Here is a 48,205-nt window from a genome sequence, read left to right on the forward strand (position 1 = left end):
AAGTATAGAGAAATACCTGTATTTAGCTGATTCATCCCGCATTTATGCAACGCCGAATATTTTAGATAGTAAGTATGTAGACAAAAGGAATATTTTGGGCTAATTTGGCTTTTTAACGAAGAGAGTGTCACAAGTATAGTAGATATCATTCTAAGTTGAACGCCCAATCATAAAATTACTTTTACCAGCAACGATATAAATATAGACAAAAATGCCAATAACCGCTGATAGCATTTTTTAAATCTCCCTCCTCAAGGGATTTTATCTAAGTGTATAAAAATATTTGCAAGTAGCGATCACTCTAGTAAAAAAGTTAACTTATTTACTCCATTCTCATCAATAATAAACCTGGAAATAAACTTATTTCATGAGAGTGTTCTACTAAAAATAAAATGTGTTATCGTTAAAAACAATTGTTATAAAAAACTATTCATGTCATTACAAACATGAATTGGCTAGTCTGTAAATCATCCGTGTGCAACATGATTGGAGCAGCATACTCTAGAAATTCGTTGCAAGAAAGCCGTCATAGCAGTCGGGGAAGCGCTTACTTGTTTGCACCGATGGTTAACTTCAATGTGATGGCTGATGTGGGAGATAATCCACCCTAATTGGATTTTATTTGGGCAAAAATACCCAGAAAAATCCAACAATAATTACATTGTCATGCTAGGCAGAAATTTTATCTAAACTTTGAATATAGTCTAGTTAAATGTATTTTTTGTTGCAAAATAGCTTGTGAAACTGAATTGTTTCAAAAGACTAAAACCGCTTGAAGGGAAATAGCCTCAAAACAAACAACACTATCCCTATTTGCTTTAGGAGTGCTGTTAGCGGTAGCAAGCAAGCTTTTTAAATTTGCCAGAGAACCAAAACAGTAGCTTATCTAAACCAGCAAATTTTCCATCAGACAATTTAAGAGTCTGAGTTTTGACCCAGCAATGCACTGAAATTGTTTTGTTAATTAATTTTGTGAAAAAGAAGCCAAAGTTTTACGTGCATATAGTACAAAAGCTGCTAGCGACTTAACACAATTGTGCATATTACTTGAGTAATTATACACACCTAGCCTCAAGAATTGCTTGCATAGTCAAAGCCCGACTCTGGTTTTCAAATGTTGGAAAACCATCTAAAAATCTTGGGGAATTTTGTTGATATTGCTACTTTAGCTGATGTATTAATACAAACAGAGGCTATTGGTATTGGCAGAAGATTAGGATACAGCCAAAACAACTTTAAACACTGTCAACAACAATTGATTAAAGAGATATGTAGCCATGCAGAACGAGCAATATTTTTCCAAATTGCAGCGCGTGCAAGAACTTTTAGTAACTACAGCGTTAGGAGATATTCCGACACTTCTTCTCGGCCCAAAGTTGCGTAATTTAGGATATCGTAGTATTTTTGCCCAAATAGACAGCCCAGTGTATATTCAAAATGGTGTTGAATTTAACGGTACTTCTTGTATTGAGATCGGCGCAGGAGTCTATATTTTCAAGGGTGTGCGGATGGATGCGAGAGGACACAAAAATAATAGAATTCATCTAGGAGATAGAGTTGCGATTGAGCGTAACGTTGATATCGGGTCTTTGGCAGATACGTATATACATATTGATGAAGACACCTTCATTGCTCCCAACGTGTGTATTGAGGGGCCAGGAGACATTAAAATTGGTAAACACTGCATGATTGCTGCCCATTCAGGGATATATGCCAATAATCATAATTTTGCCAAGCCAATGGAGCTGATTAAATACCAAGGTGTTACTCGCAAGGGAATTGTGATTGAGGATGATTGTTGGCTAGGACATGGAGTAACCGTATTAGATGGCGTTACTATCGGCAAAGGCAGTGTTATTGGTGCGGGAGCAGTTGTTAATAGAGATATTCCTGCTTTTTCCGTTGCTGTCGGCATACCTGCACGAGTAATCAAAAACCGAGTTGGCAAAGATATAGTAAAGCTTCGAGTTGAGAAATAGAGCATTGGGCACAGGTGCAAAGGTGCGGAGGGGAAAGAACTTGTACAAGAACTCTCCCCTGCTCCCCTACTCCCTCATCTCCCCTGCCCATTCCCCACTCAGCACTGGCTCAACGCCCCGCCCATGTACAGCACTCAGTACTCAGCACTGCTGAAAGGCATGGGGAATAGTAACTATCTCCTGTAACTTGTTGCCTTTTTTTGGGAAACCTTTGCCATCAGTCAACGTCACAAGGGTAAACGTCTCTAAGTTATCTTTCTTAAGGGCATCTACAAGTCAGACAACTGACATCTTGTACATTATCAATAACCGTAGGGTAAACATTGCTAGTCCTGAGTCCCCAGAGTCTTCTAAAAAAGGGACGAGATTTGGGTAATATAAAGTAGCTATCTTTTCTGCATTGCAGATACTCAAAGAAAAGCTTTCTTTGTTTTACCCGTTGGAGATATTTCTATGCTGACTTTAAAAATCGCTGTTTATATTGTTGTTGCCTTCTTCGTAACTATCTTCATCTTCGGATTTTTGTCGAACGATCCAGCTCGTAACCCCGGACGTCGGGACTTAGAGTAAAAGGGCGATAAATCATCCGCGACTTTGGAAGGCGGAAAATACTAAACGCCACGGAAACTTACTAAGCGAAAATTTAGTAAGTTTCTTTCTCCAAGTAGCTTGCTGTAGGTAGCAGAAGGCGACAGTCGGAAGGCAAAATGTATGTTTAATCCTTCCCTTTGTCATTTGGCTGTTTGTTAGCCCGATTTTGCTCACTTATGCTTCATCCAGTTCTGCCACCCGATCCGCCTCCTATCGTTGAATCTTTACAACCTGTAAATCCCCCCTCATCTGCTAGTCATACAAAGTTTCTTTCAGGTGTAGATACTGGAATATACGAAAAGACAGACAAATCCAAGCAGCCCAAAAATTTGGCTCAGTTGGCAATTTCGGGTAACACTAAGAGTGATCCTTTATTGTCAACTCCGATCGACTCAACTCAAGATCGCTTGGTAGTTCCTGAAACTTCCTCTGTACCTCATTCACCAGAAACCTTTCCACTAGAAAATTCCCCAATCATCGGTTCTGCGACTGCTGGGCTTTTGGGGCAACCACTGGTTGTTGGTTATCCCACACAAAAGGTTACAATCTCTAATCGCCAAGAAAAAGAAGACACAAAGACAAGTCCGAACGGTGGGGTTCGACGCTCGGAACTTCTTCTTATGTCGGCGTTGCGTAAACGGGAGATGCAAAGAGAAGCCGCTGCATTGCAAAGAAAAGTTGCAGCGCAAGCTTCTGACCAAGACGCAAAAGATGAACCTTCTCAAAAACTCGGTCAGCGATCGCTAAATCCAAACTCTAGTAGTGGAGAAAAATCAACCTTTTTGGACTCTTCTAGCTTTAGCTATAGAGTTTCTCCAAGTCCCCTTGTCGCCCAATCTCCACGCCCTCTTCAAATTGCCCCAACTCTTACAAACAGCAACAAGTTAGGCAAATCCAAAGCAGAAATTTTAGCTGAGAAGTTAACTCAACAAAAACAGCAACGCGATATTACTACACAACAGTCTCTAAAAAAAGCCAATATTTCTGTATCTGCTGCCGATCTTGCACCAAGTTCTCAATCAGTACAAAATTTTATAACATTCAAGTCTCGTAAGCCCACAAACCAACTCTCAGCGCCCATCACTGTAGAATTTCAGTCTCAACAGCAACAAAGCCAACTACCAACGCCTACACCACAAGTAAATACCACTCAGCCACAAGCTCAACCATCTGGTACAACTGCACCAGCTACCACACCGCCAGCCGGACAAAGAATTGTAGAAGTCACTTCAGATCGGCAAGAGTATGACGAGAGACAGCGAATTATTACAGCTGTAGGTAATGTAGTTGTGCGATTTGATGGAGCGGTGGTGGATGCCGATCGCTTGCAAGTTAATTTGGACAACTTGATCGCTGCGGGGGAAGGCAACGTAACCTTAACACGGGGCGATCAGATACTGCGTGGACAACGCTTCACCTATAACTTTGTTCAAGATAGTGGGGAACTGGAAAATGGTAGAGGAGAAATTTATGTACCCTCAGCACAAACAGATTTTGCTTTTTCACCCACGGCTGTAAGTGCTGGTGGAGTTTCAAAACGTCCGCCCAGCGATCGCATTAGAGCCAATCAGCCCGTTTCCGGTGTGAGTAGCCCTGGAGGAATTGATGTGACATTTGGTGGTCAAGCAGATGCTAGCAACATCCCGCCACCGAAAACAGGGGGTACAGTCAATCGGCTCAGGTTTGAAGCTGAACAAATTGACTTTTATCCGCAAGGCTGGCAAGCAAGTAATGTCCGCATCACCAACGATCCTTTTTCGCCTCCTGAATTAGAATTACGCGCAGATAAAGTAACTTTGACGCGAGAATCACCCTTGGTAGACCGCATCAGGACACAGAAGCAGCGTTTGGTATTGGATCAAAGAGTCTCTTTACCAATTCCACTGAATGAGCGTACTATTGACCGCCGAGAGCGGGACGTTACACCTGCAATAGTCTCCCCCGGCTACGATGGAGAAGATCGGGGTGGTTTGTATATTGAGCGTGGCTTTCCAGTAATCGATACAGAGCAGACACGCTGGACAATTACGCCCCAGTTATTATTACAGAGAGGTGTGCAAGAAGGCGTGGGTGACTTAGGGGCACTGTTTGGTGTGAAAACCAAGATAAATTCTATTTTGAGTCCACGGAGGATAATTCAGGGAACTGCGGAGTTAACTAGTTTTAACTTGAACAACGTGGAAGACAATTTGCGAGTGAATTTAGGATTGCGCCAGACATTAGGCACTTCTCTTCCCCACACATTGAATGTGCAATATAACTACCGCGATCGTCTCTACAACGGTACTCTGGGTTTTCAAACTGTTCAAAGCAGTTTTGGCGGCATTATTACTTCTCCGGTGATTCCTTTAGGAAAAAGTGGCATCAACCTCAACTACCAGGCAAGTGCCCAGTATATTGATGCCAATACCGATCGCCCAGACTTGCTAGAACCAGTGCGGGAAAACGATCGCATTTCACTTGGTCGTTTACAAACCAGTGCTACCCTCAGTAGAGGGCTGTTGCTGTGGCGGGGAAAACCATTACCACCCACTGCCACTGAGGGATTACGATACACCGCTACTCCTGTAGTTCCTTACTTGCAAGCGATCGCTAGCCTCACAGGCACTACCAGTTATTACAGCAATGGTGATAACCAAAGCACTCTAATTGGTACAATTGGCTTACAAGGGCAAATTGGTCATTTTTCTCGACCTTTTTTAGACTACACCGCCTTTAATGTCAGTTTCTCTCAAGGCTTAAATAACGGATTATCACCCTTTTTGTTTGACCGCTCCGTTGACAATAAAGTTTTGACCGCTGGAATATCACAGCAAATCTACGGCCCTTTTCGCTTAGGCTTCCAAACATCTGTTAACTTAGATACTGGTAAAGAAACTAGCACCGACTACATTTTGGAATATAGCCGTCGCACCTATGGCATTACCTTACGTTACAATCCGGTGCTGGAGTTAGGCGGCTTCAGCATCCGAATTAGTGATTTTAACTGGGGTGGCGGCACCGATCCATTTTCAGAAATTAAGCCAGTAGTGAACGGCGTGCAACAGGATAATTAGTCTAAGGACTAGGGACGACTCGACAGGCGATCGCACAATTGGTTGATGCGCCACCAGGTATTCTCAAGCTGGCATAGTCGCCACTTAGTTGAACGTGTGATGGTGGTTGATGTAGGGTTACACAGCATCTGTGAACTGCGGTTTGGTATTCTCGCCATTGCCTACGGATTGCAATACTGTCGGCATCATTACCTAAGTCGGAAAATCTTAGCCCTGCTCGAATCAGCCAAGATTCTACGTCAGTTGTTTCACCAACTATTTCTGGAATAGGATTAATTTTTTTCATGAGTAATATCTTATACGTATATTTCCAATTACTCATTTCACTTTAAAAGAAAGTATCAATACTAGCCAATATCATTTTTTATCAAAATCATCAAAAAAAATGATTCATACCTGAATATGAATACTCAGGTATGAAAGAGTGAATTACGATTACGGCTGGTAAACATCATTGCTTTAGCTTCTGAATAGGCCGTTTTCTAGCTCGTAATTACTAGAAGCGATAGCCTAATCCGGCTTGGAAGCTGACAGCATCAGCATCACTATTTCTGTAAGCGTCAATACCCCATTTAGTATCGCCGTAGGCAATGACATTTTTGCTAACTTCTGATTCAATCCCAAGGGTGACTACAGGTGAATTCCGATTACCCAATGGAGTTTTTTGACCTTCGTCAGTTACAAAAGAATAACCACCACCGAAGTAAACGTTAGTATTTTTGGCGATGGGTGCATCATAAGTCACTATGGGCATAATTGCAGCAGCATCACCACCATACAACACAGAACCCCGCAGCGAAACAGGGGCATTGGGAACGGCGTATCGTCCTTGAATATTACCACCAATTTGTGCTTCATCGTTTCCTTGTCCGCCACTGGTTGCACCAACAGCAACACCAGCACCAATGTAGTTACCGTTAGTACCTGCTGTTTGAGCAGATGCAACGCCGGCTGAGAGGACAATGGAAGCAACAGCAAGGAAAGAGGCAGCTAATTTTGTAAGTTTCATAGAATTATTCTCACTAGAGTTAAGTAAAATTAATCTTCTCTAGTACTAGAATCTCTTTTTTGACAAAATGTAACCTCACGCACCTGGTTCATCCAAGTGGTTGAATTATTTCTCACCCACTTGGGTATACCAACTGAAAAATTTAAAATACTTTAAATCGAGTAGTGGGTGCGATCGCGCTTTTACCCCTGCCTTATTCCAAGGATAATTATTTACGCCGACCTACTTAAGACGATGTCTACGACGGGCAGCGCCGACGCTATCTATATATCCGGATATTTCTATAACATTGGCTAGAGCGATCGCTCGTTATTTCTTCAAAAAGCGTTGACGTAGACGAGATATAAAAATATTTACCTCTGGTATTTTCAGCCATGAAGCGGTCGCAGCAAACACCACAATCCCTACGAAGCCAGATACACACAACTGCAACACCAGAATCAGTAAACCCGTTTTACCTAACAAATACTGAGAACCAATCAAAGTCCCATAGCTTGCTATCCCAGCAACTATGCTACCAGCAGCCAAACCCAAAATCGGCAAACTCCACTCGCGCCAAGGTAAACCATTGAGTTTGCGATCAAGCAACCATAACAGCATTAACATTGAGCTACAATTTACGCCCACTGTTGCTAATACCAAACCGGGAGCGCCAAAAGGTTTAACGAAAAACCAATCTAATAAAATATTGAGCAAGATGTTAAAAACACTGATGCGAAAAGGTGTCTGTCCATCGCCTAAAGCATAGAATACCCGCACCAAAACATCACGCCCCAAATAGACAAACATCCCAATTCCATAAGCTACTAGCAAGGATGAAACTAGCTGTGTAGCTTCTGGCTTGAAAGCACCGCGCTCATATACCACCTGCACAATGGGGACAGATAGCGCCACCATCAACGCTCCTAGCGGTAGCATGGTAAAAGCAGTGAGTAGGAGTCCTTGGCGAATTCGTAATTTTAAGTCCTGCCAATTTTCGGGGTCAGCAAGTTTGGCAAATATCGGTAATAGAGGCAGCAAAATAATATTAGAAATAATCCCCAAGGGAGTTTGTACTAATAGATTGGCATAGTTAAATCCTGCCGCTGCACCAGGGATAGGACTAGCAAAATAAAGGTCAGTAGCAACATTAATTGGCATCATTCCAGAGGAAATCGTTGCCGGAGTCATAATTTTAATTACTTCTTGAACGCCTGGAGATTTAAAATCAAACCGCAGGCGTAATGTGCCTAATCCTAACCGCCACTGGACAATTAGCTGCACTACCCACTGGAGAATCGCTCCTGCTAAGGTTCCCCAAGCTAAGACCATTCCCCCGATTAAAGCGTACTCCGGCTTAATAATGTCCTTGCCCAGTTGCATCGCCAAGATAGCAAGACCGCCAACAACGGTAATACTGGATAATAAAGGGCTAATGGAGAGTAACCAATATTGATTGGCTGTATTGAGAGTACCGAAGCCAATGCCAATTAAACCGGCAAATAAAGCCATCGGGGCCATAATGCGGAGTTGTTGAATGGCGATCGCTCTGGTTGTTTCTTCCAAACCATGACCGACTAAATCAACGATCGCATCCGCAAATAGAACCTGAGCCACTGTCACCAGCAACAACACTCCACCTACCAGCGTTGTCACAGTTTCCACTAGGGGAGCCGCTTCTTCTCGCCGCCGCTTGGCTAAAACGCTGACGAGCGCACTGTGTAATGGTCCATTTACACCACCGAGTAAGATCAATAGAAAGCCAGGGATAATATAGGCATAACTATAGGCGGTGGCAGCAGCACCAACACCAAATGCGGCAGCGATCGCTTGCTGCCGCACTAAACCGAAGACTTTACTAATTAATGTGGCTGCGGCAACAATGCCAGCAATTCCAGCGAAAGAACGAGAGGGTTTTTGGTCTTGTTGTGTCACGAATAATACCCGACAACTCTTGCAGAGTGCATACTTTAAAACATTTAACCTGAAATTCCGCAGTCTGTCAGGTAAATTTTGACAAAACCTTTTTTATGGTGGGCTGTACTTAGTCATCTCCTTGCTTTGTGTACAAGCCAAAATTATTTTTTAACCCATTACAAGGATAGATCGATAAAGGGGAACTATAACAATAACCATCTTCTGGGAAATAGTTGAACTAGGGATTGGGGATTGGAGATTAGGGACTGGGTATCAGGCAAGATTTGAATGGGGATTGGAATCCCAAACAAATTTTACTCATATTTTCTTCCCTAGTACCCAGTACACAGTCCCAGAGCGCCCATTCGTCCCCAACAAGTTGCCATTCATCTGAAATTGGTGAATTCTGGACGCGGCCAGTTGAAGACTGTAAAACTTTGCAGTTTGTCATATTTGTGACACTTCTTAACCCCATGAACTTTGGTGTGAGGAACCCTTGTATAAAAACGAGATAATCCAGAGCAATGGAACCCAATTCAAATTTCACAGAAAATCCACTTCAAGAGCAACTAGAGCAACAAAAAGCTTTGGCAAGTGTAATTGTCCGAATTCGTGAGTCTCTTGACTTAGAAACAATTTTTCAAACGACTGTTACACAAGTGCGTCAGTTGCTAAATGCCGACCGGGTGGCAGTCTTCCAGTTCGACCGCGAACAAAACTGGGAGGGAGAATTTGTTTGTGAAGATGTTGCAATTGGCTGGGACTCAGCAATGGCAGTAAAAATTTCCGATCGCGGCTTTGGAGAACAATTTGCTGCCAATTATCAACAAGGTAGAGTGCAAGCAGTAGCAGATATTTACAAGGCAGGACTGAGTGATTGTCATCTGGAAATTTTGAGTAAATTTCAGGTACAGGCTAATCTTGTTGTCCCTCTATCGCGGAAGCAGGAACTGTGGGGATTGCTTTGCATTCATCAGTGTAGTGAGACTCGTAATTGGAAAGAATCGGAAATTGAGTTTATTCGTCAAATTGCTGACCATCTTGCTGTTGCGATTCAACAAGCAAAGCATCTCCATGAAGTCAAATTGCAAGCTGCAAAATTAGCTCAAGCAGTTCAGCGCGACCAAGTAATAGCTAAAATTGTTGATGAAATTCGCTCACCCCTTGATATTGAAACCATCTTTAAAACCACAACTCAAGAAATACGTAAGCTGCTGCAAGCCGATCGAGTTGCCATTTTTAGCTTCAATCCCGATTGGAGTGGTAACTTTGTTGCCGAATCATTTACTGAAGGTTGGACTCCTTTAGTTGGCGTTCAGCCTGCGATCGCTGATACTTATTTACAACAGACGCAAGGTGGACGTTACGTTAACAACCAGACTTTTATAGTTCCAGACTTTTATAGTTAATGATATTTATCAAGCCGGATTAACAAACTGCCATATAACTCTGTTGGAACAATTTCAGGCAAAAGCCTTTGCTACTGCCCCTATTCTCCAAGGAGATCAACTTTGGGGAATCATCGCTGCCTACCAAAATGCCTCACCCAGAGAGTGGCAATCTTATGAAGTCGAATCACTGAGCAAAATCGGTACACAAATTGGTGTAGCAGTGCGACACCATAAGCTGCTGGCATACGCTCAGTACCAAGCAGAGCAACAAAAGACATTAACTAGTGTAATTACTCGAATTCGGGAGTCCCTAGATTTAGATACAATCTTCCAGACTACTGTCACCGAAGCCCGGCAAATGCTGCAAGCAGACCGAGTGGCAGTCTTTCGTTTTGACCCGCAAAAAGATTGGGAAGGAGAATTTATTTCTGAGGATTTTGTGCCTGAGTGTAACTCGATAATGGCAGAAAAAGTTTATGACTATTGCTTTGGGGAATACTTTGCACACCTTTACGCCCAAGGTCGAGTCAATGCGATCGCTGACATTTATCAAGGAAAGTTCCCCGGTTGCTACGTCCAAATCCTAGAAAAATTTCAAGTGCGGGCAAATATGGTCGCACCTCTATTGAAAAAAGGTGAACTTTGGGGATTGCTATGTATTCACCAATGCACCGCTCCTCGTTATTGGCAACCCTCTGAAATTGAATTTACCAGTCAAATAGCCGAGCAATTGGGAGTTGCATTAAAACAGGATTCTTATTTAAAGCAAGTTCAAATGCAGGTTATCCAGTTAGCAGAAGCCACTGAACGCGAAAAAGCAATGGAACGCCAAGAACTACTGGCTGCAACTATTGATAAAATCCGCCAGTCACTCGATATTAAAACTATTTTTAGAACCACTACTCACGCTGTGCGAGAGTTACTCGAAGTCGAGCGAATTGCAATCTACCGTTTCAACCCGGATTGGAGCGGTAAATTTGTGGCAGATTCCTTTAAAGATGGTTGGAAACCAGTTGCACAAACCCAACCAACGATTATAGAAACTTTTGAGAATACAGACGACGATAACGAACTTCCGCGTAACGAAACCTTTGTTCCGATTCGGGAAGGTGAAAAATTATGGGGATTATTAGTTGCTTATCAAAATTCGCAACCGCGTTATTGGAAAGAAGAGGAAATTAATTTACTGGCTCAAGTTGGGGTGCAATTAGGAATTGCGATTCAGCAAGCAGAATTACTCGAACAAACTAAACGTCAAACCTTAGAACTTACTCAGACTCTGCAAGAATTAAAACAAACTCAAACTAGGTTAATTCAGGGTGAAAAAATGGCAGGATTAGGACAACTACTTGCTGGAGTTGCCCACGAAATCAACAATCCTATCAGTTTTATTTTTGGCAATCTTATCCATTTAAATGAATATACTCAAGAGCTGCTAAAGGTAGTGAAACTTTACCGGCAAAACTCCTCAATATTGCCAACTGTCCAAGAGCAAATCGACAAAAGTGATTTGGACTTTCTCATTGAAGATTTACCGAAAACCCTTGAGTCTATGAAAGTAGGAACAGAGCGGATTTGTGATATTGTGCTATCACTGCGAAACTTCTCTCGTACAGATGAGGCTGAATTGAAGCCAGTAGATATTCATGAAGGCTTGGATAGTACTTTATTAATTTTAGGGCATCGCCTTAAAAACAATAATGAACGTCCAGCTATTGAGATTATTAAACAATATGATAATTTACCTTTGCTTGAATGCTATCCCGCGCAATTAAATCAAGTGTTTATGAATCTTTTGAGTAACAGTATTGATGCATTAGAGGAAAAGTTTAACACTATACAGCAGAAGTATTTGAAATTATTACAAACGTGTCCGAGAATACCCTTGACTATCTGGATTAATACGCAAGTCGTTCATAACCAGATTGTAATTAGAATAGCTGATAATGGTCTTGGGATTCCAGAAGAGGTGCGATCGCATATATTTGATCCCTTCTTTACTACCAAAGCACCAGGTAAAGGTACGGGTTTAGGATTGTCTATTAGCCATCAAATAGTAGTTGAAAAACATCATGGTCAGATGAAATGTTCCTCTAAACCAGGAGAAGGAACAGAATTTTTAATTGAAATTCCCAGCAGTAATTAGAGGCGATTGATTTTTGACAATTCTCAGTCAATCTTAAATAGGGGAGCCAGGGTTTCCTCCGTTCCCCGAAGGCATCATAACTGCCATTGCGTTATGCCATTAGACTAATGCACCAACACTTGAATCAATATAATTTATTTATAGTTTAGGACGTTTTTTGGGATGCGATCGCAGAGTTGATGTTGATAAAATGGCAGATTTAGTATAAAAAGGTACTAGTTTGAAATGAGAAAACTTTTGCTCATCTTAACTATTTCTTGTTTCTCTTCAAATCCAGAACTATAGCACCCACTCAAAGGTACGGTTTCACCAGATGCTAACATTAAGATAACTCGATGAACAGAGCCACCTTCGCTAGAATCAGAACTTTCAACTTTAATATCAACAATTTCATTTAACGAGTACAAAAAAACCGCTTTTCCCAATTTTCCAAACCATCGATAGCGGCTGAGAGTTAAACTATTTGATTCTTTATCAAAATTACAGTTGATAAATGAACCTGCGGCTATTATGAGTAAACCTACCAAAAACAAAAATAGGGTTCCGCCAATTGCGGCATAACCTTTTAAAGTATCATCTTGCTTAACTACTAAATTTTTATCTAAAGGTTGTGCTAAAAAATTCTTAATTTTTAAAATTATCAACTCTGCTTCTTCTAAAAAATAATCACTATAAGCAATTTGTGTAAATAAAATACTTTCTCTATTAGTTAATAACTGAACTCGATATGTATATAATATTTTTCCCTCTTTATCAGTTTTAGTTTGTTTTTCTAAACGAGTTCCAATTAATCCAGTAATTTTTTTTTGGCTTTTTTGATGATCAAAAAAATCAAACTCTCTCAGTTCACATATAATTATTGATGATTTTTGCTCAATACTGAAAGCTTGTAAATTTTGGGGTACACGGTCACAACTAAGTTGTGTGACACTTATAATCGTAAAAATAGTATACAAGCAAATTATCCCTGCTTGTCCAATAAAAAACCCAATAAACCGAAGCAACTTGGGTTGAATAGTAAAATTAAGTTTATTTTGTGTTTTCTCATGAATTTTTATATTTTTACCTTTGAACAAATACCAAATTAAAATCAAATTGGTAATTAATAATACATAGTTTAATAAAGAATTTGTATTTTCCATTTTTTCGCTAAAACGTCTCTGTTTTTAGGCTTAAAGCGGAGATTTACTTACAACCCAAACTATCTCGCGTTGACACACCTGTGACTGGATTCACGCCATCGGCTCTTTCACACAGCAATGACACTTGATAGCGATCAATTAAAGCATCGCTAAAATCAGCACCAGTGACATCAGCATCATAAAAGCGGCTACGGGTCAAAGTTGCTTCAGTAAATATGGCATTTTTCAGGTTAGCACCATCCATAGTGGCGCGATCAACTAAAGCGCCGCTCAAGTTCGCATCTTCCAAATTTGCCTTTAATAAAACTCCTTTAGTCAGAATTGCGTTGGTTAAATTCGCTGCTTGAAAATTTGTCCCCCGCATTTCTGCTGCAACAAAAGTTACACCGACTAAATCAGCATGAGAAAAGTCACGATTTTCTAAATTTATATTGTTGTAATTGATTGTGTTTATCTGAGCAAAAGCCGGTTTGGGATTAAGTATTATCCACCCAAATGCTAGTAGTAAAATCACAATCAAACCCAAAAAGCGCAGTAAAATCTTTTTCATAATTTTATTATTTGTCTTTTGTCATTAGTCTTTTGTCATTTGTCCTCTGTTAGTTAACAATGACTAATGACTAATGACTAATGACTAATGACTCTTAGCTATTTCCAATCTTTACCAATGCGGATTGTCAGATCGGATTCTAAATCACCAATGGCAGACACCTCGATTTGACCCAAGCCTAAGACTTTTTGCAAATCAATTCCAACTCGTCGGTTGCCTTTTTGGACAATAATCTGAGTTTGACGTTGGGTATCTGGCCAATCAGGCACTTTGTAAATATTATTAAAGCCTTTCCGTTTAAGATAAGCAATAACTTTTTCAGTTAGCTGAGGTTGATTTGAAGCATTTTGAATAGCAATTTTGAGGTTAGGAACCTGACGCATATCTGGCTTTAGACCAGGTACATTTACCCCAACATAATCATTCAACAGGCTCTGTTGTCCAGTCATATTCAGCCAATAGCTATCAGGGTCTTTGCTAAAACGGCTAAAGGTACCAGGCAACACGGTCATTTGGAAATTATCTCGATCTAGGTTAAGACCGAAATTGACCAACGCCATCATTTCTTCCATCTTCAGGTTGGTATCAAAATATTTTCGCATCAAGCGAGTTAATTGAGGCAACCTGGGTAAGATGGTGGGACTATTTAAGCGTTGCAGCAAGGCTGCTGTTAGTGCTTGCTGACGCTGTACTCTCGGCAAATCTCCCAAACCTGGTTCGCGGAATCGGGCAAACTGTTCTGCTTGTTCGCCGTTGAGGGTTTGCCAGCCACTGACTAAATTAATCGATAATCGACTGCTAGAGTCTTTATATTCCATTGATTGGGGAACAAAGACTTCTACTCCGCCTAACTGATCGACTAACTGCCGTAAGCCGCTAGTAGAAATGCGGATGTAACGATCGATTGGGGCGTTATTTAAGGTACGGCTTACTACCCGTGCTGCCAAGACTGGGCCGCCTTTGGCATTGGCATCAGATACCTTAGTTAATCCCTTTTCTCCCTTTTCAGGGATGGCGATCATCGTATCTCTGGGAATGGAAAGCACTCGTACAGATTTTTCATTAGGGTTAAGTCGTACCAGTAGCATAGAGTCGCTTTTGCCTGCAAAGCTTTCTGGTGAGCCATCAACAGTACCGCTGACTGGTTCAATCCCCATGATTAAAATATTCATCGGTCGTGAAAGCTTGTACTGGGAAAGTTTGCTCCATAACTCCCCTGGTAATGGGATTTTTACTTCGTCTTTAGCAGCAGTTCCTAAATCTTCATCTGTTCGATCTAGATTGCTCCATAAAGGAGTCCACAGCGCTAACGTTGACACCAGCAGCCCAGATAAGATGATACCAATGACAACCGTCATAAACCATAACAGCCATCGAGGCATGGTTAAGCCCAGTCTCTCAGAAAGCTGATTGGGAATCGCGCCCACAGATTCGACGACGCTACGGTTCGGATTCGCTGGCTGGTTTAATTCAACCTCCTCCTCTGAGTCGGCTACTGGTGCTGGCGTTACTTGATTTTCTGTCCGTTGAAGTTGCGACGATCCCACGTCACTTTCAAATACTACTTGTTGAGACGTAACCGGATTTTCCGACCATTCGACTTGTTTTATCACAATTATCTCCCCACTCAACCACTCCCTAAAAGTATGTTAATCCAAGCTACAAATATTGCCAGTGGAAAAGCTCACTGTAAACTTGTAATGTTCTTCGGTAGGCGTGTATGACAACATGAATACTTTATTGTTCCCCGTAATCCTAGCTGGTGGTAAAGGTGAACGTTTTTGGCCCTTAAGCCGCAAAGACCGACCCAAGCAATTTTTAAGTCTTGATGGTAGCTCTAGAAGTCTATTACAAGCAACCGCCGATCGCTTGTTAGCACTCGGAGGAAGTTGGGATTCCCTGTGGGTAATCACTTCTAGTCAGATAGCTGAAGGGGTAAAACAACAATTACCTGATCTACCAGTTGAAAACTTGCTGATTGAATCGGAAGGAAGAGACACTGCCGCAGCTGTTGCTTGGACAAGTTTAAAAATCAAACAGCGCTATGGAGAAGACGCTGTTATTGGCTTTTTCCCTGCTGACCACTGGATTGCTGACCAAGAGGCGTTTGCACACACATTAAATGCAGCAACGCAACTGGCAACAAGCACAGCAGCGATCGTTACACTGGGGATCAAGCCGACTTTTCCATCAACAGGTTACGGCTACATTGAACAAGGTGAAAAAATAGGTAGCTTTAATGAGTTGCCAGCTTATCACGTGAACCGCTTTACTGAAAAGCCCGACCGGGAAACGGCAGAGACTTTTTTATCTACGGGACGTTTTAGCTGGAATAGTGGAATGTTCGTTTTTCGGGCGGGGGTTGTTCTCAAGGAACTACATACCCATGCTCCAGAAATTATCGAACCTTTAGAACAACATGGCCCTGATATCTATCCTCAGTTGCCTAAGAAGAGTATAGACTATGCGTTAATGGAAAAGACTACTCTAGCATACGTTTTGCCAGTTGATTTTGGTTGGGATGATTTAGGAGATTGGAATGCGATCGAACGCTTACTGAAAAAAGAAGAGACTCCCAATGTGGAACTCGCTACCCACGTAGGTTTAGATACGCAAGGGGCGATTATTTACGCCTCAAATCCAGAGGATGTAGTTGTTACTATTGGTTTAGAGGATGTGGTGATTGTGCGCGATCGCAATGTCACTCTCGTTGTCAAAAAAGAACGTACCCAGGAAATCAAGCAGATCCTTAAAATTATCCAAAGCGATTCCCGATTTACCGACCTGCTATAAAAGTTAGAACCCTTGGCAGAGGCGAAAAAGTCTGTTTTCCCATTATAACTTGACTGTCCGTTATTTTATCTGACAGTTATGGACATTATTAGCTTTGAGCCTCTCGCCAAGACAATGGCAATCGATTCTATTACTGCCTATCAAAAATATATTTCTCCATCCAAAGGATTTTCTTGTTCTCATCGCTTATTACACGGGGGGGATTCCTGCTCAAACTACGTCAAACGGATGCTGAACGAACAGAAGCTCCACCAAGCCGTACAATCATCCATAAAAAGATTTCAAGAATGTGCGGCAGCTAGCAACACTTTAACAAGCATCAAAACTAGAGCCGATTTCCGTTGTATTGTCATCCCCTGCTGCCTACCTCTTTAACTCCTCTGCCTCTTTGCAGTTATTTTACAAAAATGTTCCTCACCCAAACTGTTCCCCGTCAACGAGAAATTCTGGAAGTCTTCCTTCGCAATGGCTGGGACTATATGCGAAGGTTACTTACTGGTGCCAAAGCTGATGAACCTCAACTTCCAACACCTGCGGTTTTAAAAAATATTCTGGTAGATTTGGGCCCAGTTTACGTCAAACTTGGTCAGTTAATGTCTACCCGCCCTGACTTACTGAGCGCCTCTTACATTGAGGAATTGTCAACTCTACAAGATGAAGTACCACCAGTTCCCTGGTCAGAAATAGAAATAATCCTCCGTAAAGAATTAAAACTTTCACTAGCAGAAACCTTCAGTACAGTTAACCCGATCCCAGTTGCAGCCGGATCGATTGCCCAGACACATCGAGCTACACTAGCAGACGGTCGAGAAGTTGCTTTAAAAGTGCAACGTCCGGGAATTGATCTGACTATTGCCCAAGATATTGCTTTAATTCAAGGTATTGCCGATTTAGTGGCGCGAACTGATTTTGGGCAAACCTACGAAATCAAATCCATCGCCGAAGAATTTACCAAAGCTTTAGAAGCCGAGTTAGATTTTACAAGGGAAGCAGGTTTTACAGACCAACTGCGGCGCAACTTATCTAAAAGTCGCTGGTACGATCCCACACAAATAGTGGTTGCGGAAATTAACTGGGAATTGACCACACCAAAGTTACTGGTAATGGAATGGCTGGATGGGATACCGTTCTTGGCAGCGGATTTGGATAATGACCCCAATGTTAAAGATCCTGCCGAAAAGCGTAAAGAAATAACTACTTTGTTATTTCGGGTATTTTTCCAGCAACTATATATTGATGGCTTTTTTCACGCCGATCCCCATCCAGGAAACTTGTTTTATCTCAAAGATGGTCGTGTTGCCCTCTTAGATTGTGGCATGGTGGGAAGACTCGATCCCCGTACACAGCAGATATTAACAGAGATGTTGTTAGCGATCGTTGATTTAGATGCTCAACGGTGCGCTCAGTTAACTTTACAGCTATCAGATTCTGGTCAGCCAGTAATTTTGTCGCGGTTAGAAAATGATTACGATCGCATGTTACGAAAGTATCATAATGTCAGCCTCACGCAAATAAACTTCAGTCAGATAATTTATGAAGTTTTACAAGTTGCCCGCAACAATAAAATTAGGTTGCCTAGTAATATGGGTTTGTATGCCAAAACCCTAGCGAATTTAGAAGGGGTAGCGCGGACATTCAACCCAGAGCTTAACTTTTTTGATGAAGTCAAACCATTAATTACAGACTTGTTTCGTCGGCAGCTAATAGGGGATAATCCAGTGCGATCGCTCCTGAGGACAGCCTTAGATATTAAAAGTCTGTCTCTGCAATCTCCCCGCCAAATTGAACTATTATTAGACCGAGTTACCTCAGAAACCTTACAGTGGAATCTCTCGTTGCGGGGATTAGATGGTGTGCGGCGCACTATGGATGATGCGGCTAACCGACTATCTTTTAGTATATTAGTGGGTTCGTTGATTATGGGTGCGGCAATTATTTCCACCAGAGCGCAGACAACTCAGCTATCTTTTTTAAGCACCACCCTGTTTGCAGTCGCTAGTTTATTGGGTTTGTGGTTAATTATTAGTACATTGCGATCGGGACGTTTACGGTAAAACCATTTTGAATTGAAGGAAAAGCGTTCGACTGAGCGCTCACGCCGTTCGCGTAGCGTTCCGTAGGAAATGTCTAAAATTTAAAATTGAATTACTCCTGCCGTTTTCATCCTCACCGGAGGCGGAGCGTCTCCGGCTTTGCATTAATACCATAGCTATCAATCCGTTACTAAATAGCGTAGTACAATGTCTAATACCAATTCTCTATGAAGATGCGCCTAATTCTTTTGGGAGATAGCGAATTATCTTCAGAAAACCTCTGTTTACCTCTGCGTACCTTTGCGTTGAAAAAAAGCTAGAATTTGGCGCAGCTTTACAAAGAAACGGTATAAGCTAGTAATGAAAAGTTTGTAGTAAGCACAAAGCGTGCTTAGAAAATTAAAGACTAAAGTCTTTACTACGAACTTGCTTACCCATTAATTTTTATTAATTGGATAATACTCTTGCAATACTCGTCAATTCCATAATTTTCTCAAACTGAAAATCATGAGCTAAATTCTTAATAAAATTTTGCAATCCAGCATTTTCCGAAGGGATTTGCTCAATCAATTCTAAAATCAGGTCATCACTACATTGAGCTGCGGCAGTGTATACCTGTTTCACCCATTCCGGCGACATTTCAGATAATAGAGTCACTAAATCCGTGCGCGTCAATATTGATTTTGGTCTTTGTTGCTTTAGGTTTGTTAGCTGATAGCTTTCTTCTTGATAAATATATTGAACTCCCAAATATTCGCTTAACTTTTCTAGTAATTCTTCCTCGCGGAAAGGCTTGTTAATATAATCATCGCAACCCGCTTTGATTATTGCCTCTCGTTGTTCTTCAAAAGCATGAGCAGTTAAGGCAATAATAATTGTCTCACAATTGGGGCAATTGGGGGTTTGGGATTCGGTATTTTGAATTGAGGTTTCTTCTCTAGTTTTAATAACTTTTGTGGCTTCGTAGCCATCCATAATTGGCATCCGCATATCCATTAAAATTAGATGTGGTTGCCATGTCTGCCAAAGTGCGATCGCTTCAATGCCATTTATTGCTTCTTGGACTGCAAAACCGATAGATGTGAGAATTTTCATTAGCACTAAACGGCTGTCTGTGGAGTCATCAACCACTAAAATACGGTATTCAATTTGAGCAGGCGCTAAACTAATAACTTGGGGTCTAGTTTGTTTGATCTGGATTTCGCTGGCTGCGGCTAGACCAATTTGAATATCAAAAGCAAATTTACTTCCCTCGCCAATAGTGCTAGTGACGCTAATATCTCCTCCCATTAGTTGTACATATTTGCGGCTAATTGCTAAACCTAGTCCTGTTCCCTGTTGTGATTTTCTTCCGGTTTCAGTTTGCCCAAAAGCTTCAAATAGCAAGTCAATTTCTTGTGGGGCAATACCGCGGCCAGTGTCTTGTACCTCGAAGGTTAAAGATTGGGCATTGGGCATTGGGTATTGGGCATTGGGCATTGGGCATTGGGCATTGGGCATTGGAAATTGGGGATTAATTATTCTCCCCTGCTCCCCTGCTCCCCTGCTCCCCTGCTTCCCCTGCTCCCCTGCTTCCCCTGCTCCCCCTGCTCCCCACTCCCCACTCTCCATTCCCACCCGCAGCGTTACCCTTCCAGTATCGGTAAATTTGATTGCATTTCCCAAGAGGTTAAGCAAGACTTGACGTAGTTTACTTTCGTCAACTTGGATGTATTGGGGAAGGTGAGATGTATATTCAAAAACCAATTCCAATCCTTTGGAGGTGGCGCGGAAGCGCAACATCTCTTCGAGGTTTTCCAAGAGGCGAATTAAGTCAAAACTGTTGAGATTTAAGGTTATTCTGCCAGCTTCAATTTTAGACATTTCCAAAATATCGTTGATTAAATTCAGGAGATGTTCGCCAGCACGATTGATGATTGCTAGATTTTGCTGATGTTCAGTTGATAATTCACGATCGTGGCTCATGACTTGGGTAAAACCGAGGATGGCGTTAAGTGGAGTACGCAGTTCGTGACTCATGTTGGCCAGGAATTCGCTTTTGGCACGGTTAGCAGCATCAGCAACGATCACAGCTTCTTGCAATGCTTGGGACTGCCTTTGAGTTTGCGCCAGCAATTGTGCCTGTTGTAAAGCAACACCTAACTGATTGCCAATTTGAACTACGATGTTGATTTCTCCTGATTTCCATTGGCGGGGATCGGAATTTTGATAACTCGCCAGCAATCCCCAAAGCTGACTACCATGCAAAATCGGAACAATAATATATGCTTTGGCCTGAAAGCGCTCTAAGAGGTTGATATAAGCAGGATGAAACTCAGCGTTGTAAATGTCTGAGACACAGATGAAACTTGCACCTGGGGTTACTTGCAAATCGGGATATTCCACGTGGTTATTACTGCCATCCAAAATTTTCGCTAGGCAGTGCCCATCTTGTAAGACACCCTCTGTGAGATGAGGATCGTTGTTGTGTTCTTCTATGAGAGAAATCCAACCGTTACCCACCGATTCAGAAACAAATTCCCCATTCCAGTCGGGATTGAAACGATAGACAACAACCCGATCGCAGTTGAGTACTTGGCGTAATTCTTCGGTTGTAGCCGCAAATATCGTCTCTAAATCCAGTGTTTGGCGCATTCTTTGAATTACTTGAGCGATCGCTCTTTCTCGCTCTGCACTCTCACGCAAGGCTTCTTCTGCCAATTTTCTCTCGGTAATATCTGTAATTGTACCGATGTAGCCTTTAAGTTCTCCATTATCTTTAAATTCTGGCAAAGCATGACAAATTACCCAGACGACTGTACTATCATTATGCAAGAAACGATGTTCGTATTTATAGCTTGATTTAGCGGCTGTTGCTTGATTCCATGCCAACAATAGCTGTTCGCGGTCGTCTGGATGTACGGCATTTGCCCAACCTGTTCCCAAAGATCCTTCTAAACTACATCCAGTAATTTCACTCCAGCGTTGATTAAAATATAAAACATTGCCATCCACATCAGTATGAAAGATACAAGCTGGTGAGGCTTCTGCTAGTAGTTGATATCGTTGTTGACCTGACTGCAAAGCTAGTTCTGCCAATTTGCGATCGTTAATGTCTGCCCAATAACCAACACATTCGATTGGGTAGTCAGCTTCGTCACGAATTAACCTCATCTTTTCGTAGAACCAGTGATAAGTTCCATCAGCGTGTAACCAACGGTATTCGTAGGAAATGTACTCCTGCTCAACAAGGTGGGAAAGTTTTTCTGAGATGAATTCAATATCTTGGGGATGGACATGATAAAGCCAAAAACTGGAGTTATCGATAAATTCCCGCGCTTCGTAGCCCACCATTTCTTTAACGTTTTCACTGATAAAAGTAGTGCTAAAATCGTCTGATGTTTTGCTGCTATAAATGACTACAGGGCTAGAGGTGAGCAGATATTGTAGGCGTTCGTTGGCTAAACGCAGTTCTTGTTCGACGTGTTTGCGTTCGCGTAGCGCTGCATGTAGTTCGCTAATTTCGACTAAAACTGTGCCGACACCAGAAGGGCGATCGTCTTCACCAACAATCGGAAAATAAGAAGCTAAGAAGTGGCGGATAATATCTGGTTGTTGAATGGATGCACTGCTTAATTCTTGATTGAGAATGGGTTGACCGGTTATCAGAATTTGTTGATAAATTGGTTCTACTAAAGGGGCGATGTGGGGTAAGACTTCATGGATGGTCTTGCCAATATGATCTTGCTGGGGTAGTCCATTAATCTCCGCCAACAGTTGGTTGATTTGCACAAACCGCAGCTGGTTATCTACAATATTCATACCGACGGGAGCACTGCTAAAAAAGGCATTGAGACGAGCTTCTCTAAGTGCTAGCTCTTGTTCTAGGGTTTTGCGCTCAATCAACCCACCCAACTGAGCAGCAACAGCACTGACTAGCAAGAGCAAACGTCGATCTACCAATACTGAGCTACGTTTAAAAAATACTAAAACAGCTAATACTTGGTTCCCAGCCAGTATGGGAACACCAAACCCACCTTTTAATCCCACTTTTGCAGCTTGTGGCGATCGCAAGAAAACTGGTCGTGTAACTTTAGAAACATCTTCTATCCATTCTGGTTCTTGGTTGTGCCAAACTCTTCCTGGTAATCCCACTCCCAGAGGGAATTTCACAGTTTGGCTTTGGTCGCAGAATTCTTCTAAACTGCTATCTTCTCCGTACCATCCGAGACTGTGTTCTAAAACAGTCCCATCTTCATTAGGTATCCAGGCTTCACCAAAATCCCAGCCAATGGTGTGACAAATTAAGCGCAAGACCACTGCTAAGGCACTGTTGACATCACTAGCGCGAGTGATCGCTTGGGTTGTCAACAGCAACAAACGGCTTTCATTTTCTGCCTGCTTGCGTTCAGTAATATCTTTGGTAGTGCCCAGTACGTACCATTGTCCATCAATCTCGATCATTTCTGCACTCAACAGTGTTGTCCTAATTTCTCCTGTTGAAGTGCAGACATCAATCTCATAGTTGCGGATGGCTTTTGCTTGTTGCAGAATGTGGGTGAGAAAATTATATTCTTCTGGATTCACCCAAAGATTCAATTCTTCATCGGTGCGATCAATCACTTGAGAGCGAGAATAACCAAAAAACCGACAAAAGCTGTCGTTTACTTCGATGTAGCGTTTATTGTGAACAGTAATTAAGGCAATTGGATCGGGAGATGACCGGAAAGCTGACGCTAACTTTTCTTCAGAAGCCCGTCGCGCTGCTTCTGCGCGTTGACGTTCTTTTGCCTCCAATACCAAGGATACTAAATTACCCAGAGAGCGAGCGAAATTTTGGTCTTCTAACGTCCAATGATGAGTAGTTCCCACTGCCTCCAGACATAAAACTCCTACGGTCTTTCCCTCCAGCCTAACGGGTGTATCGAGTATAGAGGTGATGTTTAATCTTGAGTAAAATGCAGAAAATTCTTTAGTTCTGGGATCGGTATGAGCATCATCTGCGGCGATTGGTTGGTCTTGCTGCAAAGCTGTAAAATAAACTGGATAGTCTGCCGCTGATAATAAAAGTCCTTCGCTATGTTGATTGCAACTACCCTCAAATAGATCGAAACACTGGATTTTTATGCCTGTTTTGTCATACAGCCAGACACTAGCTCGTTCCATGCCAATATTCTTGACAGCTGTTTCTGTGATTTTACTCAAGGCTGCTTTCAAATCACCCTGATAAAGCGTCTGATTTTGTGCCAATTGTGTTAGCACTAGATTATGATTGCGGAGCTTAATCGCGCTTTCTTGGAGTAATTTTTCTACTCCTCGACGCTGTGTAATATTACTAGCAGTACCTGTCATGCCTATAACCTGACCCTCTTCGTTGCGTAATGCGATCGCATTCAACATTAGATAAAGTAAGGTACCGTCTTTAGCTACACAGCTAGTTTCATGCTCAAAGATAGACTTTCCCTGAAGAACGCGCTCAAAGGCTACTTTATCTTGAGCAACTTGTGTAGGTGAGATGAAATCAATTAAGGCACGCCCGATCATTTCTTGGGGTTCGTAGCCATAAATCTGCTTCACTGCTGGATTGACAAAGGTAATTAGTCCATCAATGTCCACCGACCAGATCGTGTCCTGGGATGTCTCCACTAGGAGCCGATACTGACTTTCGCTCTTCTTAAGGGCGGCTTCGACTACAAGGCGTTCGCTTTGATAAACTTCTCTACAAAAGGCTTTGCTAATGCTAACGGGAATTTCTTTAAAAATATCTTCTATTTGTCTGTTGCAAATATTTAACTCAACTGTAATCCGTTGACGCTCTTTAATCTCCTGTTGCAGTTGGAAATTTTTTTCTTTCAACTGTTTTTTCAGTCTTTGGAGAGTGAGTTGATTTTGGACGCGTAATAAAACTTCTTTAGTTTGGAATGGTTGAGTAATATAGTCAATATCGCCTAAATTTAAGACATTTATTTTTTCAAAAAAATCATCGAAAATTCCGAAAATAATTATCGGAATCTCTTGAGTTCGAGCGTTAGCTTTCAAATATTGACATACTTCATAATCATCCTTCTCTATAATGAGAACATTTAGCAAAAGCAAATCTGGGCAAGAAGCGAGTGCTGTATTGATTGCCAATTGCCCAAAAATAACACTTTCTACCTGATAACCTTGGTGTTGAAGTATGTCTGATAAAAAATGTAAATTCTCTAAGTTGTCATCAACTAATAAAATTTTTATTTTTTGAGCATCCATATCAGTTAATAAGTTAATTTTAAATCAGGAAGAATTTCTTGAATAAAACGGAACATGAAATCAGAAAGCAAAACTCTGTCACCAGATTGTAAATAAAATCATCGTTGTTTACAACCATACTTCAACGCAGGGTGTATGGAAAAGTTGCAGATAAGCAGGATAACTGTCTATATCATGTTTGCTTCATTACTTAATTAAATCCCAAGAATCCCAAACAGCCAAAGCTAGGGCGTACACACAAGTCCAAAAAACCTAGTACCGCAAGGCGGAAGTCACGCATTCAAAAGTCAAAAGTCACGCATAATTATTGTATTTCGGGCTTTTACCAAGCCCCGTTGGGGCGGGTGTGGGGGTGTGGGGTTGCATGGTGGTTGGGGATATCTAGCCCCAACCACCCGCATGAGTCAAAAGCCCAGCTATTAAGTTGGGCAACCGTGTTGTCCTTTGGTCTCAATCCAAAGGACTTCACCTTACACCCTTAAACCCTTACACGCTTACACCCCTAATGAAACCATTTGAAATGGTGAGGCAGTCCGGTTTTGGGGGTTCCCCCCATGAAGAGCTGCCGAACCCGAAGGGGTATGTTTATTTACGCCGTGCTGTACTAGCTTGATGAGGCTTGACTCGTTCCCAGTCTTTGCCTGACAATACATTCATTAGACTTCTTGCAAAAGTCCCTAACACCCCACCCCTAACCCCTAAGAGCTTGCGGGGAGGGGTTCTTTATTTTTGATTTATGCAAGAGGTCTATTGAATCTCTGACTCAATGTCTGACTGGAGGCCAAAGTACCAGCAACGCTGCAAAACACAGATACTGCTGTACCTGCGGGAAATATTGCAACAAGAACGAATGGTATTTTCCTGAGTCTGTACAGTTTTGGTGCTAGACGTTGCAGGACTTGATTAACCAAAAGAGATTTTTCATAGTCCCCAATTGTCTAGAGTGAAAAACAAATAATCGGATTGCGAGCCTCAGTCAAAACAGTAGTGATTGTTACACACGATCGCAAAAAACGCGGATAACATGAGAAAAATCTCACCCGATAAACAAGGTGAGGTAAAGCTGTTTATCTTTATGTCCCGTTAGCAGCTGTCTTCCAGGCTATGAGTTGTTAAGCAATTATCTCGCAGTGGATAGAACTTAATTACATTTTGTCTAAAGTATTAGGCAAAAAGTTATCCCCAAGGGTGGTAATTTACTTGACAAAAGTCTGCTATTATGCACTATTAGCTGAAAACAAAGGAGTTTGCAATGCATCGACAAATGTGCTGGTTATCTAAGTCTGGTGGCGATGGAGAGAAAATTTTGTATTTGCAGACAGAACCCAATCAACCCTGGCGTCCCTACACAGCTTTTGGACATTTTGCAGTCCCAGATTATCAAATACCAGGTGGTTCTAAAGGTTGGGCAACTTATCAAAAACTTTTGAAAGCAGGTTGGACACTAGTACCTAGTGCACGGGCAAACGAGTTTGGCAGCAGCAGTTACGCAGAGTCAACAATCCAAAATTTATAGTCATTTGTCATTGGTCATTGGTCATTAGTTATTCTTTGGTCTGAGTTTGTTACTCGCTTACAAACCTCTAGGGGAACCTTCACCGCGAGGATCGGCTGCTCCTTCTAAAGTTCCATCAGATGTAATAGCGATCGCGTTACCATTACCCCAAGGAGTAGTTTCCTTTATTTTGTGTCCCCGTCTGCGTAAATCTTGCAAAGTTAGAGCATCCAAGCCCCAGGATTCGACGCGCAACTCATCTGGAAGCCATTGATGATGTATGCGTGGAACAGAAACAGCCGCACCAACATCCATGTTGTATTCCAGCACGTTCAGGATTACTTGCAAAACCTGGGTGATGATGGTGCTACCACCAGGTGCACCCGCTGCCATCCGAAAATGACCATTTTCTGTGACAATTGTGGGAGTCATGCTGGATAGAGGAGTTTTGCGGGGTGCAATGCTGTTGGCATCGTTACCAACTAAACCAAAGGCATTAGGCACTCCTGGCGCAGCTGCAAAATCATCCATCTCATTGTTAAGGATAATTCCAGTTCCCGGTGTCACCACACCAGCACCAAAAATGAGGTTAATCGTGAAAGTCAGACTTATGGCGTTGTGTTGTTCATCCACAACATTTAAATGAGTGGTTTGGGGAGATTCATGCGGAAGACAAGGGGATGAGGGAAGACGCAGACATTTTGAATTCAAATCTACTGGCTTGACTTCGGTGGAGGGTCGAGCCATTTGCATATTAATTTCTTGACGGCGTTTTTTGGCGTAAGCTGGACTGAGCAGTTCTTGTACGGGGACTTTGACAAAATCAGGATCGCCTAAATATTTTGAGCGATCGCTATAAGCAATCTTCATTGCTTCTACCATTAAATGTATCGCGTCTGGATGATGCCATCCTAAAGATTTTAGATCGGTGTCACCGATAATATTTAAAATCTGCAATAGGTGAACGCCTCCTGATGATGGTGGTGGCATTGAGCAAATTTTAGCTTTGCGGAAATTGCCACAAACGGGAGTGCGCCAGATTGGCTTATAAGCTTTCAGGTCTTCGAGAGTAATTAAACCACCATTTTTTACCATATCAGAAGCGATCGCACGAGCAATACTTCCGGTGTAAAAACTTTGGGGATTTTCGGCAATTGCTGTTAAAGTACGTGCCAAATCACGCTGCACTAGCTTCTCTCCTGGTTGGTAAAATTCACCGTTGCGAGTGAAAATTTCTCGCGCTGCGGGATTGTTGAGAACTACTTGCTTGCGGGGATCGTTTGCTTGCAGAGAACGCCAAGTTACTACATTACTAACAATAAAGCCATCTTTAGCGAGTGCGATCGCAGGTTTCATTACCTCTTGCCAAGAAAGCTTACCATAGCGACGATGCACTTCATAAAGTCCCGCCACCGTTCCTGGTGTCCCTACTGCCAAATAACCATTAATACTTGCATTCGGACGCACCTTTCCTTCTGCCTCTAAATACATATTTCTTGTAGCTTTCAGGGGTGCGCGTTCGCGGAAATCTAGCGCTTTCATCTCGCCAGTTTTCTCAGAGTGCATCAGCAAAAATCCGCCGCCGCCGATTCCGGCTGAAAAAGGCTCAACTACAGAAAGTGCAAAGGTTGTAGCTACGGCTGCATCCACTGCATTACCACCTTTGCGTAACATCGAAATTCCTGCTTCACTTGCTAGAGGATGGGCTGAAACCACCATTCCCTTCTTGCTGTGTAAGGGTAAAGTTAAGGCGGCTGATGCTACTTGGCTGTAAAGTAAGATGCTGAAAGAAAAGATTACGCTCGCAACTCGCTTCGGTTTAGCAACAGTAAACATTTTTATCCCATTTCTCCGAAAATTTTATACTTATTTAGCATCTTGGTGTGAGATTATTAATACGATCTGATTTGAAAATTTTACAGCACTTGTAAATGCTATGTTACAAAAAATAAGTAAAACATTTTTCAAAGCTTTAACTATTGGATTATGTATCTCTAGCGGCAGCGTTCTCTCTCAAACATTACCGCTTTCCTCTAACTTAGTAGGTTTTAATACCCCGGAAGGTGAAAAATTCTTAGTTGACAGTAAATCAAAAGAAGATTTTTTTCCACTGAGTATGCAATTCATCACTCAAAATAATCAGGCATATTGTGGTGTTGCTAGTATGGTTATGGTACTGAATGGTTTACAAATTCCAGCACCAGAAGCACAGCAGTACAAGCCATATCGAGTATTTACTCAAGAAAACTTTTTTAGTAATGATAATACAAAAAAAGTCCTAGCTCCTGAAGTTGTGTCTCGTCAAGGTATGACTTTAGATCAATTAGGGCAATTATTAGCTAGCTATGGCGTTAAAGTTAATGTTTACCACGCTACCGACACTAGTTTAGAGGAGTTCCGTAAACAAGCAGCAGAAAATTTAAAACAACCGCAAAATTTCATTTTAGTAAACTATTTACGCAAAGAAATTGGTCAAGAGAAAGGCGGACATATTTCTCCTGTAGCAGCATATAATGAGCAAACAGATAGGTTTTTAATTCTTGATGTTTCTCGTTACAAGTATCCACCAGTGTGGGTAAAAACAACAGATTTATGGAAAGCAATGCTGACAAATGATTCTGTATCCAAGAAGAGCCGTGGCTTTGTATTTGTAAGCAAAAACCTTTGATATAATAATTTGTTTATTTAATTTATGAATCCTGCGATCGCTTATCCTTGATGTAATGCGATGTCTGGCGACAAGCCGCAACTCTTGGAGACGCTGCGCGAACGCGTCTACGCCAATATCTAAAAGCTGGTTCTAGGCTGGCTTTCACGTTAAAGTTGACACCAATACTCTCTTACCCCCCACTTGAACGGTTACAAATATGAAGAGTATGCAAAGATTTTTGGAAAAGATAGACATCTAAGTAAATATTCGATATTTAGTTATTGTTGGGTTATTTTGATGTTTCCTATTTTCCAGATAGAAATTCAAGGGCGATGCCTACGGCGGCAAGCTACGCCGACAACGAATGCATAAAGATTTCCTGTTTTATGCTGTCTCAAGTGTTCCCTATTTTGAAACTAGTAAGACTTATACGTTGACAAACTAACTAAATTTTGTACAGTGCTTAAAACTTAGATAGTCCTCAATACATAGATAAGTAATGTTTGCCAGCGAATTAAAGGGGAAATCTTTAATGAACAATTTGTGACTCTATCTAAAGACTGAATAAGATATGCCGAAAGCTTCAACTTTTGGCAGATTATTTGTGCCATCAAACAGTACTAACTCGATTATTGACAACTAAAAGTTACTCCCAAAATCGATTCAATCAGGAAAAACTTATGGCAATTATTATTGGAACTAGCGGTAACGACACCCTACAAGGCGCTTTAGATTACAACGATTACTACGATACCCTAATTGGTGGCAGTGGCAAAGATATATTTTTTTTTGGTGACGGCTCAAACTTCATTAATACAATCGCCGATTTCGATGGAGTAGGTAAAGGAACAAACCCCACAGCAGCAGTCATTGCTGAAGTGGATACCCTAAATTTCCAGAACTATAGTGGCTTCACTGCTCAAAACTTGATCCTCACCCAGAATGGTAACAACCTGGAAATCAACTCTCAAAGGTCTAGCTTTGACAAAATCATTTTAGAAAACTTTGCCCTGTCCAACCTTGATAACCTAAGCTTATCCACTGGAGCCACTGTAGATTCGGGCAATATTCTGTTTTATGGGCAGACTAGCATCACCGACAGCTTTGATGTCTTCGATGCCAACTCCACCCAAAGCACTGTCTTTAAAAAAAACACAGTCACCTTCCTAAACGACCTAGACAACAATGTTAGTGGATTTGACAATTCAAATGATGTCATCAATGGTCAAGGGGGTGATGACATTATTGAAGGCCTAAGTGGCAATGACCTTTTGAGGGGTGGTGCGGGCAATAATACCCTCAACGGTGGTGTTGGTGACGACTCTTTGGATGCTGACTTCCCCTCAGGCAATAATCTGCTCTCTGGGGGCGATGGCAATGATTCTCTCTTCACCTCTGGCAGCGACCGAAACTTCACCTATTTCGGCAAAGAAGTTGACGATCGCCCTTTAGGCAATAATACCCTCAACGGTGGTGTTGGTGACGACTCTTTGGATGCTAGCGGTTCATTAGGCAATAATCTGCTTAATGGCGGCGATGGCAATGATTCTCTCTCCATCTCTGGGAGTCAAATCAGTGCGGAGTACACACTGGATAACTCTCGCTCAGATGGCGATAACACCCTCAATGGTGGTGCAGGTGATGATACCTTGAGCGCTAGTGGTTCAAATGGCGATAACCTGCTTTTTGGAGGCCATGGCAATGATTTTCTAGACATCTATGGCTATATTTACCGAAATTTTGACTTTACCTTCAACTCTCGCTCATCTGGCAAGAACCTTCTTTCTGGGGGCGATGGCAATGATACTCTAACAGCCTCTGGTGCCACTGGTAATAACACCCTCAACGGTGGTAATGGCGATGATAGCCTTACAGGCGGTAATGGCGATGATAGCCTCACAGGCGGCAGTGGTAAGGATAAATTTGTTTACAAAGGCTTAAGCAAAGACAGGACTAATACTTTCACAGGCGACGACACGATTAATACTGGTACTCATACAATCGCCGATTTTACTGGAGTAGGTGAAGGAACAAACCCCACAGCAGCAATCATAGCCGAAGTGGATACTCTGATATTCCAGGACAATAGTGGCTTCAGTGCCAAGAATTTGCTTCTCACCCAGAATGGCACAAGTTTGTCAATCAGCTTTCAAGGGTTTGGTAATACCAGATTCATCCTGGAAAATTTTGCCTTAGAAAATCTGGATAACCTCAGCAAATCTACTGGAGCTACTGTAGATTTGGGCAATATTCTGTTTTATGGGCAGACTAGCATCACCGACAGCTTTGATGTCTTCGATGCCAACTCCACCCAAAGCACTGTCTTTAAAAAAAACACAGTCACCTTCCTAAACGACCTAGACAACAATGTTAGTGGATTTGACAATTCAAATGATGTCATCAATGGTCAAGGGGGTGATGACATTATTGAAGGCTTAAGTGGCAATGACATTTTGAGGGATGGCGATGGCAATGATACTCTCAATGGTGGCGATGGCAATGATACTCTTGATGGTGGCGATGGCAATAACACCGTCAATGGCGGAAATGGCAATGATTCTTTAAATTTCTCCTCCCTATCTATGTTAGTGACTCAAACAGTAGATGGGGGAACAGGTAACGACAGCTTGTCTTTGAGTTATAGCAGTGCTACCACCGGAATTACTTCGACTTTCAATCCGACTACTAACATTGGAGCAATTTCGACGACACCGGACACAACAGTGTTTAGCTACAAAAATATCGAACAATTAAATATCACAGGTACAAACTACAATGATTATCTTTTGGGAAGCAATGGTAATGATACGCTCCGTTCAGGCAATGGTAACGATACAATAGATGGCGGCGCTGGCGAAGATTTGTTGGATGTTAGTTTTTCAAAAGGAAATCACCTGCTCAATGGAGGTGATGGCAATGATTCTTTACAGGCCCGAAGTTCCTTTTACGACGAATTCGGAAATTATGTTGAGGTTAGCGTATCTGGCGATAATACCCTCAACGGTGGTGCTGGTAACGATACATTGGATGTTTACAGTTCAGCAGATGATAATCTATTAGATGGAGGCGATGGTAATGATTTTCTCTCTGCCGTTTTTGCCTCTGGTAATAACACCCTCAACGGTGGTGTTGGTGACGATACATTGGAGGTTTACGGTTCAGGTGCCAACATATTAGATGGGGGCGATGGTAATGATTCCCTGATAGCCTCTGGTGCCACTGGTAATAACACCGTCATAGGTGGCAATGGTGATGATACCCTCACAGGTGGCAGTGGCAATGCTATCCTCATCGGTGGCAAGGGTAATGATCGGCTGTTTGGAGAAGGTGGTATTGATACCTTTGTTTTCAATAGTTTCGATGAAGGTCTCGATTTGATACGTGACTTCGGTGCCAATAATGAACCGAATGAACTAATTCAAGTGTCGGCTGCTGGTTTTGGTGGCGGTTTATCAGCAGGTGTACTTCAAGCAAGTCAGTTTACACTTGGAGAATCTGCAACCACTCTTCTCCAGCGATTTATTTATAACTCCGCTACAGGTGCATTGTTCTTTGACTCTGATGGTAGTGCAGGCGCATTTACTCAGGTACAATTTGCCGGATTATCTCCTGGGTTGTCACTAACGAACAACAATTTTGTGGTTGTTTAATCATTATCCTTGATGTAATGCGATGTCTGGTGACAAGCCGCAACTCTTGGAGACGCTGCGCGAACGCGTCTACGCCAATATCTCAAATGTGAGCTAATTATGGATACCGTAATTACACCAGAAAGAATCGCCTTACCACCTGGCGCGGTGTTGAAGCTTTTGGGAGATTGGAAAGACGCGTTTAAATAGCACTAACTCGATTATTGACAACTAGAGTTACTCCAAAAATCGATTCAGGTAGGAAAAACTTATGGCAATTATCATTGGAACCAGCGGTAACGACACCCTACGGGGTACTTCAGATTACTTTAGTCAATACGACACCCTAACTGGTAACGGTGGCAATGATATATTTTTTGATAGCGCCTCAAACTACATTAATACGATCACCGATTTCGGTGGAGTAGGTAAAGGAACAAACCCCACAGCAGCAGTCATTGCCGAAGTGGATATCCTAAGTTTCCAGAACAATACTGGCTTCACTGCCCAAAACTTGATCCTCACCCAGAATGGTAACAACCTGGAAATCAGCTTTCAAGGGTTTGATATTTACAAATTCATCCTGGAAAACTTTGCTCTATCCAACCTTGATAACCTAAACTTATCTACTGGGGCCACTGTAGATTTGGGCAATATTCTGTTTTCTGGGCAAACTAGCATCACCGACAGTTTTGATGTCTTCAATGCCAACTTCACCCAAAGCACTGTGTTTAAAAAAAACACAGTCACATTCTTAAACGAACTCGACAACAATGTTAGTGGTTTTGACAATTCCAATGATGTGATCAATGGTCAGGGAGGTAATGACATTATTGAAGGTTTAAGTGGCAATGATATATTGAGGGGTGGTGCGGGCAATAATACCCTCAATGGTGGTGTTGGTGACGATACTTTGTATGCTGACTCCCCCTCAAGCAATAATCGGCTTTTTGGTGGCAATGGCAATGATTCTCTCTTCACCTCTGGCAGATACGTCGCCGCTTTCGGAGACAATCGCTCTTTAGGCAATAATACCCTCAACGGTGGTATTGGTGACGACTCTTTGGATGCTAGCGGTTCATTTGGGGATAACCTCTTAGATGGGGGCGATGGCAATGATACTCTAACAGCCTCTGATACTACTGGTAATAACACCCTCAACGGTGGTAATGGCGATGATAGCCTCACAGGCGGTGGTGGTAAGGATAGCCTCACAGGCGGCGGTGGTAAGGATAAATTTGTTTACAAAGGCTTATTTGACGAGACGACTTATATAAGTGACTACACGATTAACACTGGCACTCATACAATCGCCGATTTTACTGGAGTAGGTGAAGGAATAAACCCCACAGCAGCAGTCATCGCCGAAGTCGATACTCTGATATTCCAGGACAATAGTGGCTTCACTGCCGACAATTTGCTTCTCACCCAGAATGGCACAAGTTTGTCAATCAGCTTTCAAGAGTATGGTGATACCAGATTCATCCTGGAAAACTTTGCCTTGTCCAACCTGGATAACCTAAGCTTATCTACTGGAGCCACAGTAGACTTAGGCAATATTTTGTTTTCTGGGCAAACTAGCATCACTGACAGCTTTGATGTCTTCGATGCTAACTCCACCCAAAGCACTGTCTTTAAAAAAAACACAGTCACCTTCCTAAACGACATCGACAACAATGTTAGTGGATTTGACAATTCCAATGATGTGATCAATGGTCAAGCAGGTGATGACATTATTCAAGGCTTAAGTGGCAATGACATTTTGAGGGGTGGCGATGGCAATGATACTCTCAATGGTGGCGATGGCAATGATACTCTCAATGATGATATCGGCAATAACATCCTTAATGGCGGGAGTGGCGATGATTTTTTAAATTTCGGCTCCCTATCGACGTTAGTGACTCAAACGGTAGATGGGGGAACAGGTAACGACTTTTTGTCTTTGAGTTATAGCAGTGCTACCACCGGAATTACTTCGACTTTCAATCCGACTACTAACATTGGAGCAATTTCGACGACACCGGACACAACAGTGTTTAGCTACAAAAATATCGAACAATTAAATATCACAGGTACAAACTACGATGATTATCTAGTCGGAAGCAATGGTAATGATACGCTCCGCTCAGGCAATGGCAACGATACAATAGATGGCGGCGCTGGTGAAGATTTCTTGGATGTTAGTCTTTCTACAGGAAATCACCTCCTCAATGGAGGCGATGGCAATGATTCTTTACGGGCCTGGAGTGAGATTTACGACAAACTTGGAATTTACATTGGGGATACTACCTCTGGCAATAACACCCTCAACGGTGGTGTTGGTGACGATACATTGGATGTTTCCCGTTCGGCAGACGATAATCTATTAAATGGGGGCGATGGTAATGATTCTCTGACAGCCTTTGATACCTATGGTAATAACACCCTCATCGGTGGTGTTGGTGACGATACTTTGTATGCTAACTACAGTTCAAGTGCCAACATATTAGATGGGGGCGATGGTGATGATTCCCTGATAGTAGCCTCTAATACTACTGGTAATAATACACTCAACGGTGGCAATGGTGATGATACCCTTAGAGGTGGCAGTGGTGATGCGATCATCATCGGTGGCAAGGGTAATGATCGGCTGTTTGGGGAAGGTGGCATTGATACCTTTGTTTTCAATAGTTTCGATGAAGGTCTCGATTTGATACGTGACTTCGGTGCCAATAATGAACCGAATGAACTAATTCAGATGTCGGCTGCTGGTTTTGGTGGCGGTTTATCAGCAGGTGTACTTCAGGCAAGTCAGTTTACACTTGGAGAATCTGCAACCACTAGCAAAGAGCGATTTATTTATAACTCCACTACAGGTGCATTGTTCTTCGACTCTGATGGTAGTGCAAACGCATTTACTCAGGTACAATTTGCCGGCTTATCTCCTGGGTTGTCACTCACGAACAACAATTTTGTGGTTGTTTAATCTTATCCTCGATGTAATGCGATGTCTGGCGACAAGCCGCAACTCTTGGAGACGCTGCGCGAACGCCTCTACGCCAATATCTCAAATGTGAGCTAATTATGGATACTGTAATTACACCAGAAAGAATCGAGTTACCACCTGGCGCGGTGTTGAAGCTTTTGGGAAACTGGAAAGACTATCAAGTATTGAGTCAGCAACTAGGCGATCGCTCCTCACCTCGCATTAAATATCGCAGAGGAGAAATTTTACTGATGGCACCGCTCCCAGAGCATGGAAGAGATGCGAGTTTACTGGCATTAATAGTAATAGCTTTACTTGACCACTTAAACCGCATATACGAGTCATTTACGCCCATCACCATGAGCTTGCCAGAAATTAGTGGCATTGAACCAGATTTTTGCTTTTACATTGAAAATTGCAGAGCAGTGGTAGGCAAAAAAAGAATTGATTGGGAGTCAGATCCACCACCAGATTTAGCAATTGAAATAGATGTGACCAGCTACACTGACGTTAATGATTTCTTGCCTTATCGAGTACCAGAAGTTTGGATATTAAAGAGTAATCGGTTATTAATTTATCGATTACAGGGAGAGAGTTATGTGCTTACAGAAAGCAGCTACTATCCTAACGTCAGAGAAATTGTGCAGCAATGTCTCCAAATGGCCAACGAGCAAACAACAAGTGAAGTCATTAGGTGGTTAAAGAACTTTTTGCGCGAACAACAGTAAGGTATGTTAAGGCTTCCGTAACGCACCATTTCAGGTTTTTGGTGCGTTATTACACCATCTTCCAATTATTTGCGTCTACTTACTTATCTTTGAGATAAACCTAATCCCTTCAATTTGCGAAACTCCTGGACAACATCTTTAACATCACGTAGTTCTCCCTCAACTAAATAGTTTAATCGCCGCATTTCATCTGCCGAAATTTTTCCAGCAAGTGAAGCGATCGCTGTTCTTAATTCGGGATATTTTTTTAAAGTTTCTTGTCGAACAATTGGTGCAGCTTCGTAAGGAGGAAAATATTTTTTATCATCCTTTAGTACCACTACATCTAAGCGGGAAATCTGCCCATCTGTGGAACTACCCGCCACCATATCTACTTGTTTTTGAATCAGAGCACGATATACTAAACCCAAGTCCATAATTTGGGGAGGTTTAGCAAAAAGTAACCCGTAGGTTTTAGCTAATCCTGGAAAACCATCTTCCCTTTCCAAAAATTCGTAGCCAAAACCGCCGCGCCACTGAGGTGTATATTGAGAAGCTTGGGAGAGAGTTTGAATATTGTTACGCTTGGCATCTTCACCCCGGATAATCATCGCAAAAGTGTTTTCAAAACCCAAGCTTGGCATCACTTCCAGATTAAATTGCTGGGCATAAAGTTGTTTTAACTTCTGATAAACTTCTTCAGGGTCATTAACTGCTTTTTGCTTTAAAATCCCAGTAAAAGATGTGCCTGTGTACTCAATATATGCATCAATTTTCCCAGAAGTAATAGCACTATGACAGATGAAAGAACCACCCAAACGGAAACGGCGATCCACTTTTAAATTAGTTGTCGCCTCAATTTGCTGTGCTAAAAGTTCACCTAAAATATCTTGTTCAGTAAAATCTTTGGAAGCAACAACTATATTAGCACCGCTACTACTATTTAAATTCGGCGTGCAGCCAGTGATTACCAATAACAAGGCAAAACTTAAAAAGCAAAGTGTGAAAAATCTCTTCATTAATTTTTAATTTTTAATTTATTCTCTATCCAGCCAATTGCAAAGTCAGCCAATAATGCAATTGTCGCCGCCGGAACTGCACCAGCTAAAATTAACTGATCGTTCACTACTGATATGCCGCGAAAAATAAACACTCCCAAACCACCAGCACCAATAGCTGCGGCAATAGTTGCAATACCTATGGCAATTACCGTTGCAACTCGCACTCCTGCCAGAATTACTCCCATCGCTAAGGGAATCTCAACTTGCAATAACAATTGTCTATCTGTCATTCCCATGCCTCTCCCAGCTTCTCGAATAGCTGGATCAATGCTAGCAATACCTGTATAAGTGTTACGAATTATCGGCAGCAAAGAATATACAGTCAAGGCAACAATTGCTGGTACTGCACCAATGCCGCCAATTATGGGAACAGGAATGAGTAAGCCAAACAGCGCCAAACTAGGAATAGTTTGGAAAACATTCGCTATGCCGAGAATTGGTTGGCGGAGATAAGTTTTACGTGTAATTAAAATACCTAAGGGAATGCCTACAAGTATGGCAATTCCAATGGCAATGCCTACTAAAAATAAATGTTCGAGAGTATGCTGAACAATTTCTGGGGCATACTTAACCAGAAAGAAATTTTTCATAAAGTATCTTGCAGGGAACGCAGACATTGCAGAAAGGCGAGGCTTTCTGGATGTTGCGATCGCATAAATTCATCTCTCGTCCCCAATACTAGCAATTCTCCGCCAGACATTAAACCAATTCTTGATGCCAACACAAAGGCTTCTTGAATATCGTGGGTGACAAACACAACAGTTTTGCCTAATTCTTGCTGCAAATGCCGAAACTCTTGTTGCAGTTCTAGCCGCGTAATTGGATCGAGTGCGCCAAAGGGTTCATCCATCAACAACACAGGCGGATCTGCTGCTAAAGCCCTCGCTACCCCGACTCTTTGCCTTTGTCCTCCCGAAAGTTCGTGCGGGTAACGCCCAGCAAATTGTGCTGGTTCTAAGCCTACCAATTGCAACAGTTCATAAACCCGCGTTTTAATTTGTTTGGGTTGCCAACCTTCTAAAGATGGGACTAAACCGATATTGCGTTCGACAGTGAAATGGGGAAATAAACCAACTTCTTGAATGACGTAACCAATTTTTCGCCGCAGTTTAATTTCATCCCATTGAGTTGTGGGAATGCCATTAAATAAGACTTCGCCTTGTGTAGGTGTAAATAGGCGATTAATTAACTTCATTGTCGTGGTTTTGCCGCTACCACTGCGCCCAAGTAATACCAGTGCTTCTCCTTGGCGAATGGTGAAATTGAGATTTGACACTAATGGGCGATGGTTGCGGCTAAAAGTGACATCGCGGAATTCGACGGCGGTTTGGTTATTTTGCGGCATGAGTGGCTTTTGGGGGACGCTAGCTATTGTATTATCTGCTGATTTTGCTAGCGTGCTAACGCCCAATTTGCTTTTCCTAATTGGCTTAGACCATTTTAGCTTACACCCCTACTCTGCTATTGCGAACACCACTCACGTTAAATTAGTCTGAATGGCGATTTTCTCCAAAGTAGGGAGTACCTAAAGCTTTCGGGGGTGTAGATTTCCCTAATTTACCCACTAATGCTAATAAAGCGATCGCATAAGGTAGCATGACCAAAAATTGGTAAGGGATATTTGCCCCTAATGCCTGAATTCGCAGTTGTAAAGCTTCTGTAGCCCCAAACAGCAGACAAGCCAAAGCACTACCTACAGGATGCCATCTGCCAAAAATTAATGCTGCGATCGCAATAAATCCTTTACCAGCACTCATCCCTTCGGCAAAAAATCTTACTTGTACGACAGTTAAATAAGTACCTCCTAAACTCGCAAGACAGCCACTAATCACCACTGCAATATAACGAACAAATGGTACGGAAATTCCAGCCGTGTCAGCAGCTTTCGGAGATTCTCCCACTGCCCGCAATGTCAATCCAAAGCTAGTTTTAAATAAAATGTATGTAGTGAAAATAACTAAGATAAATAATAAATATACTAAAATATCTGACTGAAATAGTAGCGGCCCTATCAGGGGAATATTGGCTAAACCAGGAATCATAATTACCCCGATTCCAGGTAACTGCTGTGTACTACTGCCACTAAACACTAACCGAGCCAAAAACGATGTTAATCCAGCTGCGACAAGATTAATTGCTAGCCCAGATACCAATTGATCGACACGCAAAGTTACACACAAAACAGCATGGAGTAGTCCGACTAATCCCCCTGCAATTAAGGAAGCGAGGATACCAAGCCAGGGATTGCTAGTGTAGAAAGTAGCCGCAGCAGTAGTAAAAGCACCTGTAAGCAACATTGCTTCTAAGGCGATATTTAACACTCCTGATCGTTCCGAGTATAATCCTCCAAGGGCTGCAAATGCTAAGGGGACGGCTAGACGCAAAGTAGCTATTAAGTAATCAGAGAAGAAGTTGAGATTATTCATAGAGTTATTTTTTAACGCAGAGGTTCGCAGAGGGAAGCGCAAAGTTTCGCAGAGTTTTCTCCGTGTTCCTCTGCGTTAAAACTTTGCGTCCCTCTGCGTTTTTACTCTTATTTCTCTTTCCACCGCGAGACTGATAGCAATAAACAACACCATAAACCCCTGAATCGCGTAAACTACAGTTACCGACACACCTGCACTACGCTGCATCACATTCGCACCACTGCGAAGCGCTGCAAAAAACAAAGAAGTAAATACTACACCGATAACACTACCACGACTTAAAAAAGCGATCGCAATGGCATCAAATCCGTAACCGGGGGAAACTTGTTCAAATAGCCGATATTTCAACCCCATCACTTCACAACTCCCAGCTAACCCAGCTAAACCACCCGCAGCAGCCATTACCAGCATAATAGTACGTTCAACAGATATGTGGGCATAACGGGCGGCAATCGGGTTAAATCCCACTGCCGTAATTTGATAACCTAGTGGCGATCGCACTAACAATACCCATAAAATACCTGCGGCAATTAAACCGAATAAAATCCCAGCATGGGCGAGGCTTTGTGGTAATATAATCGGCAAACGCGATGTTTTAGCAATTAATGGCGAATAAGGACTAGGCGCACCTGTTGCCATTAATGGATTTTGGACGAGGTAGCTAACTAAATTCACGGCGATATAGTTGAGCAACAATGTAGTAATTACCTCATTTACTCCGCGCCTTGCTTTGAGATAACCAGGAATCAAACCCCAAACTGCACCAAAGAAAAATCCTGCCAAAAGTGCTAAGGGAATATGAATCACCGCAGGTAATCCTTGCACGTATAACCCAATTAAAGTACTTCCCAACGCACCCAGATAAATTTGTCCTTCCCCACCGATATTAAATTGCCCAGCCCGCAATGCTACTAACACGCCTAAACTGGCGAACAATAGCGGTGTCATTTTGGTGAGGGTGTTACCAAATCCAAAGTAGGTAGAGAGAGATTCTTGAAATAAAATGCTGTATGCGGTGATGGGATTTGCCCCAGCAATTAGCATGAGGATAGCACCGACGATGAGAGCGGAGGCGATCGCAATTAGCGGTGATAGGATTGGTAAGAGGAATTTCATGCGATTACTTGCGATCGTTAGGTTTGGAGGTATGATTTCCTATGCAGTTCATTAACTCCTCAAAGCTGAATCAAATTGAACAATTCATCAGACATCTATCAGGTTAATTTTGTTCTGACTGTTCTGCTGATTTTGAAATGCTGGAATCTTATCAGCAGTTAAAGTCACAACCTTCCCATTTTGCATAATACTAATGGATTGACCAAGCTGGCGATGTCTTTCAATCGCTGCTGCAATTGCGGCTTTGACTCCAGCATCAATTTTGCTTGATAAAAGCTCTAATTCTTGTTCAGCCATTTTCCTGTCCTCTGATTTGATTCCAAATTGCATTTTCATAAACAACAAGTTGTTGACCACGACGAGACTCAGCTACTAACCTAGTATCATTGTTAGAGTTATCATAGATAATCCAGCGATCACACAAAGATAAGTATAAAGAAATCAAATTTCTTCGCCCTTGTTGGTAGCGTCTACGAATAACATCTTCTGGAATCGAGTGTCCACCACTAGCAACCCTTGCTGCTACTCGTTCTACTGCCAAGTCAACGCTTTGTAACCAAAAGTATATCAAGTTAATTGTGTAGCCTTTTGCTCTACAATCAATAATAAAAGGTGCAAAACTTCTAGCTGCTAGCGTAGTTTCAAAAGCAAAATCACTACCTGAATTAGATAATGTCCGCAGTCGCATAATCATTAACCTTCCTGCTTCCATAGCCATTGAATCGGGATTTAATGGAGATAGTCCAGCAGCAATAGCATCTGCATTTACGTACTCAAAACAGTCTAGAAAATTTGGTAATAAACTCATCGATACGGTGGTTTTTCCTGAACCATTTGCACCACCGATGATATAAAGACTCGGCATTTTACTCTCTGGGTGTTCCCCCAGCCATCAACAAACCAATTTCTTCCACCTTTGCCGTAGCTGCATCCAAAATAGCCACAAACTCACCTCTGTAGATTACGGCAATGCGATCGCTCATTGCGATCACTTCTTCTAACTCAGTAGAAATATACAAAATTGCGGCACCGCGATCGCGTTCTGTTAATATTCGAGACTGGACGGCTACTGTCGCCCCGACATCTAACCCCCTGGTGGGTTGCATGGCGATAATTAAAGCTGGTGTTTGCGCCAGTTCTCGCGCTAACACCACTTTTTGTTGATTTCCTCCCGAAAGCTGACTTACCTTGATATCAATTCCATTCGCCCGAATGTCAAACTCTTGCATTGCAGCTTGGGCACGATTTGCGATCGCTTCTTGTTGTAACAAAAAACGCCGACAAAATGGCAAATATTTAAAAGCTTTTAAAATCAAATTTTGAGCGATGCTAAATTGCAACACCAATCCCATTGTCTGCCTATCTTCTGGGATGTAGCCCACTAAAGAATGCTTGGGCGTAAACTCAATTTTACCCTGTTTAATAGTCCGCAAAAGAGCAATGGCATCAGCTAATTCTCGCTGTCCATTCCCATCGACACCAGCAATTCCTAAAATTTCTCCCGCCCGCAGTTCAAAAGAGACGTTATTTACAGCAAGAATATTTCTTTCATCAGCAACTTGTAAATTTTGCACCGATAGGATAATTTCTCCTGGGAACGTAGCACTTTTATTTAACTGTAAAGCTACCTCCCGTCCTACCATCAATGTTGCTAACTGCTGAGGTGTCGCCGCTTCAGTTGATGTTGTTCCTACTACCTTTCCCTGGCGCAAAACTGTTACTGAATCACAGAGATTCATTACCTCTTCTAATTTATGACTGATAAAAATAATTGTATTGCCTGCGGCTGCTAATTGGCGCAAGATAGCAATTAATGATTCTACTTCTGGCGGTGTCAACACTGCCGTAGGTTCATCAAGAATCAATAACTTTGCTCGACGGTAGAGAACTTTGAGAATTTCTACCCGTTGTTGTGCCCCAACAGATAAATTTTCAACTTTGGCAGTGGGATCAATTTCTAATCCATAAGCTTGGGATAAAGCAGCAATTTCTTGCTGTTTATATTTTAGATTGAGCCGCCAAGTTTTCTCCGTCCCTAAGATTATATTTTCTGCAACAGTCAATTTTGGTACAAGCATGAAGTGTTGGTGAATCATGCCAATACCTAATTGAATTGCCTCATTTGGTGAGGTAATTGTTATTGGTTGCTCTTGGAGATAAATCTCACCAGCATCAGGTTGATAGAGTCCACTAATAATATTCATTAAAGTACTCTTACCTGCACCATTTTCGCCTAGTATTGCATGAATGGTTCCAGATGCAACAGAGAGATTGATATTGTCATTAGCAATAAAAGACCCAAAGCGTTTGGTAATATTGTTTAAGCGTAAATAGTTCATATTTACAAAACCGATAGCTTGTGGTGAAGACTTTAATAGACCTACCCCACCCTAACCCTCCCCGTATGTATTGGGGAGGGAACAATATTTCTTATTTCCCCCCTTTATAAGGGGGGATTAAGGGGGGTAATTTGACTTGTGTGTACACCGTAGGATGCTTTGGGGAGGAGAGCGTTTGCTTTACTCAAATGCAAAGTGGGGTTCTTTATTTTTGATTTATGCAAGAGGTCTAATCCTCAAAATCTAGGCTAACTTACTGACTACGAAAGTTTTTAAGATATCTGTATGTTAAACCTATGTTGTAGCTTTCTTCACGCAGCGCGTATCCTTACCAGCCTCTTTGCAGTCTTCAAAAACGATTTTTTTATTAACAATTTCTTGGTTTGCATTCAATACCTTTTGCTTAACTGCTTCTGGTATGATTGCCCCAAACTTCCCTAAAAATAATATATCTGTTCTTTCTAGCCCAATTGTATATATTTGTCCTTTGATTTGTTTTTGTTTGGCTAATTTTCCTATGTAAGCTATGGCTAAATCTAAACGTTTGACAGCGCTGGTTAAGACAGCTTTTGGTGCAACATCTAATTGATCCTTAGTGTTACCAAAAGCATATACTCCTTTTTCACCTGCTGTTTGTAAGACTGCGGCTGAGGCATTATCTAACCATTGATAGATGACATCAGCCCCGGAAGAAATTAATGCCAGAGTCGCTTCCTTGGCTTTGGCAACATCATTCCAATCACCTGTAAAAGTAGAAGTAATTTGGATATTTGGTTTAACAGACTTTGCTCCTAATTCAAATCCCCGCAGTTCTCCTTCGGTTGCAGGAAACTTCTCTCCAGCAATATAAGCTAATTTATTAGATTTAGTGATATAAGCAGCGATAATGCCACACAAATAACTAGCTTGTAGGTGATCTATTCGTAAAGAAGCAATATTCTCAGCCTTGAGATTACCATTTACTCCCACAAAAAATGTATTGGGAAACTGTGAAGCAACTTGTTCTATTGCAGCATCAAATTGTCCGCCATGCGCGAGGATGAGATTGTAGCCTTTACGAGCAAAATCTGTTAATACTTCTGTTTGATCTGCTTGTGCTACTTTTTCTACATAGGCGGTTTGGGCACCTAGCTTTTGTTTTGCTAGATTGATGCCTTCATAACCAGATTGATTCCAGCCTTTGTCGGTAATCATTCCAGGGAGAGCGATCGCTATTTTAAACCCTTCAGTACTACCCGTTGTTGTCGCTATTGGTGTCGTCGCCTTATTACTGCAAGCTTGCAGCAGTAAACTAGTACCAAACCCTGCTGAACCAAGCAAGATAAATTCACGCCGACTAAAATTTGTTGTCATACCTCGCCTTCAGATAGATAACTATTTGAGTTATTTCAACACTCTAAAGTCGTAGGTGGTACTTTGGAAACAATTTCTCCCGGATTTCTCAAAAACGCGATAAATCGCCGTCTCTTTCCCTACTCCTGCATTTTATGCAGTTTTAGTATTTTCATCAGATGCTTGTTCTGCAACATTTTTCAAGCGACTCGATCTGATTTTGCGGATGCGATCGCTATAGCGAACACCACCCGCCATTTCATATTCACGGCTGTCTTTGCCGTATTTGATAGCAACTACCATTAGCATCTTCTCAGAAAGCTGACTCAAGTTTTTTTCCATCTCTTCAATTTCAGTTTTAGAAGAGTCAACCACAGACAGAGCGGTATTATAAACATCAAGTTTGTTACGTAACTGCTCAATTGACTCAATCAGTTTTTCCAAACTATAATTTTCATCAAATTTTATGTTTGGAACAATCGATTTTAGCCCAGCCGATCTTAACTGAGCTTTTTCTAAAGTACGGGATGTGCGTTTTTTACGAGACATAAAATTACTCCTTTAAGATGCTGCTAGAGCTAGCTTGCCTCAATTAAACTACATTCCGGTTCAGTAAAACTCGCAATTTTTTTACTAAATTTTTTAAGTAATAACAGTAATTTTTCGTAACTTAATTACTAGATATTGGTATTTATAAGCTCCCATAAGTTCTGTAGCTGCTCCCGTAAGTCCTGTAGCTGCTCCCGTAAGTCCTGTAGCTGCTCCCGTAAGTTCTGTAGCTGCTCCCGTAAGTTCTGTAGCTGCTCCCGTAAGTCCTGTAGCTGCTCCCGTAAGTTGGGGAGTGCATAAACGCAAAGTGGCTTGTTAATGAATATTCGTGCATAGGCAAAACTTTTGTAAGCGATCGCTTTATTCTGTAAGAAAGACTGATATAGGCGATGCCTACGGCGGTAAACTACGCAGTCTGTAGAAGGGCGATCGCGATCACCATATCGTTTGAACAAGATATTGTGTAATTTTCTGATCAATTGTCACAATTGGCAAATTCTCTACTTGGCTTTGAGCAATCAAAATCCGATCAAATGGATCTCGGTGGATATTTGGTAAACTAGCAACTTGCAAAACATGGCTCATTTGAATAGGTAAACTTTCAAAGCGATTGATTGCCAGACGAGTTGGAATATATTGTTCTACAGGTTCAGGTAAAGTCAGTTTCCCTAATTTATTTTTGATGACAATTTCCCATGCACTTACCACGCTCAAAAATAGGATGTTACCTGAATCAGCAATTAAGTTACGAGCATTGGCAGATAATTGAGGGTCATTTGTTACCCACCAAATGAATGCATGGGTATCCAGTAAAGCTCTTATTACTAAATAAGGTTAGAACTTTCAAAATCACTCAAGATTTCTTCTGGTAAAGGTTCGTTGAAATCTGGTGCAATAAACACTTTACCTTTATCTAAGCCTGGAATGCGAGGAGAACTGGTATTCGTAAGAGCAACTAAACGTGCAACTGGAATCCCCTGTTCAGCAATCACGACTTCTTCACCGAGCAATACCTGACTCAGAAGTTCACTAAATTTGGCAGTTGCTTGGGCAACGTTGACAGTAATAGTCATCTGTCTTGGTAATTAATTCCTAATATTCTTTACGATAACACTGGATGAGTGGGCGATCGCGATCGCAGTTTAGACAAATCCAATTACTGCGCCATACCACACAAGCGTGAAATTTAGATGCATTTGTCCTGAAACACGACTCAAAAACTTTCAGCTTGATAAAAATATAACTGTTAAAATCAGCATAATGGTGTCAAAATGCGAAATAATACGCCCAATAGGAGAAAAATGCCAGCCATTGTTAAATTACAACTATCCTTAGAAACTTTAGCAGAAGCAATATCTTCTCTTGATTTAACAGAAAAACGTCAACTTCAAGAGCTAATTGAGCAGCAAATTTTTGAAGCCGAAGAAGCGTTGTACGAAGACGATGCAGAAACACTGGCAGAAATTGAAGCAGTTCGCGCTGAGTATAAAGATGGTGAGTCAGTTACTATAGATGAATATCTTGCTAACCGCTCAGAGCAGAGATAATGAGTTATGCGATCGTTATTTCAAAGTCGGTACAAAAGCAAATCGATAACTTACCAAATGATATTGCTCTGCGTGTTATTGAGAAAATCCAATATCTTGCTTCGGAACCACGTCCCGATGGAATTGTCAAGTTAAAAGGTTCTGATAACGAATATCGTATTCGGATAGGTGATTATAGAGTTCGTTATGAAATTGATGATGAAAGTCAACTCATACAAATTTTGCAGTGCAAGCATCGAAAAGATGTTTATAGAAAAAGTTAGTTTTGAGATGCTCAACGTCAACGCGATCGCCTAATATTTTGTAGGAAAGACCAATATAGGCGATCGCTCATCGACAGTCTAGACAATTTCTGGTGATGATTTCATGACTAATTGTGATCGCCACCTCATGGACACCAGAGAGAGTTTGTAAATTCGATACCTGGTATTCAGCGCTGTTGTTAAAGAATTGGGTTGAGTAGCTGTAAAAGGCGATCGCACTTTGCTTAAAACTATAGATCCTGCATCCCCTTATACCAATTGACCAAAATCAGGCTACAGATGTAAGTTAAATCTAACTCTCTTAAATTACGAATTAGGTTGCCGAGCGGAGCCGAGGTACAAATTATTTCCACCATCGCGCCACATCCTGAATCGCCCTGACAAGTTCTACTGTTGCTGCTTCGCCACCTAATGCAAAGATAACTGGAAACAATGCTTTGATATCTTGCAGCAAATCACGGCGAGTGCGAAGGGATAGCTCATGAAGTGTATCTTGCAAAAGGGGGAAAAGTTTTGTAGATTGCATTTGTGACAAACTGTCAGTTAAGTCACTCAAGGCATAGGCACGATAACGCTCATGCTGAATCGCCCTGGCAGCAGCAAGGGCTTCTGGCAACAACTCTGGTGGCAGTTTGTCAGCTAAAGCACTCAAGGCATAGGCACGATTTGACTCAGACTGAATCGCCCTGGCAGCAGCAAGGGCTTCTGGCAACAACTCTGGTGGCAGTTTGTCAGCTAAAGCACTCAAGGCATAGGCACGATTTGACTCAGACTGAATCGCCCTGGCAGCAGCAAGGGCTTCTGGCAACAACTCTGGTGGCAGTTTGTCAGCTAAAGCACTCAAGGCATCAGCACGATTTGACTCAGACTGAATCGCCCTGGCAGCAGCAAGGACTTCTGGCAACAACTCTGGTGGCAGTTTGTCAGCTAAGGCACTCAAGGCATCAGCACGATTTGACTCAGACTGAATCGCCCTGGCAGCAGCAAGGGCTTCTGGCAATATATCTGGCAGTTTGTCAGCTAAAGCACTCAAGGCTTTGGCACGAGGATACTCATCCTGAATTGCCCTGGCAGCAGCAAGGGCTTCTGGCAACAACTCTGGTGGCAGTTTGTCAGCTAAAGCACTCAAGGCATCAGCACGATTTGACTCAGACTGAATCGCCCTGGCAGCAGCAAGGACTTCTGGCAACAACTCTGGTGGCAGTTTGTCAGCTAAGGCACTCAAGGCTTTGGCACGAGGATACTCAGACTGAATCACCCTGGCAGCAGCAAGGGCTTCTGGCAACAACTCTGGTGGCAGTTTGTCAGCTAA

At 42.0% G+C, this 48,205-nt stretch carries 37 protein-coding genes and 1 pseudogene; 16 read left to right on the forward strand and 22 right to left on the reverse strand.

The genetic code is table 11. The features are described 5' to 3' along the window. The first annotated feature begins 446 nt into the window (after positions 1-446). From HWQ58_RS10195 to HWQ58_RS10210, 4 genes are all read left to right on the forward strand, one after another. Positions 447-611 carry a hypothetical protein gene (locus tag HWQ58_RS10195; protein ID WP_179063512.1) on the forward strand — a complete coding sequence of 55 codons (165 nt, stop codon included), beginning with the start codon at positions 447-449 and terminating at the stop codon, positions 609-611. A 666-nt stretch (positions 612-1,277) separates the two neighbouring features. After that, on the forward strand, positions 1,278-1,979 hold the full coding sequence (locus tag HWQ58_RS10200; RefSeq protein ID WP_292861197.1) for an acyltransferase: 702 nt from the start codon (positions 1,278-1,280) through the stop codon (positions 1,977-1,979). Positions 1,980-2,432: 453 nt separating this feature from the next. After that, a complete protein-coding gene (locus HWQ58_RS10205) occupies positions 2,433-2,549 on the forward strand; it encodes a photosystem II reaction center protein I (protein WP_041566417.1) in 117 nt (38 codons plus the stop codon). Between the two features lie 197 nt (positions 2,550-2,746). Beyond that, on the forward strand, positions 2,747-5,626 hold the full coding sequence (locus HWQ58_RS10210) for a DUF3769 domain-containing protein (RefSeq protein ID WP_292861200.1): 2,880 nt from the start codon (positions 2,747-2,749) through the stop codon (positions 5,624-5,626). 1 nt (position 5,627) lies between these two features. On the opposite strand, the gene HWQ58_RS10215 is transcribed toward HWQ58_RS10210, so the two are convergent. From HWQ58_RS10215 to murJ, 3 genes are all read right to left on the reverse strand, one after another. Beyond that, positions 5,628-5,912, reverse strand: a complete 285-nt coding sequence (locus HWQ58_RS10215) for a hypothetical protein (protein ID WP_292861203.1) — start codon at positions 5,910-5,912, stop codon at positions 5,628-5,630. 210 nt (positions 5,913-6,122) lie between these two features. Beyond that, entirely contained in the window at positions 6,123-6,635 is a 513-nt protein-coding gene (locus HWQ58_RS10220; protein WP_292861206.1) for an outer membrane beta-barrel protein, read from the reverse strand. Positions 6,636-6,944: 309 nt separating this feature from the next. Then, complete coding sequence (gene murJ, locus HWQ58_RS10225; RefSeq protein ID WP_292861209.1) at positions 6,945-8,549, reverse strand: murein biosynthesis integral membrane protein MurJ; 1,605 nt, start codon at positions 8,547-8,549, stop codon at positions 6,945-6,947. A gap of 506 nt (positions 8,550-9,055) precedes the next feature. On the opposite strand from murJ, the gene HWQ58_RS10230 reads away from it, so the two are divergent. Continuing rightward, positions 9,056-9,940, forward strand: a complete 885-nt coding sequence (locus tag HWQ58_RS10230) for a GAF domain-containing protein (protein ID WP_292861212.1) — start codon at positions 9,056-9,058, stop codon at positions 9,938-9,940. A 43-nt stretch (positions 9,941-9,983) separates the two neighbouring features. Further along, positions 9,984-12,068 carry a GAF domain-containing protein gene (locus tag HWQ58_RS10235; protein ID WP_292861215.1) on the forward strand — a complete coding sequence of 695 codons (2,085 nt, stop codon included), beginning with the start codon at positions 9,984-9,986 and terminating at the stop codon, positions 12,066-12,068. A gap of 215 nt (positions 12,069-12,283) precedes the next feature. Here HWQ58_RS10235 and HWQ58_RS10240 read toward each other — a convergent pair whose 3' ends face one another. The 3 genes from HWQ58_RS10240 to HWQ58_RS10250 all read right to left on the reverse strand — a co-directional run bounded on the left by HWQ58_RS10240 (position 12,284) and on the right by HWQ58_RS10250 (position 15,373). Beyond that, positions 12,284-13,210, reverse strand: coding sequence for a hypothetical protein (locus HWQ58_RS10240; protein WP_292861218.1), 927 nt, complete (start codon positions 13,208-13,210; stop codon positions 12,284-12,286). Positions 13,211-13,253: 43 nt separating this feature from the next. Next, complete coding sequence (locus HWQ58_RS10245; RefSeq protein ID WP_292861221.1) at positions 13,254-13,760, reverse strand: pentapeptide repeat-containing protein; 507 nt, start codon at positions 13,758-13,760, stop codon at positions 13,254-13,256. 98 nt (positions 13,761-13,858) lie between these two features. Beyond that, a complete protein-coding gene (locus tag HWQ58_RS10250; protein ID WP_292861224.1) occupies positions 13,859-15,373 on the reverse strand; it encodes an LCP family protein in 1,515 nt (504 codons plus the stop codon). A 115-nt stretch (positions 15,374-15,488) separates the two neighbouring features. On the opposite strand from HWQ58_RS10250, the gene HWQ58_RS10255 reads away from it, so the two are divergent. The 3 genes from HWQ58_RS10255 (at position 15,489) to HWQ58_RS10265 (ending at position 18,607) form a co-directional block, all read left to right on the forward strand. Further along, entirely contained in the window at positions 15,489-16,553 is a 1,065-nt protein-coding gene (locus HWQ58_RS10255; RefSeq protein WP_292861227.1) for a mannose-1-phosphate guanylyltransferase, read from the forward strand. A gap of 114 nt (positions 16,554-16,667) precedes the next feature. Next, positions 16,668-16,928, forward strand: a complete 261-nt coding sequence (yidD, locus tag HWQ58_RS10260) for a membrane protein insertion efficiency factor YidD (RefSeq protein WP_366837699.1) — start codon at positions 16,668-16,670, stop codon at positions 16,926-16,928. A 32-nt stretch (positions 16,929-16,960) separates the two neighbouring features. After that, positions 16,961-18,607, forward strand: coding sequence for an AarF/ABC1/UbiB kinase family protein (locus HWQ58_RS10265; protein WP_292861232.1), 1,647 nt, complete (start codon positions 16,961-16,963; stop codon positions 18,605-18,607). A gap of 426 nt (positions 18,608-19,033) precedes the next feature. Here the strand turns inward: HWQ58_RS10265 and HWQ58_RS10270 are convergent, their stop codons facing one another. Further along, on the reverse strand, positions 19,034-24,814 hold the full coding sequence (locus HWQ58_RS10270) for a PAS domain S-box protein (RefSeq protein ID WP_292861235.1): 5,781 nt from the start codon (positions 24,812-24,814) through the stop codon (positions 19,034-19,036). A gap of 1,252 nt (positions 24,815-26,066) precedes the next feature. Here HWQ58_RS10270 and HWQ58_RS10275 point away from each other — a divergent pair. Continuing rightward, entirely contained in the window at positions 26,067-26,330 is a 264-nt protein-coding gene (locus HWQ58_RS10275) for a hypothetical protein (RefSeq protein ID WP_292861238.1), read from the forward strand. A gap of 57 nt (positions 26,331-26,387) precedes the next feature. Here the strand turns inward: HWQ58_RS10275 and ggt are convergent, their stop codons facing one another. After that, complete coding sequence (gene ggt / locus HWQ58_RS10280; protein ID WP_292861241.1) at positions 26,388-28,145, reverse strand: gamma-glutamyltransferase; 1,758 nt, start codon at positions 28,143-28,145, stop codon at positions 26,388-26,390. Between the two features lie 100 nt (positions 28,146-28,245). On the opposite strand from ggt, the gene HWQ58_RS10285 reads away from it, so the two are divergent. From HWQ58_RS10285 to HWQ58_RS10300, 4 genes are all read left to right on the forward strand, one after another. Beyond that, a complete protein-coding gene (locus tag HWQ58_RS10285) occupies positions 28,246-28,977 on the forward strand; it encodes a phytochelatin synthase family protein (RefSeq protein WP_292861244.1) in 732 nt (243 codons plus the stop codon). A 662-nt stretch (positions 28,978-29,639) separates the two neighbouring features. Continuing rightward, on the forward strand, positions 29,640-32,609 hold the full coding sequence (locus HWQ58_RS10290; RefSeq protein WP_292861247.1) for a hypothetical protein: 2,970 nt from the start codon (positions 29,640-29,642) through the stop codon (positions 32,607-32,609). A gap of 250 nt (positions 32,610-32,859) precedes the next feature. Further along, positions 32,860-35,553, forward strand: coding sequence for a calcium-binding protein (locus tag HWQ58_RS10295; RefSeq protein WP_292861250.1), 2,694 nt, complete (start codon positions 32,860-32,862; stop codon positions 35,551-35,553). A gap of 98 nt (positions 35,554-35,651) precedes the next feature. Continuing rightward, a complete protein-coding gene (locus HWQ58_RS10300) occupies positions 35,652-36,281 on the forward strand; it encodes a Uma2 family endonuclease (RefSeq protein WP_292861253.1) in 630 nt (209 codons plus the stop codon). An 83-nt stretch (positions 36,282-36,364) separates the two neighbouring features. On the opposite strand, the gene HWQ58_RS10305 is transcribed toward HWQ58_RS10300, so the two are convergent. The 13 genes from HWQ58_RS10305 to HWQ58_RS10365 form a co-directional block, all read right to left on the reverse strand. Further along, positions 36,365-37,279, reverse strand: coding sequence for a glycine betaine ABC transporter substrate-binding protein (locus tag HWQ58_RS10305; RefSeq protein ID WP_292861257.1), 915 nt, complete (start codon positions 37,277-37,279; stop codon positions 36,365-36,367). Then, entirely contained in the window at positions 37,279-37,911 is a 633-nt protein-coding gene (locus HWQ58_RS10310) for an ABC transporter permease (protein WP_292861260.1), read from the reverse strand. The genes HWQ58_RS10305 and HWQ58_RS10310 overlap by 1 nt, the downstream gene beginning before the upstream one ends. After that, positions 37,908-38,666, reverse strand: coding sequence for an ATP-binding cassette domain-containing protein (locus HWQ58_RS10315; RefSeq protein ID WP_292861297.1), 759 nt, complete (start codon positions 38,664-38,666; stop codon positions 37,908-37,910). The genes HWQ58_RS10310 and HWQ58_RS10315 overlap by 4 nt, the downstream gene beginning before the upstream one ends. A gap of 142 nt (positions 38,667-38,808) precedes the next feature. After that, positions 38,809-39,747 carry an ABC transporter permease gene (locus HWQ58_RS10320; RefSeq protein ID WP_292861263.1) on the reverse strand — a complete coding sequence of 313 codons (939 nt, stop codon included), beginning with the start codon at positions 39,745-39,747 and terminating at the stop codon, positions 38,809-38,811. A 75-nt stretch (positions 39,748-39,822) separates the two neighbouring features. Next, a complete protein-coding gene (locus tag HWQ58_RS10325) occupies positions 39,823-40,863 on the reverse strand; it encodes an ABC transporter permease (protein ID WP_292861267.1) in 1,041 nt (346 codons plus the stop codon). 87 nt (positions 40,864-40,950) lie between these two features. Next, entirely contained in the window at positions 40,951-41,160 is a 210-nt protein-coding gene (locus tag HWQ58_RS10330; RefSeq protein ID WP_292861270.1) for a hypothetical protein, read from the reverse strand. Next, entirely contained in the window at positions 41,153-41,728 is a 576-nt protein-coding gene (locus tag HWQ58_RS10335; RefSeq protein ID WP_292861273.1) for a zeta toxin family protein, read from the reverse strand. The genes HWQ58_RS10330 and HWQ58_RS10335 overlap by 8 nt, the downstream gene beginning before the upstream one ends. A 1-nt stretch (position 41,729) precedes the next feature. Beyond that, positions 41,730-43,202: an ABC transporter ATP-binding protein gene (locus tag HWQ58_RS10340; protein ID WP_292861276.1), complete on the reverse strand. Its 1,473-nt coding sequence runs from the start codon at positions 43,200-43,202 to the stop codon at positions 41,730-41,732. 294 nt (positions 43,203-43,496) lie between these two features. Continuing rightward, complete coding sequence (locus HWQ58_RS10345) at positions 43,497-44,555, reverse strand: BMP family protein (RefSeq protein ID WP_292861279.1); 1,059 nt, start codon at positions 44,553-44,555, stop codon at positions 43,497-43,499. Between the two features lie 132 nt (positions 44,556-44,687). Then, on the reverse strand, positions 44,688-45,083 hold the full coding sequence (locus HWQ58_RS10350; protein ID WP_292861282.1) for a hypothetical protein: 396 nt from the start codon (positions 45,081-45,083) through the stop codon (positions 44,688-44,690). A gap of 93 nt (positions 45,084-45,176) precedes the next feature. After that, complete coding sequence (locus tag HWQ58_RS10355) at positions 45,177-45,389, reverse strand: hypothetical protein (RefSeq protein ID WP_292861285.1); 213 nt, start codon at positions 45,387-45,389, stop codon at positions 45,177-45,179. Positions 45,390-45,518: 129 nt separating this feature from the next. After that, positions 45,519-45,905 (reverse strand): type II toxin-antitoxin system VapC family toxin, encoded by a 387-nt coding sequence (locus HWQ58_RS10360; protein ID WP_094352412.1) that lies wholly within the window; start codon positions 45,903-45,905, stop codon positions 45,519-45,521. Between the two features lie 2 nt (positions 45,906-45,907). Then, positions 45,908-46,156: a type II toxin-antitoxin system Phd/YefM family antitoxin gene (locus HWQ58_RS10365; RefSeq protein WP_292861288.1), complete on the reverse strand. Its 249-nt coding sequence runs from the start codon at positions 46,154-46,156 to the stop codon at positions 45,908-45,910. Positions 46,157-46,384: 228 nt separating this feature from the next. On the opposite strand from HWQ58_RS10365, the gene HWQ58_RS10370 reads away from it, so the two are divergent. Both HWQ58_RS10370 and HWQ58_RS10375 read left to right on the forward strand, forming a co-directional pair. Continuing rightward, positions 46,385-46,630 carry a hypothetical protein gene (locus tag HWQ58_RS10370; RefSeq protein WP_292861291.1) on the forward strand — a complete coding sequence of 82 codons (246 nt, stop codon included), beginning with the start codon at positions 46,385-46,387 and terminating at the stop codon, positions 46,628-46,630. After that, complete coding sequence (locus HWQ58_RS10375) at positions 46,630-46,893, forward strand: type II toxin-antitoxin system RelE/ParE family toxin (protein ID WP_292861294.1); 264 nt, start codon at positions 46,630-46,632, stop codon at positions 46,891-46,893. The genes HWQ58_RS10370 and HWQ58_RS10375 overlap by 1 nt, the downstream gene beginning before the upstream one ends. A 343-nt stretch (positions 46,894-47,236) precedes the next feature. Here HWQ58_RS10375 and HWQ58_RS10380 read toward each other — a convergent pair. Next, positions 47,237-48,205, reverse strand: a pseudogene (locus HWQ58_RS10380) (hypothetical protein); the annotation flags it as partial.

This window comes from Nostoc sp. LPT, assembly GCF_017115165.1.
Taxonomy (GTDB): domain Bacteria; phylum Cyanobacteriota; class Cyanobacteriia; order Cyanobacteriales; family Nostocaceae; genus Nostoc.

Bases quoted from the DNA above. Each gene is read 5' to 3' on its own strand.
- HWQ58_RS10195 (WP_179063512.1), top strand. From the start codon at position 447: ATGAATTGGCTAGTCTGTAAATCATCCGTGTGCAACATGATTGGAGCA.
- HWQ58_RS10200 (WP_292861197.1), top strand. From the start codon at position 1,278: ATGCAGAACGAGCAATATTTTTCCAAATTGCAGCGCGTGCAAGAACTT.
- HWQ58_RS10205 (WP_041566417.1), top strand. From the start codon at position 2,433: ATGCTGACTTTAAAAATCGCTGTTTATATTGTTGTTGCCTTCTTCGTA.
- HWQ58_RS10210 (WP_292861200.1), top strand. From the start codon at position 2,747: ATGCTTCATCCAGTTCTGCCACCCGATCCGCCTCCTATCGTTGAATCT.
- HWQ58_RS10215 (WP_292861203.1), bottom strand. From the start codon at position 5,912: ATGAAAAAAATTAATCCTATTCCAGAAATAGTTGGTGAAACAACTGAC.
- HWQ58_RS10220 (WP_292861206.1), bottom strand. From the start codon at position 6,635: ATGAAACTTACAAAATTAGCTGCCTCTTTCCTTGCTGTTGCTTCCATT.
- HWQ58_RS10230 (WP_292861212.1), top strand. From the start codon at position 9,056: ATGGAACCCAATTCAAATTTCACAGAAAATCCACTTCAAGAGCAACTA.
- HWQ58_RS10240 (WP_292861218.1), bottom strand. From the start codon at position 13,210: ATGGAAAATACAAATTCTTTATTAAACTATGTATTATTAATTACCAAT.
- HWQ58_RS10245 (WP_292861221.1), bottom strand. From the start codon at position 13,760: ATGAAAAAGATTTTACTGCGCTTTTTGGGTTTGATTGTGATTTTACTA.
- HWQ58_RS10255 (WP_292861227.1), top strand. From the start codon at position 15,489: ATGAATACTTTATTGTTCCCCGTAATCCTAGCTGGTGGTAAAGGTGAA.
- yidD (WP_366837699.1), top strand. From the start codon at position 16,668: ATGGCAATCGATTCTATTACTGCCTATCAAAAATATATTTCTCCATCC.
- HWQ58_RS10265 (WP_292861232.1), top strand. From the start codon at position 16,961: ATGTTCCTCACCCAAACTGTTCCCCGTCAACGAGAAATTCTGGAAGTC.
- HWQ58_RS10270 (WP_292861235.1), bottom strand. From the start codon at position 24,814: ATGGATGCTCAAAAAATAAAAATTTTATTAGTTGATGACAACTTAGAG.
- HWQ58_RS10275 (WP_292861238.1), top strand. From the start codon at position 26,067: ATGCATCGACAAATGTGCTGGTTATCTAAGTCTGGTGGCGATGGAGAG.
- ggt (WP_292861241.1), bottom strand. From the start codon at position 28,145: ATGTTTACTGTTGCTAAACCGAAGCGAGTTGCGAGCGTAATCTTTTCT.
- HWQ58_RS10285 (WP_292861244.1), top strand. From the start codon at position 28,246: ATGTTACAAAAAATAAGTAAAACATTTTTCAAAGCTTTAACTATTGGA.
- HWQ58_RS10290 (WP_292861247.1), top strand. From the start codon at position 29,640: ATGGCAATTATTATTGGAACTAGCGGTAACGACACCCTACAAGGCGCT.
- HWQ58_RS10295 (WP_292861250.1), top strand. From the start codon at position 32,860: ATGGCAATTATCATTGGAACCAGCGGTAACGACACCCTACGGGGTACT.
- HWQ58_RS10300 (WP_292861253.1), top strand. From the start codon at position 35,652: ATGGATACTGTAATTACACCAGAAAGAATCGAGTTACCACCTGGCGCG.
- HWQ58_RS10305 (WP_292861257.1), bottom strand. From the start codon at position 37,279: ATGAAGAGATTTTTCACACTTTGCTTTTTAAGTTTTGCCTTGTTATTG.
- HWQ58_RS10310 (WP_292861260.1), bottom strand. From the start codon at position 37,911: ATGAAAAATTTCTTTCTGGTTAAGTATGCCCCAGAAATTGTTCAGCAT.
- HWQ58_RS10315 (WP_292861297.1), bottom strand. From the start codon at position 38,666: ATGCCGCAAAATAACCAAACCGCCGTCGAATTCCGCGATGTCACTTTT.
- HWQ58_RS10320 (WP_292861263.1), bottom strand. From the start codon at position 39,747: ATGAATAATCTCAACTTCTTCTCTGATTACTTAATAGCTACTTTGCGT.
- HWQ58_RS10325 (WP_292861267.1), bottom strand. From the start codon at position 40,863: ATGAAATTCCTCTTACCAATCCTATCACCGCTAATTGCGATCGCCTCC.
- HWQ58_RS10330 (WP_292861270.1), bottom strand. From the start codon at position 41,160: ATGGCTGAACAAGAATTAGAGCTTTTATCAAGCAAAATTGATGCTGGA.
- HWQ58_RS10335 (WP_292861273.1), bottom strand. From the start codon at position 41,728: ATGCCGAGTCTTTATATCATCGGTGGTGCAAATGGTTCAGGAAAAACC.
- HWQ58_RS10340 (WP_292861276.1), bottom strand. From the start codon at position 43,202: ATGAACTATTTACGCTTAAACAATATTACCAAACGCTTTGGGTCTTTT.
- HWQ58_RS10345 (WP_292861279.1), bottom strand. From the start codon at position 44,555: ATGACAACAAATTTTAGTCGGCGTGAATTTATCTTGCTTGGTTCAGCA.
- HWQ58_RS10350 (WP_292861282.1), bottom strand. From the start codon at position 45,083: ATGTCTCGTAAAAAACGCACATCCCGTACTTTAGAAAAAGCTCAGTTA.
- HWQ58_RS10365 (WP_292861288.1), bottom strand. From the start codon at position 46,156: ATGACTATTACTGTCAACGTTGCCCAAGCAACTGCCAAATTTAGTGAA.
- HWQ58_RS10370 (WP_292861291.1), top strand. From the start codon at position 46,385: ATGCCAGCCATTGTTAAATTACAACTATCCTTAGAAACTTTAGCAGAA.
- HWQ58_RS10375 (WP_292861294.1), top strand. From the start codon at position 46,630: ATGAGTTATGCGATCGTTATTTCAAAGTCGGTACAAAAGCAAATCGAT.